Below are 57,671 nucleotides of genomic sequence, written 5' to 3' on the forward strand. Positions count from 1 at the left end.
ATTCATCATAAATCAATACAAGATGATTACAACGTTGGCGCCTTTGAAAAAGATGCTTTAGAATGTTTAAACAGACTATTTAAAACTTACAATATAGTTATTATGGTTGGTGGTTCTGGCTTATATGTGGATGCCGTAACCAAAGGACTAGATGATTTTCCTGATGTTGAAAAAGGTATTCGCACGAAATTAAACGATCAACTTGAAACGAAAGGACTTGAATATTTACAAAAGCAATTAAAAGAACTTGATATAGATTCCTATAAGTCCATTGCTATAGATAATCCGCATCGCGTCATTCGTGCTTTGGAAATTTGTATTGGGACTGGAAAACCTTATTCTTCGTTTTTAAACAAAAAGAAAGAAAATCGCTCGTTTAAAACTATAAGCATCGGACTCACTGCCGAAAGAGAAACTATTTACAATCGCATCAACCAACGTGTAGATATTATGATGCAAAATGGATTGTTAGATGAAGTAAAAACATTGCTTCCTTATAAAGATTTAAATGCTTTAAACACGGTTGGCTATAAAGAACTATTTAAGTTTTTGGATGGCGATTGGGATTTAAATTTTACGGTTTCTGAAATTAAAAAGAACACGCGCAGGTTTGCGAAACGTCAAATAACCTGGTTTAAAAAGAATGAGAACACTTTGTGGTTTGATTATTCAACACCCTTAGATGTTATTGTCGACCGAATAAATAATGCTGTAAAATTTTAAAGTTCATATTTATGAAATAAGCCATAACAAGAAGTTGATACCAACTGAAATGATTATTGGCGAATTACATCTGACCGATAAAACAATAAAATTAAACAGATGAAAATAAATGAAGATGAATTAGATAATCCTGTTTGGAATGCATTAACAGATGTACATACTAATCATGCCATTGACTACGGCAATGTAAAATTTTACCATCCTGAATATGCCCCTTTTGGTGCTTATATAAATAATCAAGACACTTCTGAAGCCATTCAAAAACATGCGAAATTAATTGATACTTTTTTCGTTGTAGCTAATGAACCTAAATTACCTCCAAACTTTAAACCGGCTGTAAAATATGTAGGCTTGCAGATGATTATTTATAACAAAATAAATCATCCCATCGAGGAACAAATTATAGAGATAAACAAAACACATTATAATCAATTAATTGAGTTAGTTAAACTGGTTTATCCAGAATATTTTAAACCAAAAACCAATAGTCTAGGAACCTATTATGGCATTTTTAAAAACAATAAATTAGTAGCGGTAACAGGTGAACGATTTCAAACTAAAAATTTTATTGAAATAAGTGCAGTCATTACTCATCCCGATCATACTGGAAAAGGCTATGCAAAACAGCTTATTACTTACACTGTTGATGGTATTTTTAAAAAGAACAAAATACCCTTTTTACATGTGGATGTAACAAATACGGGGCCTATTGCATTATATAAAAAAATGGGCTTTGTTGTGAGAAGAAAACTTGAGTTTTGGAAGATTAGCCGTTAAATACAGCTTAACATGTAATAAAGAGGGGAATTATTGCATAACCACGTTGCTATACTTAGCGTTAACAACAATGCTTTTACCGCTAGCCAAACTACCAGTTGAAAAATTAGAAACATTCTCTTTTGAAGATTTTTTTGGATGTGCAAATCGAGAGCGGGTTCCCTTATACTGTAAATTATAATCCGTTTTAGGTAAATTAATTATGGCTTTAATATTTTGAAGAATCACATTTAAGTTGCTAAAAGTATCATCAATATTTAAAATTTTCATATCGCCAATATTACCGTCAACAAGAGCACTTCCAGACAAATTCCCAATATTGATATTTGAAGATATAGCATTTAATACTAAATGTTTTACATTCTTTAATTCAGCCTTATCAACATAATTTAAGTTTAGTTCACCCAAATTCCAGTTAGTTATATAAACAGGGGAATAAGAAGCATTAATGGAAGTTCTACTTCCATTAATGCTATAAGCTGTAAATTTAGAATATGATAAATCCGCCTTTAGGTTATCAATATTTGTGGCAAACTCAATTTCGCCATACTTAACATTAACCTTTAATTTTGCACCTTTAGGCATTTTAATCTTAATTGTTTTCTTAACTTTAGAATTAGCTTCAGGACTTACTAATTTTTCAACTAAAACACGTCTTTTTTCCGCTAGTTTCGCACGTTCTTCAGCATATTTTTTACGATCCTCTGCCATTTTTTCGTGTGCTTCAGTACGTTTCTCCTTCAATTCTTGCATACGTTCTTTTTGTTCTTGAGCCCGTTCAACTTGTGCTTGTATTCTTTCGGCTTGATTTTCCATTTGTTGAGCATAACGTTCTCCCCAAACTTCCATTTTTTTTGCATAATCTTCTCCCCATTCCTTACCAAATTTTTCGCCCCATGCTTCCATTTTTTTGGCATACTCTTCAGAGTTCATTTTCCCTTCAAATTGTTTAGCCCAAGCTTCCATTTGTTTTCCATATTTCTCACCCCATTCTTTGCCAAATTTTTCTCCCCATGCCTCCATTTTCTTAGCATAATCTTTACCATAAAGCGATTCAAATTGTTTTGAGTACTCTTTTAAATATTTTTCTCTATCTTTTTCATAAGCATTGTAGTCAAATCGAATACTGTTTACACCTTCTGGTAATTCTGGTAATTCAGGCATTTCAAAATTCATTTCAGGAATCTCTGACATTTCAAAATTAAAATCGAAATTCATCTCTGGTAAATCTGCAATTTCAAACTTTAATTCTTTTAACATAGCTTGTAAGGCGTCATTATCGCTTTGCGAATGTGTTCGGTATGCCCAAACTTTTGAATGTGCACCTTTAGTTTTTATTGAAACCAAATCGCTAGACCCGTCAATATCCACATCCCATGATTTTAAAATATCTTGAAGTTCTTCTTTACTTAACTCCTCGCCTTCAATAAAAGCTTCAATTTCAACGGTACCTTTGTTCCAAGTGTCAATAATAATGTTGGTATGACTGGTGTTTAGGTCAATCGTAACATCTTTATTAACATTAATGGATTGAGATACTTTTGTTAATTTTTGTTGTGCTATCAAACTTCCTGTTACGAGAAAGCACAGGGCTAATAGTTTTGATTTTATAATTGTCGTGTTCATTTTTTGATTTTTTTAGATGGATTGAATGGCTTCTTCATCAGAAGTGTTTAATTCTTTTAATTGTTCTCTTAATCGATACAAAAGATTTAAACGAAATTTTAAATTATCAATTAATGCATTAACCGTTAACTCACTATGACCAGATTCGGTTAAATCTAACGAAAGGCGTTTGTATTCTTTATCAAGCGCATCTAATTGTGTTAAATAACCATCAAACAAATCTTTGGTTTCTGGTGTATAAGTCATTTTTGACAACTCTAAGTTAATACTAGCTAAATAGTAATCTTCAACCTTTTTTAATCCAGGTGAAATATCACCCAAAGTTTTAGTTTTTACCGTGTTTGTTGAGGCTACCTCAGTTGGTAAATCTCCATCAGTTTGTGGCTGAAAATATTTAAAAGCTCCAAAACTAAGCCCAAGTAATACTAAAACACTTGCAGCAATTTGCATCCAATTATACTTAGAGCCTTTTGCTTCTGGTAATGCTTCATTTAACTTATTAAGAAATCGTTCTTGATGATTTTCTGGCATCTTTTCATGCGTTATTTTATCATCTTTAAATAACTCTCTAATGTCTCGTGCCATTTCGTTTAAGTGTTAACAGTTCTTGTAATTTTGCTTTACCTCTAGATAGTTGTGTACGTGATGCGACTTCAGATATATTCAAAATCTCTGATATTTCTTGATGGTCATACCCTTCAATTAAATACAGCATCACCACATACTGATACTTATCTGGTAACTTATTAATTGCTTCTTTTACATCGTTTAATGTAATTGCATCTTCTACCAACCATTTGTCGTCATTCGCAGTATCAACTACTTTAAGGTGCACCTCTTCCAAATCAACTAGCTGTTGTTTTTTAGATTTTAAAAAGTCGATACTTTTATTTACAACAATACGTTTTAACCATGCCCCAAAAGTAACTTCTGCTTTATATTGATGCAGTTTAGTAAAAGCTTTAATAAAAGCTTCTTGTACTACATCTTCAGCATCATCAGCATCTTTCAAAAATCGTTTAGCAACAATATACATCCCGTCGCAGTACTGGTTGTATAACTGCAATTGTGCCTTCCGATTGTTTTGTTTACATTTTTCAATAATGTCAACCTGAAACATACTAATACTACTTTTGGTTTAAGTTAGTTCTTTTTAAAAGACGATAAAAAAAATGAAGTGTTGCAAAAAAGAAATAATATTTTTTCTGTTGTATAACAAAGCTAATAAATATGCGTTTGAATTTCTTTAATTATTACTTTTTAAAGTATATTTATGCCTTATTAAATTGCTCTATATGAACACCTTTTTAAAACGTACTTTAATTATTTTATCGATAGTAGCCTTAGGATTATTTTTATATTCCGTTTTTGTGGGAGATATATTTGGAAAGAGGTTAAGTCCTAAGGACACTGTTAAATTTGAATTAAACGACTTAAAATTAAAAGTATTTTATAACAGACCATACAAAAAAGGGAGAGAGGTTTTTGGAGCTCTCGTGCCTTACGATCAAGTTTGGCGTACTGGTGCAAACGAAGCAACAACCTTTGAAACCAATAAAAATTTAGAAGTTGGTGGTATGCCACTTCCAGAGGGAAAATATACGCTTTGGACAGTTCCTAAAGATTCCGTTTGGACTGTAATATTTAACTCAAAACAATATTCTTGGGGTGTAAATGCCGAAATGAAACCTATGTGGGATCCAAACTATGATGTGGTAAATATTGATGTTCCTGTTGAAAAATTAAACACTACTATAGAACAGTTTACTATTGCTTTTGACAACTCGACAGATAATTTATTCTTAACAATGGCTTGGGACGACACTAAAGTTTCGGTGCCATTAAAGTAGGCATAAAACCAACTTTATAGGTGTTATACTAATGAAAATAAAATTGTAAATTAGTCATTCATACATGTACTAGTGGCTAAAAAAAACAAATCGGCTTTAGAAGAAAAAAAGGGTATTTCTATTTCGGAAATCACAAATTCGTCGTCCATAAAATCTATTCAAAACAAACGTAAAGTTGAAGTGGATACAAACACTTTAATAGCTTCAATTTTAAATAAAGATATTACAGCCTTAAGTAGAGCCATTACGCTCGTTGAAAGTAAAAATCCAAAACATTTAGAAAAAGCAAATGCTACAATAAAAGGTTGTTTACCACATGCAAATAAGTCTATTCGCATTGGTATTACTGGAGTTCCTGGAGTAGGAAAAAGTACTTTTATTGAAACCTTTGGCAAGTATTTAACTTCTTTAGGAAAACGTGTTGCAGTGCTTGCTATCGATCCTACAAGTACCATTACCAAAGGTAGTATTTTAGGTGATAAAACCCGTATGGAAGAATTAGTGAAAGATGAGAATGCTTTTATACGACCTTCTGCTTCGGGTGATAGTTTAGGCGGAGTTGCCAGAAAAACAAGAGAATCAATTATTTTGTGTGAAGCTGCTGGATTTGATGTTATCATTATCGAAACTGTTGGTGTTGGGCAAAGTGAAACGACGGTGCATAGTATGGTAGATTTCTTTTTATTACTAAAATTAGCAGGTGCTGGTGATGAATTACAAGGTATTAAACGCGGTATTATGGAAATGGCAGATGCTATTGCCATTAATAAAGCAGATGGTGATAATTTAAAACATGCAAGACTTGCCAAAGTTGAGTTTAACAGAGCACTTCACCTCTACCCAGAAAAAGAATCTGAATGGCAACCTAAAGTTACGCTTTGTAGTGCTTTACATAATGAAGGTATTGATGCTATTTGGAAAATCATTTTAGACTATATACAATTAACTACCAAGAACACTTATTTCCAAGCAAAAAGAAATGACCAAAATAAATTCTGGTTAATTCAAACTATTGAAAATCAATTAAAATCTGATTTTTTTAATGCACCAAAAATCAAAAAAGAATTAATCAAGCAACTTCAACTAATAGAAGATAATAAAACCACCCCATTTGCGGCTGCATATTATTTATTGAAATTATAATAAGATTATTTATGAATTTCAAATATTTACATTTCTTTTTACACTGCCTTGTATTTATGTTTTGGAAAGCTACAATAGCTCAAAATCCATCATTTAACATAACTGGAAATGTAATTGAAATAAATAGTAAAATGCCCATTGAATATGCAACTATAACTATAATAGACACCAACAGCAAAAATCCCATAACAGGCACAATAACAGATGTTAATGGTGTTTTTTCTATTGAAACTAGAGCATCCAATTTTTATATAGAAGTAAGCTTTATCGGGTTTATTACGCAAACTTTTAAAGACTTTTCTGTAACAAATAATAAGATAGATTTAGGCATTATTTCACTATCCGAGGATTTGCAAAATTTAGGCGAGGTTTTAATACGAGCAGAAAAATCGCAAACAGAATTTAAGTTAGATAAACGTGTTTTTAATGTAGGCACAGACCTGAGTTCAACAGGAGCCAGTGCCTTAGAGGTATTAAATAACGTACCCTCTGTAAGCGTAAACATAGAAGGCGAAGTTAGTTTAAGAGGCAATCAAGGTGTTCAAATCTTAATTAATGGTAAACCATCTGTTTTAACCAATGCAGATGGTAATGCACTAGGAACCATAACTGCTGATATGATTGAAAGAATTGAAGTTATAACCAATCCGTCTGCAAAATATGATGCCGAAGGTACTTCTGGCATTATCAACATAGTAATTAAAAAATCTGAAAAAAAAGGGTTAAATGGTTCTGCTTCAATTAATGTTGGAGAACCTAGCAGTAACAGTTTTGGTTTGAGTATCAATAAACGTACTGAAAAGTTCAACTTATTTAGTCAATTGGGTTTTGGCATAAGGTCTTTTCCAAGAGAATCTAAATCTATAAATAGCGATTTAATAAATAACGTTTCGATAAATAGCTTTGGAGAAAGCGAGTTTGATGAAAAATTCAGCAATATTCTTATCGGTACAGATTATCATTTAAATGACTATAACGTTATTACCCTTTCTGGCACCTATGCTTATGAAGTTGAAGACCAATCTTCAATAGCCAATTTCAACAGTATAGATGCTTCAAATTCCATTACCAATAGATGGATACGCGATGAAAAAACTAAAGCTACCAATCCGAAATTGAGTTATGAATTGCAATACAAAAAAGATTTTAAAAGACATGAAGACCAAGACTTACTGTTTAGTGCTCTAGGAAGTTCGTTTAGAAAAGACCAGTCTTCAGATTTTTTAAATACAGTAATAGTTGGTGACGATTCTGATTCTCAACAAGAAACACGTACCGACTATAAACTTGAAGACTATATTTTTAAACTTGATTATACACATCCTTTTTTAGAAAAATATACTCTTGAAACAGGCTCACAATATGCTATCAATATCGTGTCTAATGATTTTGCAGTTAGTGATTTAATAGATGGTAATTGGGTTAATAATTTAGATTTGACTAATGTTTTTGATTTAGACCAAAAAGTTTTTGCACTATATGCTACCGGAGCCTATGAAGGTGACCTTTGGGGAGTGAAGTTTGGTTTAAGAATGGAAAGTACAGATTTAAAAACTATTTTAATAAATACTAATGAAACAAATGGTAACAATTACACCAATCTGTTTCCAAGCGTGCATACTTCTTACAAACTAAATGATAACTTTTCTTTGCAAGCAGGCTATTCCAGACGAATAAACAGACCCGGATTAAGAAGTTTAAACCCATTCTCTAACATTAGAAATAATTTTAGTATCTCGAGAGGTAACCCAAATTTATTACCTGAGTATACGGATTCGTATGAGTTAACCAGCATTCAAAAAATAGGTAAAGCCTCTTTAAATTTCAGTTTATACTACCGCTATACTACTGATGTTATAGAACGTGTATCAACTTTTGTTGAAAATGTAAGTATTTCGCAACCCGAAAACATAGGCGTAAGCAACACCACTGGTTTTGAATTTAATGGCAAATACAATCCCACAAACTGGTTTTCATTAAATGGCGATTTTAATATTAATTATTTTAGCAGAAAAGGTGTTTTTGAAACAACGACTTTTGATTTTAAAGGTAATAATTGGTCGTCACGATTAACTTCAAAATTTAAATTGCCTTTAGAGTTTGATTTTGAATTGTCAGGAAATTACTTTTCTAGGTTCAAAACTCTTCAAGGTGAAACTTTTGAAAATGTTTTTGCTGATTTTGGTGTACGTAAAAAAATATTGAAAGGAAAAGTTATATTAAACGTAAGTGTTCGAGATGTATTTGCTTCACAAGTTTCTGAAACTGAAACATCGCAACCAGATTTTTATTTATACAACGGCGATAAAAGAGGTCGCTTTATAACTTTTGGTATTAGTTACGGGTTTGGGAAAGGAGAAGCTATGGAATTTTCTGGACAGCGTCGTTAATAGCATGCCTATTTACAAAATGTTAGCAAACTTTTTTAACAAGTAAATTGCTAATTTGTAAAATAAAAACCCTGAAATAGCTCCAAAAATTAACCCACAAACGATATCAAGAGGATAATGTACTCCAACATAAATTCTGCTGTAGGCTACTATAAAACTAATTAAAACCAAAACGTAAACCAGCCTTTTATAATACGGTCTTAAAAGCAAACCACCGAAAATGGCCACTGCCATAGTATTCGATGCATGCCCAGAAAAGAATCCGTATTTACCACATCTTACAGCTATAAAACGTAATTGGTCCACTATACTGGCTTCTCCACATGGTCGGGCTCTTTCAAAACCACGTTTAAACACATTTGTGATTTGATCAGTAAATGTAATCATTACAGCAGTTACCAAAATCAACAGCAGTAACGCTTTCCATCCTAATTTTTTATAAATAGCAACAAATAAAATAATGCCTAATAAGGGTCCAAAATAAATTTTATTGGTAATTATTAACCATAAATTATCCCATGTAGGTGATCCTAAATTGTTTAAAAACAAAAAGAGTTCGGTATCGTATTCTAAAAGTTTTTCAATCATTTTTAATCAACTAATCTTCGTATTTAGCTATTTCTGCATCATAAAATTCTGTTGCTAACTTAATGGCATTTTCTGTTTCTGTTTGAAGCTCATTTTGGTCTTCATCATCAAAATCTTCAAACCATTCTACCTCATCATTCTCAAGATTAATAATAAATCTAGGAAATTCAGTATGAATTATAAATATAGCGTCTGGATAATCAGAATTATCACCTAGTATAAATTTTGGAAGTGCCATTGATAGTTATTAGTTGTTTGACAAAATTAACTTTTTAGTTAAATAATTAAATCGAATATACAATAAAATAGCAGCAGTGGTTAAACCCGCCAATAATCCCATCCAAATACCAAAACTACCATACGCCTCTTCTTTCCCTAAAAACCAACTAATAGGAAAACCAACCAACCAATAGGATATAAAGGTTATAATAGTTGGTATTTTAACATCTTGCAACCCGCGGAGAGCTCCCAATACAATAACTTGAACGCTATCGCTAATTTGAAAAATAGCCGCAGCAATTAATAATTTTGAAGCTATGCTTACAACTTCGGTATTGTCTAACAAGTTTTGCGTATCGTTAAAATCTACATAAAGCTTTGGCAAACTACCATGAAATAAAAAGAAAATAGTAGCAAAGCCAATGGCTAGAATAGTTCCTAAAAGAAAAATTGAAAAGGCAATTCGCCTTAGTTCAAAATAATTTTTTAACCCCTTTTGATTACCTACTCTAATCATAGAAGCAACACTTAATCCCATGGCAACCATAAAGGTCATAGACGATAAATTCAGTGCTATTTGATTTGCAGCTTGCGGGTTTTTTCCTAGCAGCCCACTTAACCAAATGGCCGCCGTAAAAATGGCAACCTCAAAAAACATTTGCATAGCGCTTGGTGCGCCTAGGTTTAATATTTTTTTAATCATTAACTTATCTAAAACAAAGAATTTAAGGTTGGTAACATAGGCTTTAGACTTTTCTTTTCCTTTCAATAAAAACCATAAATGCCATACCATAATAATTCTTGAAGCCAATGTACCATAAGCTGCTCCTACTATACCTAATTCTGGAAAGCCGAATTTTCCAAAAATTAATAGGTAATTTAAAACCACATTCACCACGTTAGCCAATACTGTAGCATACATTGGATAACGAGTCATTGACAACCCATCGCTAAACTGTTTATACCCTTGAAAAATTATTAACGGTATTAATGAAAATGCCACTAAATCCAAGTATGGGATGGCTAATTCAACAACTTCAACAGGTTGTTTCATTAAATACATGAGTGGTTTTGCAAAAAATACCATTAAAAATAGTAGAACCCCTAACACAGTACACAAGAACAATCCATGTTTAAAGGACGATTTTCCTTGAACAAAATCTTTAGCTGAATCAGCCTCTGCGATTAAAGGTGTAATCGCTGTAGAAAACCCAATACCTAGAGACATAGCTATAAACATAAAACTATTACCCAAAGAAACGGCAGCAAGTTCAGCAGTTCCTAATTGCCCCACCATAATATTATCAATAAAACTCACAAAAGTATGTCCCAACATACCCAGCATAACGGGTGCAGCTAGTTGCCAATTATATTTAAATTCTTTGGTGTAATTACTCAATTGCATTTGGCAAAAGTAAACTTTAGCGGTTGTTTTAACCAATTTTGTAAGGTTCTTTTAACAAACACTTATAAATTAACAAATGTTAATAATAATGCTCCGTTTTCTATTTTTTGAAAGAATTATTTTATAAATTAGCGTTGCTGTAAAAAGCATTTTCTCTTAACTAGTTAAATAGCATTTTAGAAAACTTTAGCGCTATATTATTTTTTTAAAGGGATTATAAAGCAGAGCTTGAAGTTTCAAAATTAAAGGAGGGATTTATTTCCTCCTTTTTAATACACTAACATTAACATTCCTTTTAGAATTCTATAGATTTCCATTTAGTATATTGTGCTAAATACTTTGTTATGAAATCATTTATCACACCTGTTTTTATTTTAACATTTTTAGTGAGCTTCTCTCAAAAAGCAGTTCAACCTTTTATGCCTGAAATTATTAAACAATTTCCTAACGTTAGAGATATTGCTATATCGCCAAACGGAAATGAGGTTATGTTTACTGCACAAAGTGTTATGGGAAATCTTTCTGCTATTATTCATATTAAAAAAGAGAATGATACCTGGTTGAAACCTGAAGTGGCTTCTTTTTCAGGGCAGCATTTTGATTTAGAACCCTTTTTTTCGCATGATGGATTAACCTTATTTTTTGTTTCCACCAGACCTCTTGATAGTTCATCGACAGAGCCCAAAGATTTTGATATTTGGTATGTAAAAAGAACAGACCTAGACGCCAATTGGTCTGAACCGACAAACATGGGAGCTCCTATAAATACCGAACATGGAGAGTTTTACCCTTCCATTTCTAATAATGGTAATTTTTACTTTACCAGAGATAATCCTACCCTAAAAAGAAAGGACGATATTTATATAAGTGAATTAAAAAATGGAAACTATACAGAGCCTGTAGTCTTGCCAGATACAGTTAACTCTGATGGTTATGAGTACAATGCATTTATTGCTCCCGATGAATCGTATTTACTTTTTGGAGGTTATAACCGAAAAGATGGCTTAGGTAGTGGTGATTTGTATATTAGTTATCATACCGAAAATGGTTGGACACAAGCTGAAAATTTAGGCAATTTGGTAAATTGTGATAAAATGGATTATTGTCCGTTTGTTGATTTTAAAACCAATACACTTTATTTTACTAGTAAACACGATAACACAAATACTAATTTACCATTATCATTATCAATAACTGATTTGCTTTTAGAATTTGATAAATATGATAATGGTGCAAGTAGATTATATAAGGTATTCATTGATGAATTATTAAAAAAATAAGATTGCTGTTTACATTACTACTTTAAAAGTTACAAGTATAAAACTTGCTTTTTTGCTTCTTCAAACTCCCGAATGATGTCTGTTACAATTTCAGCAACGGGTTTAATATCGTGAATTAATCCAGCAATCTGCCCAATTTCTAATTCACCATTGTCTAAATCGCCTTCAAACATACCTTTTTTAGCACGCGCCCTTCCTAAAAGTTTTTTTAACTGCTCAACCGTTGGTGCTGTTTTATACAATTCTTGAACTTCGTTATAAAACTTATTCTTAATCAATCTTACAGGAGCTAATTCCTTTAAAGTTAATTGGGTGTCGCCTTCCTTGGCATCTACAACCACTTGCTTAAAGGCATTATGAGCAGAACTTTCAAGGCTCGCCACAAATCTACTACCCACCTGTACTCCATCAGCACCCAAAATCATGGTTGCTAACATGGCTCGTCCTGTAGCAATACCACCAGCAGCGATTAATGGGATATGAATCTGTTCTTTCACCATAGGAATAAGCGTTAAGGTGGTTGTTTCATCACGTCCGTTATGTCCGCCTGCTTCAAAACCTTCTGCAACTACAGCATCAACACCTGCTTCTTGCGCCTTTAACGCAAACTTCACACTGCTTACCACATGTACAACCGTTATTCCTCGTTCTTTTAACCAAGAGGTCCAAGTTTTCGGGTTTCCTGCCGATGTAAATACTATTTTAACACCTTCCTCTACAATTATATTCATGATTTTTTCGATATCAGGATATAACATAGGTACATTAACGCCAAATGGCTTATCGGTTACTTTTTTACATTTTTGGATATGTTCACGCAATACTTCTGGGTACATAGAGCCCGCTCCTATGAGTCCTAAAACACCAGAATTACTGGCAGCAGAAGCTAATCGCCAACCACTATTCCAAACCATACCAGCTTGAATAATGGGATATTTAATATTGAAAAGTTTGGTAACTCTATTAGACATGTAAATATTTTAGGAGATAACGCCTGAACCTAGCAACTCGTCATTTTGATACCAAGCAACAAACTGACCTTCAGTTATGGCAGATTGAAAATTTTCGAATTCAACATACAAACCGCTCTCAACTTTATGCAAGATAGCATTTTCTAATGGTTGTCTGTAACGTATTCTGGCTTTTACTTGCAAATTTTCGTCCGTTTTTAAGGCTAAATCTTCACGTATCCAATGTAACTCATCATTAGAAACAAACAACACCTTTTTCAGCAAACCTGGATGCTCCTTACCTTGACCTGTATAGATGACATTCTCTTCTACATCAGTATCAATTACAAATAGAGGTTCAACTGTACCGCCTACTGCAAGTCCTTTTCGCTGACCTTTTGTAAAATAGTGTGCTCCATGATGCTTACCAACTATTTTACCATAATCAATTTTGTAATCAATTTTACGCGATAGATATTGTAATTTCTCTTCTTCAGAATCAAAGTTTACCTTATTGTCTCGAAAAATTTCTTGTTCTTTTGGAATTTCAACAATGACACCTTCTTTTGGTTTCAGCTGTTGCTGAAGAAAATCAGGTAATTTTACTTTTCCAATAAAACAAAGGCCTTGAGAATCTTTCTTTTCAGCTGTTACCAAATCCAATTTAGTTGCAATATCCCTTACTTCTGGTTTTGTAAGTTCGCCTATTGGAAATAAAGATTTTGCTAATTGTTCTTGTGAGAGTTGGCATAAAAAATACGACTGATCCTTATTGCCATCAACCCCTGCTAAAAGCTGATAAATCTCTTTTCCATCCTTTTGAATTATCCCTTTTCTACAATAATGACCCGTAGCCACATAGTCGGCACCAAGCTCCAAAGCAATTTTCATAAATACATCAAACTTGATTTCTCTATTACAAAGCACATCAGGGTTTGGTGTTCGTCCTTTTTCATATTCATGAAACATATAGTCCACAATACGCTCCTTATATTGCTCACTTAAATCAACTGTTTGAAAAGGAATATCAAGTTTTTCAGCAACAAGCATAGCGTCATTGCTATCATCTAACCAAGGACATTCATTAGAAATGGTAACAGAATCATCGTGCCAATTTTTCATAAATAAGCCAATAACCTCGTAACCTTGCTGCTTTAACAAATAAGCTGCAACGCTAGAATCTACACCACCTGAAAGTCCTATTATTACTCGTTTCATCAAAAAAAAATAATGCACAAAGATACATATAATTACAAATAAAAGTACGCTTTTACATTCAGTAAAAATATCGACAAAATATATTTTGTTTAATTATTTTAAAAATTTATTCAACAAAATTTGGTTTTTTGTTTAATTATTTTATACTTTTGTTAAACAATATTAAACCTTACAAAAAATGAAAAATTTAAATTCAATGAAAAAATTAATGTATCTCTTAGTTGCTACACTTGTTTTAACTTCTTGTAGTAATGATGACGATAACACAACAGTTCAACCTTTGAACGTTGTTGAAACAGCACAATCAGTAGCCGATTTAAGTATTCTAGTTGATGCTGTTGTACAAGCTGGATTAGTAGACGCTTTATCTGCTCCTGGAAACAAAACGGTTCTAGCTCCGACCAACGCAGCATTTACTGCGTTTTTACAAGCTAAAGGCTTTAGTTCATTATCAGATGTACCTAATGATGTTTTAACTCAAATCTTGTTAAACCATGTAATTGCTGATGTGAATATAGAATCTTCAGCACTTATTGGTAATACTGGTTATACAAACACTATGGCTGACGGACCAGGTTCGACAAAATTAAGTATTTACTACGACGGAACTTCTGGAGTAACATTTAATGGTGGAGCTTCGGTAGCTATAGCAGATGTTGGAACAACTAATGGTATCGTACACGTCATAGATCAAGTGATAGACTTACCAACTATTGCAACATTTGCTACAACGAATGCTAACTTATCCATATTAGTTGATGCATTAGCTTATGCTGACACTGGAAGCCCTACTGTTCCATATATAAGCACAGTATCAAATGGAGAAGCTGGACCTTTTACAGTATTTGCACCAACAAATGATGCTTTTGTATCATTATTAGCAGAATTAGAACTGAATGCTTTAACCGATTTAGAAACCGCAACGGTAGATGCCGTATTGTTAAATCATATCGTAGGTGCTAATGTTCAATCAAGCGGCTTACAAAGTGGTACAGTAACAACTTTAGGTGGCAACATAACCGCAGATGCAACCGCATTTACATTAACCGATGCAAATGACAGAATAAGTAATATAATAACTACACTAGTAAATATCCAAGGAACCAATGGCGTTGTACACGTTATTGATAAAGTTATTTTACCTGCCAATGAGTAAAAAGTTAGTTTGGTTTGTTGATTTTGTAGGCAAGGTTTAGTACTTACTAAATTGTCTATGAAAAAGAAGGCTCCTTAAGAAATTAAGGAGTTTTTTTTATGTATTTAGGTTTATAAGTAAAGTCTTTTTCTTCTTTTAATTTACCTGCATCATAATATTTCCAAACCCCATTTTTTTTACCACGTTTATATTGGCCTTCTGATAGCAATTCACCTTTAGGGTTGTAAAATTTTGCTGGTCCATGTAATTCGCCATTAACATAAAACATTTCTTTTAAAACCACATTTTTCTCAGAATACCAAATGGAGGCTCCTTCTAGTTTTCCAGATTTATAAAATTGCTTTTCCGCTATATGTCCGTTTTCATAGTACACCAGTTGCTCACCATCCAGTTCTCCACGTTCGTTATAATGTTCAAGGGTTAAAAGTTTATCAGAGTTTTTTTGATAGTATTTCCATGTACCAATAAATGTTTTACCATCCATTTGTCCTTCACTAATAATTTTTCCATTGGATGCTAAAAATTTAACCTCAGCGACGTTATCTGTTTCATTAAATTGCTTGGTAGCTGTTAATACTGCTTTATTTTTTAGGTTTTTATAAAACTTAAAAAGTCCGATTTCTTTCCCATGAGAAAACGCTCCTTCATACCTTAATACCTTTGTGCCATCAAAGTTTTTCTTCCAAATACCATGACGTTTCCCCTCTGCATCAAACTGGTTAATGTCTTGTCCAGAAAGGATTGTGACGGTTCCTAAAAAAAATATTATACTTAAAAATTTCATATTACTCCTTTAATAATAACATTGAAACGATAAAAACAATCTATAATTGTGTGTAACAAAAAAGCTGCCAGAAAAATTGCGACAGCTTTTATAATTATAAAATATATAATTTTATTTTTTACGTTTTTGTTGCGCCTGCTTTTGCTTTTCTGCCTGCTCCATCATTTCTGCCATTTTCTTTTGAAACTTGTTTTGCTTTTTAGGCTTCTTTTTATTCTCTTGAATTTGGGCGTGTATTTTATCTTCGTCCAAAATGTAATTCTTAATTACTAAAATAATACCAATACTAATTAGGTTTGAAATAAAGTAATACAAACTTAACCCAGAGGCATAGTTATTAAAGAAGAATAGCATCATTATTGGCGAAAAGTACATCATGTACTTCATCATTTTTGCCATATCGGGCATACCTTCTTGCGTTGGTTGCGATTGCATATTTTGTCCCGTTGTTAGGCGCATGTAAAAGAAAATAGCAATAGAAGCCAAAATTGGAAACAAACTTACATGGTTACCATAAAAAGGAATATTAAAAGGTAAGTTCGCAATGACATCATATGACGATAAATCGTCTGCCCAAAGGAAGCTTTTTTGTCTTAAGTCAAAAGCTGATGGGAAAAACTGAAACAACGCATAAAACACGGGCAACTGTATTAAAGCTGGTAAACAACCCGCCATAGGACTTGCTCCTGCTTTGTTTTGCAACGCCAAAGTTTCTTGCTGCGCTTTCATTTTGTTGTTCTTATGCTTCTCACGAATTTCGTCTAATTCTGGTTTTAGAATTTTCAATTTTGCTTGAGATAAGAATTGCTTGTACTGTACAAACGACAATAATATTTTCACTAAAATAGTCATCACCACAATGGCAATACCATAAGGCATAAAGCCACCAAGGAAACCAAATAACGGCATAAACACATAACGGTTTATCCAACCAAAAATACCCCATCCAAAAGGTACTATTTCATCTAAATTTCTATCGTAAGCATTTAAAACCTTAAAATCACTTGGTCCGAAATACCAATCCATTGTTTGATTTAATTCTCCACCTTTTAACTCTAATGGGATTTTTGAAGCAAACTGTTTGGTGTAAATTGTATCAACAGCTTCATCTTCAACCAAATTTTTGGTTTTAATGTTCGCTGTTTTAAACGGAGTATCTGTTAATAACACAGATGTGAAGAAATGCTGCTTATACCCAATCCAAGTTACATCTTCAATATCATCATCTGCATCACCCATTCCTGTATAATCATCTTTTCCACCTTCATATTCATAATGAATATCGGTATACCTATTTTCATATGAAATACTTTTGGCATGACGATACCCTTTTAAATCCCAATCTAAATTAATTGCTTGGGAGCTATTGATAACATCATTCAACCCTTGAGAACGGATGGTAAAATCCATCATATAATCGTTATCTTTTATCTCGTAACGATATTCTAAAAATTTACTTTCCGATACCTTTAGTTTCATAGAAACTATTGTTACATCTCCATTCTTAGATACTGTTGGCTGAAATGGTAAATCTTTGGTATTTAAAATTCTACTATCGGTAGTTCCAAAATTTATATTGAAAAGCGTATTGTTATCTTTTATTAAATAGATAGGAACAGAATCAAAATCAACAAATTTCTTCAATTTAACTTCTGAAAGATAACCCCCTTTATTACTAAATTTTAAATCTAGTAACTCGGTTTCTACTATAGTTTCTTTATCAGATGCATTTATTGCAGAATATGCAAAAGCACCTAATTTATTTTGTAATTTGATTACTTGAAGTGAATCCACATCTTCACCCAAAACAAAATCTTCAGCGGTAGTAACTTTGGTTTGTTCTAAAGCTTTCGCTTTATTTTCTGCTTCAACTTGTTCTTGCTTCGCTTTTTCTTGGGCTTCAAGTTCTTCAGGTGTTGGCTGATTTTGCCAAAGCATATACATTAATATTCCGAAAATAAGGATGAATCCTATTATCGAATTAATGTCTAATTTTTTTTCTTCCATGTATTCTTTCAGTATAATTTAAAAGATTCCCAACGTAGCAGGAATGATGACAGTCTATCAAAAAACTATCCACTATTTATTTTGTGCCATACTGACACCTCTATGCTTTTTTTTATAATTGAATGCAGCCTTTACAAACGCCACAAATAAAGGATGTGGGTTGGCTACTGTACTTTTATATTCAGGGTGATATTGTACACCAACAAACCAAGGATGCGTAGGAAGTTCGATGATTTCAACCAATCCTGTATCTGGATTTAAACCTGATGCAACCATACCTGCAGCTTCCATTTGTGATTTGTAAGTTCCGTTAAATTCATAACGATGTCTATGGCGTTCTTTGATGCTTTCGGCTTTATAAATATCGCGAACTATACTTCCCATTTTTAAATCACAGTCCCAAGCACCTAAACGCATGGTTCCGCCTTTATCTGTAATGCTCTTTTGGTCTTCCATCAAATCTATTACAGGGTTTTTGGTCTCTGGATTCATCTCAGTTGAATCTGCATCTTGAATTCCTAAAACATTTCTGGCAAATTCAATAACTGCCATTTGCATACCTAAGCAAATACCAAAAAATGGTACATTGTTTTCACGCACGTATTTTACAGCATCAATTTTTCCTTCAATACCGCGCTCACCAAAACCAGGAGCCACCAAAATACCATCTAAATGCGATAATTTAAGTTTAACATTATCACTGTTTAAATATTCAGAATGTATCGATTCTATATTAACTTTTACTTCGTTTTCTGCGCCCGCATGAATAAATGCTTCTAGGATAGATTTGTACGAATCTTGCAATTCTACATATTTACCAACTAGCCCAATATTTATTTCAGAAATAGGATTTTTATGGCGCTTTAAAAACTGATTCCAACGGGCTATATCTGGTTTAGAACTTTTAAGATTTAGTTTTTGCAAGACTACTTTATCCAATCCTTCTTCAAGCATTAAATTTGGAACATCATATATGGTTGATGCATCAATAGATTGAATAACCGCTTCTTCTCTAACGTTGCAGAATAAAGCAAGTTTTCGGCGTAAATCACTTGGTAAATCATGCTCCGTTCTACAAACTAAAATATCAGCCTGTACTCCACTTTCCATAAGCGTTTTTACACTATGCTGAGTAGGTTTTGTTTTTAATTCGCCTGCCGCCGATAAATAAGGAACCAATGTTAAATGAATGACAATGCCGTTATTATCACCTAAATCCCAACGCAATTGACGAACAGCCTCAATGTATGGCAACGATTCAATATCACCAACGGTTCCACCAATTTCGGTAATTACAATATCATAATCGCCAGAATTACCTAAAATCTGAACACGTTCTTTTATTTCATCGGTAATATGCGGAACTACTTGTACCGTTTTGCCTAAAAATTCGCCACGACGTTCTTTATCGATAACACTCTGGTAAATACGACCCGTAGTCACATTATTAGCTTGACTTGTAGGTACATTTAAAAAACGCTCATAATGCCCTAAATCCAAATCGGTTTCAGCACCATCTTCAGTTACATAACATTCACCATGTTCATAAGGATTTAAAGTTCCTGGATCGACATTAATGTAAGGATCTAATTTCTGAATGGTAACTCTGTAACCCTGAGCTTGTAAAAGCTTAGCTAAAGATGCAGCTATGATACCTTTTCCTAAGGAAGATGTAACACCGCCGGTTACGAATATGTATTTTGTAGTAGTTGTCATGTTGCGCTTATAAACGCAGGCAAATTTACAAAATTAAAATAGTTATTAGCGAATAGTTTTTTAGTTTATTAAATCAACTTATAAACACTCCAATATGATTTGAATTTAGAAGTAAAATAACTTAATTTCGTAAGAAATCCAGCTAATAATTAATATTCAAAATGAAATACACACACCTCATAAGCTTACTCGTTCTCTGTGCTTTCTTTAATTGCAGTAAAGAAAACGAGCAAAATTTTAAACAGCTATCTGAAAATTCTCCAAATATTGCCGGAAAAACAGCTTATTTAAATTCATCTTATGTAACCGCTGGAAACAGAGTGTATATGGTGGGTCATCAAGATGGCAGTTTCCCTGATTTGGGTTGGCATATTAAAGGTGAAATGGGTGGTATTTGGAATCATCCTATAAAGTTAATGGATGGGTTTGATATTGAAATTATTGATAACCTAGATACTTTAAAACTAAATAAGGCGAAACAATTTGTTAATTACCCTTTTACTAACAAACATACGTTTAGTTGGGATGAAAAAGATTTAGAAATAGAACGTTGGCAATTTGTACCCGATGATAAACAAGGAATTGTTATTCAACTTGTTATTAAAAACAATGGTGGTAAAAAGAATATAAATCTAAAATTTACTGGACATACCGATTTAAGACCCACTTGGTTAGGCGAGCGCACCAATATGTTTGATGGTAAAGATGAAGCAACCTATGACGACAAAAACCAAATTTGGAAAGTAAAAGATAGTCTAAACCCTTGGTATACCGTTTTTGGTTCGCAATTAGACTTTGAAAGTACTCCCAAAACGGAAAACTACGCAACTCAAAATAATACATCTGCAAATAGTTTAGAAAGTACAATTGTGTTGTCTTCAGGTAAAACGCATGTTATTAATTATGTTATTGCAGGTTCTTACACGTCAGAAAGTGATGCATTAAATACCTACCAAAGTATATCAGATCATATTATTTCTGATTTTACTTCAAAACGTGAACGCTATAAAAAACTGGCTGAAAAATCTAAACTCACTATTCCAGACAAAAATATTGAGCAAGCTTTCGAGTGGTTAAAATATAATAGCGATTGGCTTATTAGAACAGTTCCCGAAATAGGAACAGGTATTACAGCAGGTATTCCAGATTACCCGTGGTGGTTTGGTGTTGATAGCGAATATGCTCTAAAAGGTTATATGGCCATTGGGCAAAAAGAGGCGGTTTATAGCACGATAAAATTATTGGATAGCGTCTCAAATGCGGTTAATGGCAACGGTAAAATTATACATGAAATGTCGAGCAACGGAGCCGTTTTTAACCCTGGAAATATTAATGAAACACCGCAGTTTGCTTCTTTAATTTGGGAAGTTTATAAATGGAATGGTGAAAAATCATTTTTAGAAACCTATTACCCAACCATTGTAAAAGGTTTAGACTGGTTAATGCAAGCCAATGATGATAATAAAAATCTGTTTCCCGATGGTTTTGGAATGATGGAAATTCATGGAATGGATTCTGAAATGATTGATGTGGCTGTGTACACCCAACGTGCTTTTGTTGATGCTTCAAAAATAGCGACTGAATTAAATGACGCTGCTAATGCAAGTAAATTTGAAGAATTAGCATATACACTTAAGGCAAAAATAAATAACGAATTTTGGAGCGCCGAATTTAATTCGTATGCCGATTTTATTGGAACCGACGAACAAGCGCTTCATCTTATTGACGATGCAATTGTAAGAGCAGATACCTTAAATAAACCTTGGGCTGTTGAAGAACTGAAAGCTACAAAATCTAAAATACTGGCAAACCCAAGTGCGGAGTTAAAACCATTTGTTTTACATCATAATTGGGTGGTAAACACGCCTATGGAAATGGGCATTGCAGATACCGATAAAGCTAAAAAAGCACTTAAAACTGCTGAAAACTTTGTAAACCCTTTTGGAGTTTTCGTTACAGGTATTGATAGAGATGAAACAGCTGGCACGGATGAAGGCTCGTTTAAGGGTAGTAAACAATTTTCGTATACCGGAGCAGTTATGACACTACCAACCAGTGTTTTAATTATAGCCGAAAACAATTATGAAAACCCTGATAAAGCCTTAGATTATTTAAAGCGCATGACCAAAAGTTTTAGTTATGCCTTTCCTGGTAGTATGTACGAAGTATCGCCTGACTATGGCATGATAACGCAAGCGTGGAATATTTACGGATATGCTGTACCCATTATACAGCAGTTTTTTGGTATAAACCCTATGGCATCACAACAAAAAGTAATTATAGAACCGCAAATGCCAACAAGTTGGAATGATGCTTCCATTGAAAATGTTGAAGTAGCAGACAACAACCTTTCTGTGTTTTATCATAAAACCGAGTATGGTTTAGATTTTAACGTTCAACAAACCAATACTAATTGGACATTAGAAATTAAACTACCAATATCAGTATTTAAAAACCATAATGTTAACAGTGATGCTATCGATGTAACGGAAACCAAAACCCATTTTGTGTTTACAGGTAAAGAACAAGAACTTAAAATTACCTTAACAAAATAAGTTGATTTTGTACGAAAAATTAACTAACTTCGTTTAACGTCGGATATAAAACATTAAAACGATTTCATATCCTAAATAGTTGGCTGTAAGCTGAAAAACCGATGATTTATAAAAATCTGATATTAATTTTAACTTTCTTCACTTTTGGACTTGTTAGTGGACAAAACCAGAACGGAGAAAGTATTAACGTGAGGTACTTATATGGCAATGATTCGGAAGTATGGGAAGTCGATAAAATTGAACCCAACGGTAGAATAATATTGGCTAAAAGACTGGAATACAACAGCGAGTACAAAGAATTAGTCACAATATTTTACTGGAACGGTGGACTTAAAACTGGTTATCCGAAAAACTCTGAAAAGAACGATGGAGAAACTACACCAAAAATAGGAACCTGGAAAATTGACCATAGTAATCGGACTTTGACAACGACTCCTGCTTTGGGCGATTTCGGAAAAAAATTTCTCATTTTAGAATTAAATCCCGACCGATTAATATTAATGAAATTGAATAAAGAATAAAGTCTACAGCCAACAAAGTATATAAAAAATTGCTGGTGTTGTGCTAAAAAAAGGTCGTTGCACGTTTGCTACGTCTGATTTTCCTTCGGAAAATCCTCGCACGCAAACACGCAACTTTCCATATACATAAACGTTAAACGCATAAAAAAATCACTTTTTAGGATATTGGGTCTTTATATTTCTAATTAAGTCTTCCAATCCGTTTAATTTTAATTCGTAAACCTGTTTAAGCATATCTCCTAATTTCCCTTTTGGAAACCCTTTGTTATGGTACCAAACCACATAATACTCAGGTAAATCAATTAGATAGCGGTCTTTATACTTACCAAATGGCATTTTGGTATGAGCTAAATCAATTAAAAACTGTTTGTCTGGTAACATGCATTATTATTTTTAAAACCTTTGTCACTTCGAGTGATTCCGATACAATCGGAATTGTATCGAGAAGTACTGACTAACAAAAATTTCAATCACTTATTCTGACTCGCGGGATTTAAATCTTGACACCTTTTTAAGTTCGGCTTCAATATAGCTTTTCCAAATGGCTTGAGCTTCATAATTTCTAGAATAATCCGTTTCATTGTCGTATGTATTCTGAGCAGTCTCAAGTTCTTTGATAATGTTGTTATGAAGCGTTTTTAATTCTTGCCTAATACTGTTAGAGGTCCTTAACTGGCTGATACGTTGCCTGAACTTACGTGTGTATAATTCGGTAATATCAAAATGCAATTGTTCGTGTCCTAAAACATGATTATCGGCCAACTCTTTTTTGTACCACGATTGATCTGGATAAAAGTGCGCATTCACTTCCGTAGAAAACTTAACTACTTTTCCGCTATCTGTTTGTGTAATCGAAAATCCAAAGGTAATTCCCGAAGCGGTAATGGCTACGGCACTAACATTGTTATTGGGCTTTCCTTTAAAATCTGCCCATGATAGTCGATAAGATTCGTTCCATGACATGGCAGGTTCATCTTTTTGAACGCTTAAAAAACAGCAAATTATAAAGAAAACTCTAATCACATGAAAACTATTATTGTAATATAAAACGTAAAGCAGAAAGGCTTATTGTTTTACTTCAACAATAGCTAAGTTGTCGTATTTAACCAAATAAACCGAATCGTTATAATAGCCACCAAATAGTTTCTTTTTGTACGCAAACTTATTTTCTACATACTCGGTTAATGGAGCCTTGTTTAAAGACGTGTATAAGTTTTCTGAGGATACTAATCGCAACACGACATCCATGGTTAAATCAAAACCTTTTGTAGCTCGTTTATTAGGTGTAATATTATATAACTTATCGTATTTTTTTACGAAAGAATTATTGATTTGCTCATTATAGTCTCTTGAGGTGGTCGCAAAATGAAATTGCAATTTCGATAAGTGTGTATTGTTTATTTGGTCGCCTTCAAAAGCCGCATTTATATTGGTAGTAACTAATATAATTTCTGAAGGTTCTTGTTGTACCTCTGGATCTACTTTTTGATTTAGCGAAGCTAAAACACTAGTTACATTTGAAGCAAACCCTTCGTTTGAAGTTTCTAAAAACACAATATTTTTCCCTGGTTTTAAAGCACCTTGAATATCTTCTTTAGTTACGAAAAATTCATCTTTACCTTCTTTATTTTTTCTAGAAAAAACCTGTTTAGCTCTATTAAACTCACGCTTAAGATCGTTACTAGTATCGATGGTTTTACTATCAGAAATTATAATAATATTGCTTGATAAACTATCGGCTCTTACAAAACTTACAATTCTGTTTTTAAGTAAATCGTCTGAAGGTTTTGACTGAAAAACATTGTCGTACAAATTTAAATTAGACCCTATTGGCGAAACAATAGGCGTATTATAAGCTCGCAACTTTGAAGCTGCTTTATCAAAAGTATCTGACGTTAATGGTCCGATAACAGCATCCACAGACTCAAAATCGTTATCATCAATAATTCTGGACACTTCCGCCACTTGATGCTTGGTGTCATAAACATCTACTTTTAAAGAAACCCCAAGGCTTTTTAAAGAATCTAACGCCATTAAAACCCCCGAGTAAAAATCTAATGAAGCATCTAAATACGGATCATTCTTTATGCTTTTTTTGGTATCAACTACACTATCAAAATCTACGCGATGTAATCTAAAAGGCAACATGATAGCAATACGTTTTGTACTAAAATCTGAAATACTATCAACCAAATTAATACGATTAGCATCTGGTCTCATAATACCACTCGCTAAATTTGAATATGGTATTTTTAAAATCATGCCTTCTTTTAAACCTGTTTCCTCTAAACCTGGGTTAAGTGCTTCTAATTGTTGTTGTTCTAAACCTAATTTTAGTTTTAATCGGTAAAAACCTTCTTTGGGTAATACCTTATAGTAGCTATACTTTTCGTCAATTTTATTAACCTCGTCTGCTTCTAAATTAGGTACATTAATTATCTGACCCTCTTTTAAAACCTCGCCCATTTCAGGGTTAAGTAATTCCAACTCTTTTACTGTAATTCCAAATTTGTATGCAATACGCCATTTACCTTCTTTAGGCAATACTGTATATTGTGAGGTTAATGGATTTTCTTCAACTATTTCCTTAATTTTAAAAACAGGAATTTGTAATCTATCGCCTTTTTTTAATGGATTTGCATAAAGAAATGTATTATGCTTTTTTATTTCGTCTTCAGTAACATTATATTCTTTGGAAAGACTATAGAGTGTTTCTTTTCGTCTCGTTTTATGCTCTTTAAACCCTTGTAACTCTTTTACAATAGTTACTTCTGGTTTATTTGCTTTTGAAATTGGGATAATTAAAACTGTATTGGGTTTTAAACCCTTTTTTGCCTCAGGATTTAATGCATAAATATCAACAGGTGATACATAATAGCGCTTAGAAATACTTTCGATAGTTTCCCCTTCTTTTACTTGATGCGTACTAAAATTTTGTGCGTTAAGTGAAGTAAAGCTAATTGAGAAAACAAAAATTAATGCTAATAAAAATCTATTCATGTTGATGGAATGCTGGCTATAAATATAATGAAACATGCTTAATTTAAATATATACGTATATTATTTAACTTTAGGATATACCTAATACGTTTTTCTTTTTCAATTGCATATAGTGTGCCAAAAAATTAATCACTAAAACCAAAGTTTTAGAAATAAATTACTCCCACTCAATTGTTGCAGGTGGTTTCGAACTAATATCGTACACTACTCTATTAACGCCTTTTACCTTATTTATTATATCGTTTGAGGTTTTTTGAAGAAATTCATAAGGTAAATTTACCCAATCGGCAGTCATACCATCGGTACTTTCAACCGCTCTAAGGGCTACACATTTTTCGTAAGTACGTTCATCGCCCATCACTCCCACACTATTAACTGGCAGTAACATGGCACCCGCTTGCCAAACTTTGTCATAAAGCCCCCATTCTTTCAGTCCATTAATAAAAATAGCATCAACTTCTTGTAGAATACGCACCTTTTCAGCTGTAATATCTCCTAAAATACGAATACCTAATCCTGGTCCAGGAAATGGATGACGACCTAAAAGCTCTGGGTCGATGCCTAAAGTAGCACCTACGCGTCTAACCTCATCTTTAAAAATAGCCCGTAATGGCTCGACTATTTTAAGCTTCATAAAATCTGGTAAACCGCCCACGTTATGATGGCTTTTTATGGTTGCTGATGGTCCGCCTGTAGCCGATACACTTTCAATAACATCGGGATAAATAGTTCCTTGTGCTAACCATTTAACGTCTTCTATCTTGTGTGCCTCATCATCAAATACCTCAATAAACGCATTACCAATGGCTTTACGTTTTAATTCAGGGTCTTCAATTCCAGCCAAAGCATCTAAAAAACGCTTAGAGGCATCAACACCTTTTACATTAAGTCCCATACCCTCGTATTGATTCAAAACATTTTGGAATTCGTTCTTACGAAGGAGTCCATTATTAACGAAAATACAATACAAGTTTTTACCAATAGCCTTATTAAGTAAAACGGCAGCTACCGTAGAATCTACTCCACCTGATAAACCTAATACCACTTTATCGTTTCCTACTTTTTCTTTGATGGCATCAACGGTTTCTTCAACAAAAGAATCTGGTGTCCAATCTTGTAATAATCCTGCGATTCCTACTAAAAAGTTTTCTAAAAGTTGCTTTCCATCAGTTGAATGATACACCTCTGGATGAAATTGAATAGCATAAGTTGGCTCTCCTTCAATTTTATAAGCCGCATTTTCAACATCGTGAGTGCTTGCTAGTAAAATTCCATTTTTTGGTAAGTGCTTAATCGTATCACTATGACTCATCCAAACTTGACTTCCCTTTTTTATATAAGCAAAAAACGGTTCGCCTTTCTGAATAAAAGACAGATTAGCACGACCATACTCACGTGTATTTGATGGTGCTACTTCTCCTCCTGAAAAATGAGCTAAGTACTGTGCACCATAGCAAACCGCCAACATTGGTTTTTTTCCTCGTATTTGTGATAAATCTGGATGTAAAGCTTGGTCTCCTCTTACTGAAAACGGGCTTCCTGAAAGGATGACTGCTTTGTATTCTTCAATATTTGATGGAATTTTGTTGAATGGATGAATTTCGGAGTATATGTTGAGTTCTCTAACTCTACGGGCAATAAGCTGTGTGTATTGCGAGCCGAAGTCTAAAATTAATACCTTGTCGTGTTGCATGCGCAAAAATAGGAATTGATTTTTTATTGACGAATTAGGATTACTATTTTTTTTGAATTTTTAATTCATAGAATTTAATATCATTTTTATGTCCTTTTCCGTGGTATCTGGATTTATGAAACAGAAGCGTGATACTGTTTCAAAAGTATTACCTGTTTTCCATTTTGTAGGGGTTACTAATGCAAATCCTTTTTTGTGATTTTCGTATGTCCAATGCGTATAATCTTCAGGCTTCCATCCTATTCTTCTATATAAAACGCATGATAAACTTGGCTCTCTAACGAGTTCTACATGCGGCATCTCATTAATTATTTTTCCTGCAATTTGTGCCAATTCAATGCCTCTTTCAACCGCTTGTTTATAACGATTGGTGCCATGTGTTGCTAATGAAAACCATAAAGGCAACCCTCTAACACGACGCGTTAATTGTATTTGATAATCAGATGGATTAAAACCATGTGCTCCTTCATCTTTAAAAATATCTAAATAAGAACCTTCTTGAGAGTGCGCCTGTTTCGCTAGTTCTGGATTTTTAAAAATAATAGCACCACAATCGTAAGGAGAAAACATCCATTTATGTGGGTCTATGGTTACACTATCGGCTTTTTCAATACCATTGAATAAATGACGAACAGAATCGGCTACTAAAGCACCACCTCCATAGGCGGCATCAACATGAAACCATAAATTTTCCTTTTCGCAAATTTCTGCTATCCCATTTAAATCGTCCACAATTCCAGCGTTCGTTGTGCCTCCAGTAGCAACCACAGCAAACAAACGCTGCTTTTGATGCGCGGTTAAGGCTTTAATTGCTTTTTCTAAAGCATCGGCTTCTAACCTATCTTCCGTATCAACCAATAAAACATCAATATCTGCAACTTTAGCCATCGCTTTTATTGATGAATGCGCACCTATCGAAGTTATGATTAATCCTTTTTCAATCTTATTTTGGTCATTTAAACTACGCCAATATTCTCTTGCGGTTACTATGGCGGAAAGATTTGCAGCAGTACCACCACTTGTAAATACTCCGAATGCACCATTTGGTAACCCGGTTAAAGACACTATCCATCGCATGGCTTCATTTTCACAAAAGATACCACCAGCACCTTCCATCCAATACGCACCGTGAATGCTGGATGCTGAAGTTACTAAATCGAACATTACAGCTGCTCTTGTTGGTGATGCAGGCACGAATGCTAAATGTCTAGGATGGTCAATGGGAACATTCGACTTTGATAAGTGCTTATTCCAGAGTTTAAAAGCTTGCTCTCCTCCAATTCCGTTTTTAGTTATTGTTTCTCCAACCAAAATTTTAAGTTCCTCTTCTTTTTTAGGTTTCCCAATTTTGTTTTTAGTAGATGACAACCTATCTATCACGTATTTCATGACATCCATGGTCATTTCCACTAAGTCCATATCAACTTTATGCATAATTTTATATAGCTAAATAATTATTCCTTACTAAAAAGGTAAATTTAATACTAACCTTTGAATTTATTATTCAATGAAGAGTTATTATTATTCAAGCATTTGATTTGCTGATAATTATAGGTATTTTTATCAAAAACAAGTAATTTATTGATGAAACTGATATTTTTTAAACTTATATTGCTAATATTTCCAATTATTTTATCCTCTCAAAATGATAAAAAACTAGATAGCCTTTTAACCGCATTTGATAATCAACCTGAGGGTATTGAAAAAGTAAAAACAAGCCAAAAGTTATATCACGCATTTAAACACAAAAAGCCTGAAGAAGCATTTAAACATGCTAAATTAGGATTAGCACTTTCAAAAAAAATAAATTACAAAACCGGTGAAGGTTTGGGGTACCTTAATTTGGCTTATTATTACAGGTTTGTTCCTGATTTGGATTCTACGAGATATTATTTTAAAAAGTCAGCAAAAACACTTTCTGATTTTGATGATAAAAAAAACCTATGGTTTGCATTAAATGAATATGCCATCTTTGAAACTATTCAAGGCGATTTTAAAACAGCGCTAAAATTAGCAGATGATGGTTTAAAAGTAGCTACAGCCTTAAAACATGGTCCTCATATGGTTGATAATATTCAGCGAAAATCTACCATTTATATGGATACTGGTGATTTTAAATTGGCTATGGAAGAGGCGCTCAATGCATCTCGAGTACTAGACACGATTAAACCTGAAAATAAAGTTGGTAAAGCCATAGCTCTCGGGGACATAGGTAGGATTGAAATGCTTAGAGGTAATTATGAAGAAGCGCTACATCCTTTAACGGAGTCTTTAGAAGCTTTTAAAAAATTAAATAATGTGTTTTGGATAGCGACCATGTATATTGAACTGGGTAATTTATACTGGTATATGGATAATCTTGACAAATCTTTAGAGTGCTATGAAGCGAGTTTGGTTTTATCTAAAAAAATGAATCGTGATGATTTTATAGCGAGCAACCTTTCAAATATGGCTGGTATTTTCTCAAAGCGAGGGAATCATAAAAAAGCCTTGGAGCTTTTACTTGAAACGCATGAAATAACGAAGAGAATCGGTTCTAACAATAACCTTATCATTAGTTTTAATGAAATTGGAGATGCATCCTACAGGAGTGGCGATTTTAATAGAGCAATTCATAATCATTCTGAAGCCATTAGGCTAGCAGATTCCATGGGGTTGATTGATTTACTTGAAGATGGCTACCGTAATCGATCAAAAGCATATGAAAAAATCGGCAATTTAAAGGGTGCTTTGGATGATCAAAGACAATATCAAATTTTTCATGATAGTATTTACAATCAAAACATTGCAAAACAAATTGATGAATTAAAAACACAATACGAAACTGAGAAAAAGGAGCAGCAAATTTTACTTCAGAAAAATGAAATAGACCTTTTAAAACAAAAAGGAGAAATCGACAACCTTTACAAAATCCTATTCGGTATTGGTTTTTTACTATCTCTAATTGCATTTTATGCCGTAAGACAAAAATTAAAACGCAGTAAAATTGAAAGAGAAAAATTAGATCTAGAGCTTGATTTTAAAAAGAAAGAACTCACAACGCACGCGCTTCATCTTGCAAAAAAGAATGAAGTATTAGAGAGTTTAAAACAGCAAGCTAAAGCATTTAAATCTTCTGAGAATAGCACAAAAGGATTTAATCAATTAATAAGAACCATTAACTTTGATTTGAAAGACGATAACAATTGGGAGAACTTCAGCAAGTACTTTGAAGAAGTGCACAAAGATTTTAACAGTAATGTAAAACAGCAATTCCCAGCGGTAACTCCCAATGAACTTAGGCTTATGGCATTATTGAAAATGAATTTATCATCAAAAGAAATTGCCAATATTTTAAATATATCGCAAGAAGGTATTAAAAAAGCACGCTACAGGCTTCGCAAAAAACTAGGTATTACTACCGAAGATTCGCTACAAGACTTAGTACTTAACCTATAGAAAAATAGCTTTCCACGCAGGGTGTCCACCATTTGTCCATGCCATAAATTTTTATGTCCATAGTTTGTCTACTGACAAAATTAAGATACACAATATCAATACATTAGGTTTGTATAGTCATTAATTTGACCATACAGTTTTGTGGTGTCTTGCACTGGTTTAGGCTGCAGATATAACCAGTAGCAAGCGCTACAAAAACAAAATATTAACCACAAAACAATGTATTATGAAAACTTTATCAAAATTAACATTTTTTGCAATTTTAATAGCATTAAATATTTCATGTAGTAAAGAGGAAGGTTGCTCTACCGATAACACGGGTAATGTAATAATCGAAAATACCAATGCTAAATACCGTTTACACTTTTACAAAAGTAGTCCTAAAGCATCAAACACTCCAGGTGATTTAATTGTTGAACCAAGTTCAAAAGGAACTATTAGTCTACCCGCTGGAAATTACACAACACATATAAGATTATTTACAGGTGGCTGTAATGAAGATGGTTCGAGATGCTTCGTTTCATGGTCAACTTTAGCCGAAAATAAGGAACTCGACCTATCTAGTTGTGAAGATTTAAACTTAATATATTAAAACCATACATTATGAAACCACAAAACAATTTAATTAAAGTATTACTATTAGGCTTGCTAATTATAATTTCATCGTGTAGCAAAGATGAAGTACCGACCGTGATAAGTGCTAATGACCTTAACAAAACTATGGATGAAAATCCAGAAACTGGAGCATCCATAGGAACTATTTCTACCAACATTTCAGGCACCTTTTCAATAATTTCACAAAACCCAAATGGAGCTTTTGCGATAAACCCCCAAACAGGAGAAGTTACCGTCGCTGATGCCTCTCTTTTTGATTTTGAAATCAACACAACACTTCAAGCCGTAGTTGTTGCTTCTGAAGCTGGTGCAGAATCTATTGCTCTTGTAAATGTTACCTTAAACAACATAGATGATATATATTTTTTGCTTTCAGACTCAAAACCTGCCTACGAAACTGCCAGTAATGGAGATTGGATTGCCATAACTGAAACAGAATACAATATACTAGCGGATAATCTAAATGAAGTCCATAAAGTTGGTACTACTGATGCAGAATATAATAGCAGTCCTGGTTTATTCTCCGGATCATCTGGATGGATTAGAGCTAATACCACTCAACCAAGTATGCCTTCCAATAGTCTATTATTTGCATTTAAGTTTAAACCAAACTCCGGTACTGGTACTGGAGCCAAAGTAAAAGTTTCAACTACAAGTGCCACGAAAGGTTATATGGATTTTGGAAGCAATCTTCCTACGAATAACCAAGAAAGTGGAGGCAGTCTTCATTATCTCTTTAAAGGCAATAATACGCCAACCGAAGCACCTGGTTTCATATGTTTTTACACAGCACCTGGTGGAATTAATGGAGCCAATTCAGTTTCTTCAACAAGTGCCGTTGATAAAGTAACTGCCAACATACAAGGTGATCATAGTGATCTTAGTAGTGCAGTATTCAGAGATAATTGGGTGTTTTTCTATCAAGGATTAAGCACCACTCAAAAACAATGGGACTAAGTTTTAAATTTTTTTTTTTGAGTTAGTTAGAAAAAGACTGTGCATATAAGCTCAGTCTTTTTTTCATTAAGCCAGAAAGTTTATTGTAACTTGATTTAAAACGAATAAAACGGTATTTTTATCAAACACCAACCCGTTGATTCATGAAAAAGGTCTTTTTAATACTTTCCCTAGTTCCTTTAACATTATTTTCTCAAACCAATCACGAAATTGACAGTTTACTAAATGTTTATAATAACCTGTCAGATAACGCGGATAAGGTCTACATACTTGACAGGCTACACTATGCAACATTATATAACGATGTGAAATCAGCTAAAAAATATGCTTTAGACATGCTTAATTTGGCAACTAAATTGAAAGAAACAGAGGAAATTGGTTATGCAAACTACAATATCGGGGTCAGCTATAGAATATTAGGACAAAAAGATTCAGCTGTGATATACTTTAAAAAAGCCAAGACAATATTTGAAACTAAGGGCTACAGCAAAGGAGAATCTCTGGTGAATAGTGCTTTTGCTACTTTGGCTCTTGAAAGTGGAAATCATGTTCTTGCCATGGAACTAACCCAAAAAAACATCAGTATCGCCAGAGCGAACAAAGATTCCTCCAATGTTGGGGTATCTTATAAATTTCTTGGCTTTATCCTGAGAGAAAAAGGAGATCTCGAAAAAGCGCTCGACTATTGCTTTAGCGCTTTAAAGCTTTTAACAGATCCTTATTTTAAGCTGGAAAGAGCCGATACTTTTTCTGAAATTGGGCGGATAGAATATGAATTAGGCAATTATGAAAGCGCTAATAAGTACCAGTATGAAGCCAAAGCAATTTATGAGGAAGAAAACGACCTTGAATATTTGGCTCAAAGCCTTAAGCACATAGGCACTAATTATTATAATCTTAAGGCCTATGACCAAGCTGAAAAAAACTTCAATGAGGCGCTTCAATTGGCTCGAAAAATACCATCACCAACGATTGAAGGCTTAACACTCTTAGAGTTGGGCAAAACGCATATGCAGTTAAACCAACCAAATAAGGCATTAAATTATTTAAGAACTGCTATGGATTTTGGGGAGAAAAATGACCGTATCATGGATGTTATTCTTGCTTCTTATCAAATAAGTGATTTTTATTATAAGCAGAACAACATGCAGATGGCTATGAAATATGCCAATGATGCCATTAAGCTGGCGGATTCGGTTAAGCTGCCAAATATGCTTTCCCTTTCGTATGAATTACGGTCCAACATATATAAAAAAGGAAGATCTTATGGTCCTGCATTAGAAGATTTTACGACCTTTAAAATGATACAAGATAGTTTGTACCATATTGAAAAAGCAAAGGAAATAGAAAAGCTTAAAGCAATCTATGAAACCGAAAAAAAGGAATTACAAATTGCACAACAAGAAACCGCCATTTCCCTTCTGGAACAGGAAGCTAGGATAAATAAATTACAAAAAATACTTTTGGGGGGTGGTCTGGTGCTTTCCTTACTACTTTTTGGTTTAGGGCTTTACGCCATACGTCAAAAAATGAAGCGCAATCGTTTGGAAAAAGAACGTGTTAAAGCGGAACTAGATTTTAAAAAGAAAGAACTCACTACTCATGCTTTGCACTTAGCTAAAAAGAACGAAGTTTTAGAAAATTTAAAACAACAGGCTAAAACATTAAAGGCGAATTCAAAAGAGAGTAAAGGCTATCAGGACCTCATAAAGACCATAAATTTTGATCAGCAGGATGATAAGAATTGGGAAAACTTTACCCAGTACTTTGAGCAAGTACATAAGGATTTCAGTTCTAATGTGAAGTTAAAATACCCCGAAGTCACCAAAAATGAACTTCGATTTATGGCACTTATTAAAATGAATATGTCATCAAAAGAAATTGCCACTATTTTAAATATTTCTGCCGACGGGGTTAAAAAAGCAAGACAACGTCTCAGAAAAAAAATGGATTTAACCCCTCAAGATTCGCTTGAAAACGCTGTTTTAGCTATTTAATTTATTTCACACAACGTCTCAAAACCCTTTTAAACACTAAAGTTAAAAGGTGTACCCCCTTTGTACCCCATTGAAATTTTTATTAACAAAATCAAGGATATAGGTTTGTGTTGTCATTAAGTTGACAAACAAGTTTTGTGGAGTCTTGCGCTGGTTATGGCTGCAGACAAAACCAGAGGCAAGAAACTCCAAAAACTAAACATTAATCCACAAAATAATGTATTATGAAAACTCAAGTAAAACAAAAAGTATTACCTGTATTTATTTTAATATTACAAATTGCATTAGTTGCAAACTTTACTTCCTGTTCTGTAGAAGGCCAAGAAACTTGCGATGGAAACGGTTGGCTTACTATAACCAACAACAATCGCTCTTATCAACTACATGTTTACGAAAACGCTTCAAGTGTAGAGCGTTCTGATAGAGATGGGGATTATATTATAAATGCTCAAGGTAAAAAAACAATTACTTTACCTGAAGGACCTTACACGCTCTATTTAAGATATAAGACCAATACTGGTCAATGGAATGTTGTAGATAGTAGTCTAGAAATGGACATTTACACATGTCAAGAAGAATTTATAACCTATTCAAACTAAAAAATTATGAAAACTCTATTTAAAACATATCTCAATTTGTTTTTGGTATTATGTATTTCTATAGTAATCCAGTCTTGTAGCAAGGAAGAGCCATGTAATACCCCGGGTACATTAACCCTAATAAACAACGAAAGTTTTTACAGTAGGCACGTTTACTTTGTTGAAGATTATAAAGAGGCATCTGCCATTTTGGACAGTGATTTAGCACCAGACTATATTATTGATGCCACAAAAGCAATAACCATAAGTTTAGAACCAGGTGACTATACACTTTTTTCGTATGTGTATCAAAGAAGATGTTCAAGGTGCACTTTAATCAAATTGAGCCCAACCCTTTCTGAACTTGAAGTAAAAAATTGCGCAAATACAATGCAAGAATTTCCAGATTTTGATTTAGATCGTAATTAAGTATCCACTTTATTTGTTAACTTTTAATATTCCACAAAATGAAAACTATAGTTATAAAAACCGTCTTAATTCTTTTTATTACAGTATGCTCTAGTTCCTGTATTTCTTCAAAAAACTATGCCAACAGAGTAAAAACTTGGGAGGGACATGATGTTAACAACCTTATTACATCTTGGGGACCTCCAGCAGATGTTTATACTATGCCAAATGGGAACAAAATGTACACATGGTTATACACTAACGACGGCTATATTACTAAACGGTATAACGAATATTTAAACCAAATAGAAGAGCGTAAAGAAACCTATTATTGCAAAACCACTTTCACGGCTAATGCCAATAATACTATAATTAATTGGAGGTTTCAAGGTAATGCATGTGTTGCATTTAAATAAATAACAACTTAAAAGGTTAAAATTAAAAATTCACCTTTTAATGGCTCTAAACATTCAACGAGTTTAGGTATGAGTTGTTCTCCAAATTCTAAGTAAAACTCTGAGAAGTTAGTGTTTCGCTCTTGTAAACTACCATTAGGAAACAATTGATTTTGAAGTTCTGTCATTCTGAAAACTTGGTCTGACAGAGCTTTTTTTTGTGCTTTAAGTAAGCGTTTTTCTAAGATATCCAATCCCTTTAACTGTTTAACTTCTTGAGCTTTTACAGCACCTAAAAAGGATTTGTCGGTTTGTTCAGCCAATTTATATAAGTCTTCAAATTGTTTTATTAAATGCTCTTTTTGGCTTGAAAAATCGATGTCTATATTAGATATTTCCCTTACCTTTTTATTAATAAAAGCATCCCGTTTTAAAAAAATATCTTCAGCAGAAATATTTAATTTTTCAAGTTTTTTGTGTTGACTTTCGGATTGAATTAAAGCAGAATTACGCAATAATAATATGGGGAAAGGTATTTTTACTTCATCAAAAAATTGTTTTAACTGAAACCAATACGCTAACTCTCCTCCACCTCCAATATAACAAAGGTTAGGTAAAATTACTTCTTGATATAACGGACGCATTATGACATTTGGTGAAAACCGTTCTGGAACCTCATCGAGGTGTTTTAGTATCTCACTCCTGCTCCATACAATATCTGTGTTTAAAACTTTGTAAATGTCGTCTTCAAACACAATGCGCTCACGTAAATTTTTGCTTAAATAAAACAAATTAATTTCTCGCGGATTTACCTGTACTTTGTAGTTATCTGATAAGTTGTTTAGTCGTTTAGTTGTTTTAGAAACAGCATCAAAGGATATTTGATATGCTAATTCTTCTTCCATAAAAGGAATGAATTGCTTTTTCAAGTCTTTATCGTTAGCATCAACAATTACTAGTCCATACTCCTTAAACAATTCGTTGGCTAAATATAGAGTGGCATCTGCTAAATTTTTGTGCTCCAAATAAGCACTTTTAAATAGAGACTTTAAACGCTCAGCATTTTGTGAAGACCCTAAATCTAAAGAAAATAGCTTAAAAACATTTTCTAATCCATCTGTTGATAATTCTCCAACAGCACCAGATGCTTCTCTGTTCCAATGTACTTTTTTCCCTTTAAAGTTAAAATAGTTAATTTCATCAAAGTCATGGTCTTCAGTCGCCATCCAGTAAACTGGAACAAAATTATAATCGGGATATTGAGTTTTTAATTCTCTAGACAGATTAATGGCTGAAACTATTTTGTATAAAAAGTACAAAGGTCCCGTGAACAAATTTAGCTGATGGCCTGTAGTAATGGTAAAAGTATTATCAAGTTTTAAACTCGCAATGTTTTGTAATGTATTTTCAGAAGTTTCGATTTTACTGTATTGACTATTAAGTGCTTGAACTAAAATACTTCTAGATTGCGGTTGAAAAGAAAGAGACTTTTCTTCAATTTGATTTTTAAAATTCTCAATATTAGGAAACCTATTATAAAAGGGTTTTAACTCTGTTTTTTCATCTAAATAATCACAAATTAATGACGAAAAATAGCCTGTTTTATAAAAAGGTATACTGTGTTGATGCATCTTGTAATTTAAAAACATGTAAATATACGGCTATTCGATTTTTAACATTCTAAAAAATAAGTTAAGAATACTTTTGTAAATACAATTTTTGAAAGCGTTATTAAGCAAAATATAAAGTGTTAAAATACAATTAATTAGATGCAGATATTTGGTTTTTTAACACTTTAAATTATCAATTTTTTGTATCTTTTAAACAAAAATCTCACTAAAAACTAAGAAATCATGAAAAATATACCATTTATATTGCTGCTTTCTTTCTGTTTTATATTGAATATAAATGCTCAAGAAGTTACGAATTTTAAAGAAATTAAAGGATCTATAATCGATAGCAAAACAAATGACCCATTAATATTTACCGATTTAGTTATTAAAGGCACCAATATCAGTACTGTTTCAAACTCTGATGGCGAATTTAGTTTAAAAGTTCCCGATTCTTTGATGCAAGACTTTCTAGTGATTTCTCGATTGGGCTACGAGAAAAAAGAACTCGAGATTTCAAGCATAGAGAATAATGCGAAAATTATTCTTATTCCTTCTATTACTGTTTTAAATCCTGTACAAATAAAAACTTATACAGATGCTAGAGCTTTACTAAGAGCAACTCTTAAAAAGAAAAGCACCCTTTATAATGATAGTAACACCTTAATGACAGCTTTTTATAGAGAAACGATTAAAAAACGACGCAAAAATGCATCCCTTTCTGAAGCTGTAGTGCAAATCCATAAACAACCTTATACAAGTTCTAGAAGAGATATTATTCAGCTTGTAAAAGCAAGAAAAAATACGAATTACAATAGGCTTGATACCTTAGCAATGAAACTACAAGGTGGTCCCTTTTCTAATCTTTATACCGATATTATAAAGTATCCTGAGTACATTTTTACAGATGAAAATATTCCCTTATACGATTTTAGCTTTGATAAATCTACTCAAATAAACGGTTCGATGGTATTTGTTGTAAAATTTAAACAAAAACCAAATATAACGGAGCCTTTGTACTATGGTAAACTTTATATTGACGCTGAAACTTTGGCTCTAACTAATGCAATTTATAGCTTAAATGTTGAAAACAAAGAGCTTTCAAGCCAGCTATATGTTCGTAAAAAACCTAGAAAAGTTGATGTTTATCCTACTGAAGCTACCTATAGAGTAAATTATAGAACACAAAATGGAAAATGGCATTATGCATACAGTAATATTGTGCTAACTTTTAAGGTTAATTGGAAAGGGGAATTATTTAATAGCGTGTACACTTTAAATAGTGAAATGGCTATAACAGATTGGGAATTAAACACAACAAGTTTAGCTAATAACAGGCAAAATATTTTAAGACCTACTTCTATTTTAGTAGATCAGGCTTCTGGTTTTTCAGACCCGAGGTTTTGGGGTGAATATAATATTATTGAACCCGAAAAATCTATTGAATCGGCCATTGAAAAAATACAACGACAGTTAAAAAAGAAAAGCTAATGTGTGTGGCTTCAATTATAGCACTTTAAATTGATGAATGCCCGAATCTGAAGTGTTTCCAAAGCTATCTTTGGTAATCACTTTCCAATAGTAAATTGTATTCGAAGCCGTAGATACGTTCAGCTCTGTTGCAGCAACATCAGCTGAAAAAATGCTAGGCGTTGCATCTGTGCTAAAATAAATATCATACCCAACAATATCATCATCTACATCATCAGCTGTCCATTGTAAAGTGACTGAGCTTGTGGTTGGCAAAGATTCTGCCATATTTGGAGCGACAATTACTGCTGGAAATGGTGCATAAGATTGTACTCCTGGTCCTGCATTATAAAATTGCCACACTTCACTTTTATGAGCTGTTCCTCCTTTCGTGGATTCTACAAACCATTTGTAAGCCGTTGCTCGTTTTATAACTATTGGAATAATATCCGTGGTTGTTTCATCCTGAATAATTTCACCAGTCGATAAATTTTCAATGGTTATTTTATAATTTTCAGAATCATTTGCTCGCCATTCAAAAAACACGGTGCTTTCGGTGGGTGTTAAATTGGTACCTTCATTACACAACATATTTTTTTGCGGAAAGTATAGTGCAACGGCTTTATCAGTAACATCAATACCACCATCACCTGGATTTTCTCCGTCTGGATTTGTATCATCAACCGAAGATTTACTACATCCAAAAACTAAAAACCCTAAACAGATTATGACTAATACATGTTTCATTTTTTTACAATTTTAAATGTTGATAATGACGTTTTTGATTGTACTGATACCGTATATAGCCCCACATTTAATGTAGCGGTATCTATAGAAATGGTATTAGATTTATAGTTTAAAAGTGCCTTGTTATACACCAATTGCCCTAAATAGGAATATACACTTATACTAATGTGTTCCTTATCGATATTTCCCAAATGGACATTAACTTTTTCTTGAAACGGATTTGGATAAACAAACAAATCGTCAGATACCAATATGCTCTCTTCGTAAATACCTTGACATTCTAAATCTGTGCTTACTTTTATGCTATTCTTACCATTTTGTAAACTTAATGTAATATAAGCATCAGTAGTTTTAAACTTTAACCCATTAAATTCAATGTTATAACTCGTACTTCCTGATAAATCAATACTAACCTTTTTTCCATTAGAACTTTTCCCCGTTGAAACGTCTAAAGGTTCTGGCTGCGTAATTACAACGGTGTAGCAACTTTCATATTCTGGAAATTCTGCAATGGTGATACATAATTGATAACTGCCCGCAAGCAAGTTTAATATATCAATCTCGTTAGTAAAATGGTATTCTTTATTAAAATCGTCGCCAGTTAAAGTTGCTGTATAATTATAATACTCAAGTGTAGTAATATTAATTTTACCATTATTGTTATTTAAACAAGTTTCGCCAGTAATTAAAATCGTGAAATTATTATTAGTTAAACTTAAAATAGAGCACCCAAATAAATCTACTGAATCGCCAAAAGGTGTGTTTGGGCATTGGTCATCCGCATTCGCAACTCCATCATTATCGGCATCGTTACAGATAGATTGGTAGTTTGCGGTTGAGTCTTTAAACCAACCATCATACGAGCCGTCTGCGTTTGTTATGACTGTAAAAGGGTCATCAACCAAAATGCATAAAAGGTCTGGATTATTTGTTGCATTAAATATGGTAAGGTTTTCATTATTTCCATTTTGAATATTCAACTGATCGCTAATAAAAAGATTTGATTGACAAGAAAGTGTTTGTAAATTTTGGTTTAATATTACTTGTAATGCGCTAAGTTGATTTTCGGAACAATTTAATATTCTTAAGTTAATTAAAGCATCAACATTAAGTTCAGTCAACATATTCCCTGATACATTTAAAGTCACTAAGGATGTATTAGAATCTAAGTTGATTTGTGAAATATTATTGTTTGAAATATTAAGCGATACTAGACTAGTATTTGCGGACAAATCAATCGTAGGTATTGCATTGCTTGAAGCATTTAAGCTTGCTAAAAATATATTATTACTTAAATCTACATTATTAACCGTATTGCCCTCAAAATTAAAATTTGTTAAACCTAAAAAGTCTTCAATACCCGTTAAATCTGAAATGTTTTGATTACCAATATTTAAAGTAGAAAGGTTTTCAATATTTGCCGTTAAAACATAGTCATCTAAAGTGCCTGAATCAAACCCTAATGAGATGAGAGCTTGCTCAAAGGCGTCATCAGGCACATAGGTTTCTCCATAGTGACAATTCATTGAATAATTTGCCGTAGCATCCTTTAACCAAGTAACTCCCCCAGGCGCAACTCCGTTATCGGTTTCTATACAAGTTAAGGTTGCATTGTTTTGGGCGTTTAAATTAGCAAGATTAGGGTTTTGACCATTTTTAAGGTTCAAACTTTCCAATTGGTTTGACTGACAGCTTAAACTTGTGAGTGCAGTATTTTGCTGCAAATCCAAATCCATGATTTGATTAGAATCACAATTAAAAATTTGAAGCATTGGAATTAAACTCGCATCAAATTCTGTAAATGCATTATTAGAGATATTTACATCAATAACATTAGTATTATTACTTAAATCTAAGCTAGCTAATGCGTTACTAGAACAGTTAATTTGAATTAAATTCGTGTTTTGAGTTAAATCAACCGAACTGATTACATTGTTTGAAAAATCTAAATTCTGTAACGCCGCAAAATCTTCTATCCCAGTTAAATCTGTTATGTTGTTTCCGCTAATATCTAAATCAATAATCACTTCAATGTTTGCTGTTGGTACATAATCGTCCAAGGCACCAGTATCATAACCAAATGTAATTAAGGTTTGTTCAAAATTATCATCAGGTACGTAGGTTTGACCAAATTTACAATCCAAACCGTACTCCGTTGTAGCATCTTTAAACCAGTTTACACCAATATTATTTACGTCATCAACTTGAACACAACTAAGGTCTGGGTTATTAGACGAATTAAAATTTAAAATATCACTATTTATCCCGTTTTGAATATTTACAAATTCTAGCTGATTACCAGATACATTAATCGTGATAGAATCTGGGCAAAAATCTAAAGGATTATTCTGGTTTGGAGTTGGACATGCAGCAATACCCATAGTTGTTAAATCGAAATCACCCGTAATTTGGTTATTACTACAATTAAATGTTTTAAGTTGATTTAAATTGGTTGGTAATTGTAAACTTGTTATTTGATTGTTACTGACGTTAAGTTCAATTAAATTATTATTAGAGCTAGCATTTAAATCAGTTAATTGATTGTCGCTAATCGACAAATATTTAATAGCAGATAAATTAGTTAACACCGTAGTTAATTGATTAATCTGGTTGCTATCCAGTATTAAGCTTTCAAGAACAGGAGACAGTAAATCATCGACATCAGTCAAGTCATTTTGCGACCCAGAAACTGCTATTAATTTAGTTTTGCCAGATAAGTTTATATCAGTCAAATCATTATCCGAAAAATCTAAAACTTCTAAAGCCCCATTTGATGTTATATCAAGTTGAGTTAAAGTATTTGATCTACAATTCAAAGTTGTTAATGCTAAATAGTTAGTAACTAATAACGTATTTATGGTATTACTGGAACAACTCAATTTAATCAATGAATTGTTGTTAACTGTTGCCGTAAACAAATTGGTTATTTGGTTACTATTACAATTAACTTCTGTCAAATTATTGTTATTGCTAATATCTAAAATCGACAAATCATTGTTTGAACAATCAAGTACTTCTAGGTTGGTGTTTAATGATATGTTTAAATCGGCTAAGTTATTATTTGCACAAAATAATTTTGTTAAACTTATGGTTCCTGTAGTATTTAACAAGCCGTTTGCATTAGCAGTATTGTTGGTTAAAAAATAATTTGAACCACAGTAAAGATTTTCCAAATTAACCATACCACTAACATCCAATTCATCTAAGTAATTACTACTACAATCTAATTCTGTTAATGATAAAAAGGCTTTAATTCCCTCAAGACTTTCAATATTTTCACCACTTACATTTAATGACTTTAGATATTCAATATTGGCAGTTAAAACTTGATTATCTAAAACCCCAGAATCAATTCCCAAATCAATCAGAGCTTGTTCAAAATTATTATCGGGAATGGCTGTATATCTATTGTTTGCACAATCATCATTATAACTAGCAATAGGGTCTTTAACCCAGCTTCCTGGAATATTTCCAATGACCGAAGCATCAACATTTATACAAAACAAATTGGTGTTATTGGTAGCGTTAAAGGTTGTTAAATTAGTGTTGTTTCCATTTCTAATATCAACAAATTCCAACGTATTATTATTACAAGTTAAACTTGTTAAAGCTGAATTTGTAATTAAATTTAGTTCAGCAATGTTGTTATTAGAGCAGTTTAAAACTGTTAAGACTACAAAATCCTGAATACCTGTTAAATCAGCTATTCCTGAACCAGCAATATTTAGGCTTCCTGTAAAAGTATTAGCACTTGCTGTTGAAACATAATTATTATTTGCTATACCATCTCCTAACCCATTGGTTTCAAGATAATTCTCAAAAGCATCATCTGGAACATACGTTCCGCAGTTAACCGCATAAGATGCTGTTGCATCAATAGTCCAAGTTACACCGGCTGGGACAGTTCCTGTATCTGTTTCAATACACGATAAGTCTACATTATTGATAGCACTAAAATTGGCAAGGTTTCCATTCTGACCATTTTGGATATTTAGAACTTCTAGGGCATTGGAATCACAGTTAAAATCTGTTAGAGATGCGTGATTACTTAAGTTTAATGACCGAATGCTGTTATTGGAACAGTTTAAATTGGTAATAGAAAGATTATTGCTTATTTCTAAATCGGATAACGAATTGAATGAAATATCTAAAACACTTAAACCATTGTTATTGCTTAAATCTAGGTTTGATAAGTTATTATTTGAACCATTAAAATTTATTAAAGCTGTATTATTAGTAAGATTGATTTTATCTAAATTATTGGTACTGCAATTAAGTGTTTGTAACGCAGTAAAATCTTCAATCCCTGTTAAATCATCTATATTTTGATTTGAAATATTGAGCGCCAACTCACTGCTAATTATTGATGTTAACACTAAATTGTTATCATTAGTACCATCTCCCAATCCGTTGGCTTCGAGATAAGCTTCAAAATTATCATCAGGAACATATGTGTAAATATCTGTACACGTTGTTTCTGCATAATAGGTCCAATCATCTTTTGTCCAATTGGCATTTGGTGTAAAGTCAGCATCCACTTGAACGCAAAATAAATCTGGATTATTTTGTGATTTAAATGATGTGATTAAATCGTTAAAACCATTTGCAACAATTAAAGACGTAAGTTTATTGTTTGATACATTTATAGTAGATCCTCCTTGACAACTAGTAACAGGATCGGTTTGTGGGTCTGGACAAAGTACCGAATTAATAGTACTTAAGTCTAATGCCGAAATCAAATTATTTGAGGCATCTAAAACTTTCAAATTCGTGTTTGTTGATAGGTTTAAAGTTGAGATTTGGTTGGAAGCGCAGTAAAGACTTTCTAAGTTTGTATTGTTAGTTAATACTAAATCACTTATTCTATTTTTAGAAATTCTTAAAGAATTTAAATCGACATTTTGACTAACATCTACATCAGAAATTTTATTATTGGAGCAGTTTAAAATTTTCAATGACAGATTGTTACCCACATTTAGTGTAGAAATCTGATTATTGGAACAATCTAGGTCTTCTAAATTAGTATTCGAAGTTATATTTAAAGTTGTAAGCCGATTAGAACTACAGAGTAGTGATTTTAAATTAATATTATTTGAAATATTAAGACTTATTAAATTATTGCCATTACAAATTAGGTTTTCTAAACTAACAAAATCTTCAATACCAGTTAAGTCATTAATTGACAAACCATTAAGCACAAGTGAGATAACATTGTTAATTCTATTAGTTAAAACCAAACCATTATTAGCTACACCATCACCCATACTACTATCATCTCCTACAGCAACCACTCCACCATTTAAATTATGAGTCTCTAGGTATTCTTCAAAGTTAGCATCAGGTACAACAGTTGTTTGGGCTCCTAAAAAAGAAGCCACAAACAATACAGCTAAAACTGAAATTAGAAAATTACTTCTCATAATATTGCTATTCAATAAGATTTATTGATGAATTTTAATGTCCTGATTTTTCGTTTATTTCTTTATGGAAATGAACTTGTTGCTTAAACGCACTTCTGAGTTCAGAAGCAAATTTCTGCTTGAATTCTGGGTCTTCTTTTATTTTTTTCAAAACAAAATTTTCAATTTTACTTCCACCTACTTCAATTAAGGTTTTCTCAGCAATTTTTAATGCTTCATCTATATCATTATCAGTCAGTTCGTAATAAACAAATTGGTCCTTAATCTCATATTTGCGACCATAATAATCTACGTTATCTTTAGAATCCTCAAAATACTGATTTGAATGGTCATCGTATTTTGCTAAAGTTTCGCCGCTTTCTATAGCCTCTAACCTTTCAATGGTTTTAGTTAGTAAACTTGCGAGTTCATCCAGCCTTTTTTGTTGATCTAAAACTTGCTTTTCTAATTTTTCAACAATTGGACTGTTATCATTGTTGTTAATACCAACTGCTGTATTTATAAGATTGTAACCATACTCATTATCGGAAGCTTCCCAAGCTACTCCAACAATATTTTTAACATCTTTGGACGTAATATTTTCTGGCGATATTGCTATTCCTACTCCATTGTTACCTCCGCTCGGAATAATATAATCTCCTATTCTAACTTTACCTATTACTTTTACAGGAACTTGCCCCATAAAAGCAACTTTCTCGAAAAATTGTTCCTGACTTTCCTGAGGTAATGCCCCTAAAACTGCTGGCTTATACGATATAACCATCATACGCTCTGCACCAGATGTGTTTTTTGATATTTTACCTCCTTTCACACCAACAATGTCACCATAGCTCATTTTTTCATTCAAATCCAGTCGAAGTAAATATTCTGCATAATCTCCTGCTCCAGAAGCATATGAGACACCTCTAAATCTATTCTTATTATCGTAAAACGTATTTAACATGTAAGCTGCAAAAACTTCATTAAGTACAGCTGAAAAAACTTTAATAGCTTGAAGAGCTGCCGAAGCACTCGCTGAAGCAACAAATGATGGTATGGGAGCAGTGACACAGGTTCCTATACCAACACAAACGGTGCTACTGGTTAATGACGCAGTTATGTTTATAGTTGTTTTAGAAAGATCAGTTAATTCCCAAACCAAATCTAAACCACCATCTATAAGATCATAATATACACTTAACTGTTCTAAATTATAATCGGCATTATTAGAAAATTCATTTGAATTTGTTTCACCTTCAATTCTACCCCATAACATAGTTCCACTTGTATCGGGTAACGTTACTCCTGATGGTGTATTCGCATTAGGACCTGCATTTTGATTAAACCCATCAAATATTCCCGCATCGTTTATACCTATGAAATCAAATAAATCCCTAATTGCAGAGTTAAGCACTGTAGGGTTATATGGTCCATACGTTCCAACTGGCGTTTCATCCCAAAACGAAACAAAATTATTACTATTTGAGGCATCCTCAGTATTTACCTTTATGGCTATACCTTGATTTCCACCTTCTACTAATAAAGGATAACTACCAATTAATAAGTCTGAGCCTGTTAAAGCAGATGTTATTTTAACCTGAGTGTCAGAATTTACTTGAAGCACTCCATTTAATTCTGTACTATCTGTTACTTTTAAAGTTCTGGATTCTAAGGCACCGAAAGTTGACTTTCCTTTAACTTCCAAACTCCCATTAAGTACCGTTGGTGCATTAACATCTGGTACTCCGTTATAAACTCCAACAGTTAATGCCCCAGATAAATTTGTTGGGCTTTGTCCAGTAACATTCACTGTGTTGTTAAGATTGGTTTCGCCATCAACATTTAAATCACCTGATAAATTTGTTTCATTACCACCATCAACTAAAAGTGTACTATTTAAAGTAGTTGGTCCGTTAACTGTAAGCTCTCTATTTAAAAAAGTATCGCCATCAACATCTAAAGTACCGGTTGCTGTAATATTTCTGTGGTAAGCATATGGGACAAAGGTTAATATTTCTCTATTCATATCAATAAACCCATCGCCATTGCCAAAATCGATTTCAACCTTTAAATCTTTTGCTGTACCGTCCCAACTGATTTTCTCAAAATCATCATGTTTTTCGGCACCTATAATAAGGTTGATTCTACCAAATTCATCGGTTGTGGTGGTCTGAATCTCTTCAAATTCAACTTGATTGCCGGAATCGAAGATTATGAACTTAACAGCCACATTTGCATTTGGTAAATAGTTGCCTTCTGAATCTACTCCGGGTAATTCTAAAACATCTGGAGCTATAATAACAGCTTGATAGCTTATGCCATCTGTTTGGGCAAATGCCTTAATTGTTAAAAAAAGAAATAATCCTAAGGTTAGTATATGTTTCATAATTGGGTTGATTTATAAGTACTAATTATTTTTTATAAGTTTTGCGTTAAATAGTTTATTGTTCGATAAAATTTTTAACACATAAGATCCGCTCGAAATGTTACCAAGATTGAGTTCAATACGTTGTGATGGAGAAAATGTTTTTGAATAAATTTGTTTTCCAGTCACATCAAAAACCAAAGCAGTAATATCTTGTTTCATATTCTCATTAAAAGAAACAAAAACAGCATGTTCAAAAGGGTTAGGGAAAACAGAAGCTGCTAAATTGTTATTTTCAAATACTTCATTTACAACCTTAATTTTATTTATTGGTTGTTGATACCCTTGTCTTAAATAATACCCCTTATTTGAATGTGTTCCAATAACACCAGATTGACCAATACTTTGACTAACTATATATTTTCCGTTATTGGTTGTAATAACTTTAGATGAGCCACCAACTCCTAAGCTGGATCGTACTAAAGAATACGATTTTGAATCTTGTGCCTGAATTGATAAAACAAAACAGAAAATAAATATTATGTATATGTTTACTTTCATATATTTAATTCTTTAAAGATTAACATGTTAACCCTTTACTTAAGTCTAAGTTAATATAATATGTGCTACTAACATAGGGTGTCCATACTTTGTCCACCCTTTGTCCACGAAATGGGTATCGATTTAAAAATCACAGAAGCAATTGGGTAGGTTTATAATAAACCCAATTCCAAATTGATGCGCATTAAGCTTTAATTTTTCAGCATTTTCACCACTACTTATTAAAACTGATTTTCCATAAGAGTATCCTGCATAAATAGCGGTGCTATTAGATATGGGGTATTGTAATCCTATTCCAGCCCTTAAAAACAAAATATTATTGTTGAATTCTTCTTCACCTACCAAATTATAAACATCATTATTTATAGTTTGATTACCTCTTATTAAAAACTCTGAAGCAACGGATCCTTTTACAAAAAATGATAAATCTTTTAACTGAAAAATGCGGTAGTCTAGACCAGCTTTTATTCCTAAATAGCTAACATCCCATTCAAAAAAATTGTCCACACTACTTTCACTACCAATCGCACCATAATTATTGTAAGATGCACCCAAAGCTAAAAACAGCGTTTTTTGATTATTGATTACTTGTCTATATCCCATGCCAAAATAGGAATCGGATTTTGACAATAAATTATCTAAAGGTAGACCTTGTGAGTTTTCGTAATCAAAGGATGAAATAGTAGATCCTAACTCCATGTAAAGTTGCTGGCTGTAACCCAAAAAACTTATTGTTGAAATTAGAAATATGAGTAAATATTTTTTCATAATTGATTTTTATCTATAGCCAAGTTAGATGCTAAGTTGTTAAAAACCAATAAATATCTATTAAGTCCATGATTTGTCTATAAGGTGTAACCCAACAATATTGGCTGTTTTATCACCCGAAGCTTATAATTAATAAGTTTTGGCACTTATTAATCCGCGTAGTTTTTTTAACTAATTTTGCTTTATAAAATTGAAGCTGTGTTAGACTTTTTACTTACCAGTGATGCTATTATGGCATTGCTTACTTTAACGTTTTTAGAAATAATTTTGGGTATCGACAATATTGTATTTATATCTATAGCCGCTAATAAACTACCGGAACATCAACAATCAAAAGCTACTACCATTGGGTTGATTATGGCAATGGTACAACGTATTATTCTCTTGTTTTTTGTTAGCTTTTTAATTGGATTAAAAGAACCCTTTTATATTATTGAGTTAACCTGGTTACATATTGCTATAAGCTGGCAAGCCGTAATTTTATTTGTTGGTGGATTGTTTTTGATTTACAAAAGCACTTCTGAAATTCATGAAAAAGTTGAAATGCCTTTAAACGACGAGAATGCGCTGAAAGGAAGAAAAATTAAATCTCTTACTCATGCGATAACACAAATATTGCTAATTGACTTTATATTTTCAGTTGACTCAATTCTTACGGCAGTTGGTATGACTAATGGCTTACATCCCAACCATAATTATACTTTGGTGCTAATGATTATAGCTGTGGTTATTTCGATAGCTGTTATGATTGGTTTTGCTAACCCTATACGTAAATTTATAAATGAGCACCCTAGCATGCAGTTACTCGGGTTAGCGTTTTTAATATTAATTGGCTTTATGTTAATTACTGAAGCTGCTCATTTATCGCATGCAAAACTATTTGGCAACGAGGTTGGCGCAATACCAAAAGGCTACTTATATTTCGCCATAGCTTTCTCATTATTTGTAGAGTTTTTAAACTTTAGGATTCAGAAAAAAAGAAAATAGATTTACTAGAACAAGGTAGTTTGCCCTTTGCCTCCAGATTCTGATGAGTCTTCATTTTCAGAGTCGTCATTGGACGAAGTGCTTTCTTCTGAACTAGATTGTTGAGTACTTTTAACCTCTTCTTCATCTACAACTTCTAATTCGTCTGCATGTACCTCTTCAGGAGCTTCATAGGGTAAGGGATCTAGTAAATTAATTTGATTCACCTTTTCTTTAGTCAATTGATTTCCTAAAGCAGAAATACCTTTAATAGCTATAAACTCCTCTAAATTTATTTCCAAATTGTCCTTTCTATCTTTACCTCTTTCTTTTGCAAACACAACCTCAGCCATTGGCTTCCAATCAGTTGAAACAATTTCTAGTTGTGACTTAGGGTGTTCAGAAATAAAAGATTCTTCTTTGCCTTCATTTTCGATTAAAAAGCGTTTTACATAGTATAATTCTTTTTCACCATTGAAATAAACAGCCGAAATAGGCTTTTTAGGAATCCACTTTTCAAGCACTATCATATCATCATCAAAGTGCATAGTAACTTCTGGTGTTACTGTTTTAACTAATCCAGATTGGGTAATAATAAGTAATTTATCCTCACCTCTAAACTCACCTACCAATTCACCTCTGCCATCAACATTTAAGCGTTGTACAGTATCATCAAACCAAATTTTTCGAGGTTTTAATGTAGAAACCCCTTTTTCTTTTAATTCAACCCGCTTTATGGAGTATTTAGTAACCAAATTTCCTTTTGATACACGACCTTTAATAAGAACATCTGCAAAATCGATGTCCCATTTTAATTTTTTGATGCTTCCAGCTTGACGCAATAAAATGGTAACAACTTCGGCTTCTCCATTCGGGTTTGCTGAAAAATACAATACTGTGGAAGCTTTATTTCCATTAGTCAAATCGTACTCTTTATCACGAGTTACACCTGTTACAGCAAAACGTTTGATATAAGATGGACCTCCTTTTCCATCTCTATAAATCATATTGTAAATGGTCCGCTTATCTTTCTTTTTAAATACGGCAACATGCATAATGTCTTTCCCAACAAAGGTTTTAGAGTCTACCTTGGTGACCATCATTTTTCCTTCTTTGGTAAATACTATAATGTCGTCAATATCACTACAGTCACAAACATATTCATCACGCTTTAGTGAAGTTCCAATAAAGCCTTCTTCCCTATTTACATATAATTTTGTGTTTCTAATAACTACTTTGGTAGCATCAACATCATCAAAGGTTTTAATTTCAGTTTTACGCTCTCTCCCAGCACCATATTCTTTCTTAAGCCTTGTAAAATAAGCTATCGCATATTCAATAAGGTGCGCTAAATGATGTTTAACCTCTGCAATTTGATCTTCCAAAGCATCTATTTTTTGCTGTGCTTTATCAATATCAAATTTTGAAATACGCTTAATTCTAATTTCTGTCAAACGTACTATATCTTCTTCAGTAATAGCACGTTTTAAATGTTTAATATGTGGTTGAAGTCCATTATCAATGGCTTTAATAACTCCTTCCCAAGTTTCTTCTTCCTCAATATCACGATAAATTCTTTTTTCAATAAAAATGCGTTCTAACGATGCAAAATGCCACTGTTCTTCTAGCTCATCTAACTTAATTTCTAAGTCTTGTTTTAAAAGCTGAACCGTATTGTCTGTACTACGACGTAGCATTTCAGAAACTCCAACAAACAAAGGCTTATTATCTTCAATAACGCATCCTAGTGGTGAAATGGACGATTCACAACTTGTAAAAGCGTATAAGGCGTCAATCGTTTTGTCTGGAGACAATCCTGATGGTAGATGTATTAAAATTTCAACTTCTGCCGCTGTATTGTCTTCAATCTTTTTTATTTTGATTTTCCCCTTTTCGTTTACCTTTAAAATAGAATCAATTAAAGACGACGTGGTTGTACCAAAAGGAATTTCAGTAATAACTAACGTATTTTTATCTAGTTGTGAAATTTTGGCGCGAACACGTACTCTACCTCCACGCAAACCATCATTATAGTTTGAAAAATCAGCTTCACCACCCGTTGGAAAATCAGGTAAAATAGTTAATCGTTTTCCTTGAAGATGTTTTATTGAAGCGTCAATTAATTCTATAAAATTATGAGGTAATATTTTGGTAGAAAGTCCTACTGCTATTCCTTCGCCTCCTTGTGCTAAAAGCAATGGAAACTTTACAGGTAAATTTACAGGCTCTTTTCTTCGACCATCGTAACTGGCTTGCCACTCAGTAATTTTTGGATTGTAAACAACATCTAAAGCAAACTTAGATAAACGAGCTTCTATATAACGAGACGCTGCTGCGCTATCGCCAGTTAAAATATTTCCCCAGTTACCCTGAGTATCTATCAATAAGTCTTTCTGACCAATTTGTACCATGGCATCAGCAATACTTGCATCACCATGAGGGTGGTATTGCATCGTATGACCGACTATGTTCGCGACTTTGTTATAACGACCATCGTCCAAGTCTTTCATAGAATGCATAATACGACGCTGTACAGGTTTAAAACCATCTTCAATAGCAGGAACCGCACGTTCTAAAATAACATACGATGCATAATCTAAAAACCAGTCTTTGTACATTCCCGTAACTCGGGTAATGGTTTCTTGGGGCTCGTCTTGTTGGTTGGCTAAATCGTCGTTTTCTTCTTCTATCATAAGTTTTTAAACTTTCTCTTCTTCAATTAAATCTAATTCTACTTTCAAATTATCAATAATAAACTCTTGTCGGGTAGGTGTATTTTTTCCCATATAGAATGATAACAAATCTTCAATAGACATACCATCATCTAACATGACTGGATCTAAGCGAATATTGTCTCCAATAAAATGTTTAAACTCGTCTGGAGATATTTCCCCTAAACCTTTAAATCGAGTGATTTCAGGTTTTGGCTTTAACTTTTCTATGGCATCGCGACGTTCTTCTTCAGAATAGCAATAAATGGTTTCCTTTTTATTTCTAACTCTAAACAAAGGCGTTTGTAAAATATATAAGTGACCTTCCTTTATCACTTCAGGAAAAAACTGAAGAAAAAACGTAATCAATAATAAACGAATATGCATCCCATCAACATCGGCATCTGTGGCAATTACCACATTATTATAACGTAAATCTTCTAAGGATTCTTCAATATTTAAAGCGGCTTGTAAGAGGTTAAATTCTTCATTTTCATAAACAATTTTTTTGCTTAATCCATAACAGTTTAAGGGCTTTCCTTTTAAACTAAATACCGCTTGTGTATTCACGTCACGAGATTTTGTGATACTACCAGACGCCGAATCTCCCTCTGTAATAAACAAGGTAGTTTCAAGATTGCGTTCGTTTTTAGTATCACCAAAATGTACACGGCAATCGCGTAATTTTTTATTATGAAGACTCGCCTTTTTAGCTCTATCTTTTGCCAGTTTTCTAATACCAGATAATTCCTTTCGTTCACGTTCAGCCTGAAGAATTTTGCGTTGAATTTTCTCAGCAGTCTCTGGGTTTTTATGTAAATAGTTGTCTAAATAAGTTTTTACAAAGTCGTTAATATAGGTTCTCACCGTTGGATAGTCGCCTCCCATATCCGTAGATCCTAATTTTGTTTTTGTCTGACTTTCAAAAACAGGTTCCATAACCTTTATTGCTATAGCACTGACTATTGATTTTCTAATATCTGAAGCTTCATAGTTTTTACCATAATACTCACGAATGGTTTTTACAAAAGCTTCTCTAAAGGCATTTAAATGGGTCCCGCCTTGAGTGGTATTTTGCCCGTTTACAAAAGAATGATATTCCTCGCTATATTGCGTTTTACTATGTGTAAGCGCAATTTCGATATCGTCACCTCGTAAATGAATAATTGGATACAATCTATCCGATTCATTTATATTCTCGCTTAATAAATCCTTTAAACCATTTTCACTAAAGTACTTTTCACCATTAAAAACTATGGTTAAGCCTGGATTTAAGTACACATAGTTTTTAAGCATTTTTACTATATACTCATTTCTGAATTTATAGTTTTTAAAAATGATTTCATCTGGAACAAAAGATACTTTAGTACCTTTTCGTCTCGAAGTATCTTCAAGTAAATCTTGATTGATTAAATTCCCTTGCTCAAATTCTGCGGAAGCGCTTTTATTTTCTCGGGTAGATTCTACTCTAAAAAAAGATGAAAGTGCATTTACTGCTTTCGTACCTACACCGTTTAATCCAACTGATTTCTTAAAAGCTTTAGAGTCATACTTTCCACCCGTATTCATTTTAGAAACCACATCAACCACTTTTCCTAAAGGAATACCACGCCCATAATCTCTAACTGTTACCTTGGTTCCTTGAATAGAAATCTCAATAGTTTTACCAGCACCCATAACGTACTCGTCAATAGAGTTATCTAACACTTCTTTTAAGAGAATATAGATACCATCATCAGGAGACGAACCATCACCTAATTTACCAATATACATTCCCGGACGCATACGAATATGTTCTTTCCAGTCAAGGGAACGTATATTTTCTTCGGTATAGTTGGTTTCTTGAGACATATAAAGTGCAAAAAATTAAGATAGGACGCTAATATAACATTTCGGTATAAAAAATGAAACCTTAGTCTGGTAAAGTAATTAACAATAAAAAACCAATGTTGTTGAGAACATTTATTTTAAATAAATAATGCTATTTTTTTATTCTAAGTGTAACTCAAGTAAGAATAAGAAGTACTACACTAAAATTGATTGTTCTACTTTTATTTGTAAAGCATCATGAGCTACTTCTTCTGCTTGTTGTTTTAGAAATTGACCTCTCTTTTTTAATAGATTAGTCATATATCTTTTTAAGAATAACCAATTGACAAACCTCCCTAAAGTACCATAAGGCGATTTAAAATCAAAAATATCAGTCATTATTGTTTGCTTCTTATTTTCTTGAAAGCGGTGCTCATGTCTGAAAGATTTAAAGGCTCCAAAAACCATTTCATCTACAAAATAATTGGGTGATTCGAACTCGGTAATTTTTGAAGTTAAATGCTGTACAAATCCTAAATGTTTTGCTTCCCAACTAACCCATTCACCAAGTTCAATGAGTCCTGTCATTTTTCCAGCAATAGCCTTTTCTTTAGTATGCTTTAATGATTCTTGATGTGCATCAATATTTCTAGCTAAATCAAAGCAGGTTTTATTGTCTGAATTTATAAGCGTTTTTACTATAATCTGGGGCATTATAAGTAAGGTTTATTTAAATAACGTTGCTAATATAATTAAATTCTTACAATATAAGCAATAAAATTATTTAAATAGAATATCTAAATGATAAAAAAACACCTTAAACATTAAACAAAAAGTGCATCACATCGCCATCTTTAACCACATAATTTTTACCTTCAACACGCATTTTACCAGCTTCTTTCACCTTAGCTTCACTACCAAAAGATACATAATCTTCATAAGCAATAACCTCAGCACGAATAAATCCTTTTTCAAAATCAGTATGAATAACACCTGCCGCTTGTGGTGCAGTAGCTCCTATATCAATAGTCCAAGCACGTACTTCTTTTACTCCAGCTGTAAAATAAGTTTGCTGTTTTAAAAGCTTATAAGCGCCACGTATTAATTTAGCAGAACCTGGTTCGTCTAATCCAATGTCTTGCAAAAACATTTGACGCTCTTCGTAATCATCCAACTCATTAATATCCGCTTCGGTACCGACAGCTAAAACTAAAACCTCAGCATTTTCATCTTTTACAGCTTCTTTAACTTTCTCAACATACGCATTCCCTGAAACTGCAGAGCCTTCATCAACATTACAAACATACATAACAGGCTTATCAGTAATAAACTGTGATGGCTTTACAAAATCGTTATAATCATCTTCACTAAATTCCGTTGCCCTAACAGATATTCCAGCCTCTAAACTTGATTTTATTTTTAATAAAACAGCTTCTTCTTTTTGGGCATCTTTATTCCCAGTTTTGGCAGCACGTTTTACTTTATCTAACTTTTTGTCAACCGTTTCAAGGTCTTTCAATTGCAATTCCATATCAATGGTTTCCTTATCTCGAATAGGATTTACATTTCCATCAACATGCACAATATTATCATTATCAAAGCAACGTAATACATGTAAAATAGCATCCGTTTCTCGAATATTAGCCAAAAATTGATTACCCAAACCTTCACCTTTACTCGCACCTTTTACTAAACCAGCAATATCAACAATCTCAACGGTAGCAGGTATTACCCGTTCTGGCTTTACTAACGATTCCAATTTTTCTAAACGTGGATCGGGTACGTTTACAACACCTATATTTGGCTCTATAGTACAAAACGGAAAGTTTGCACTTTGCGCTTTAGCATTAGACAAACAATTAAATAGAGTCGATTTCCCTACGTTTGGCAATCCTACAATACCTGCTTTCATAATTTTAATATAATTTTTGCGAGTGCAAATATAGGCTATATTAACAGGATTTAGCACTTTTTTTTCATTTGAAATTTTCAATACTTAATGGTAAAAAAATTAGTTCAAAGCACTTTCAAATAGCATTTAATTAAACTTTAATTTATATTAGCGCAACTAACTCGAAAATAATTAATATGAAAACAATCTATTTTTATCTACTATTTTTTTCTGTAACCGTAACATTTGCGCAACAAAGCGTTAGTGGTACTGTTAAAGACGCAGCAGGAATTCCCATTCCTGGTGTTAATATTACTGAAATAGGCACAACAAATGGTACAACATCTGATTTTGATGGAAAATACTCCATTAATGTAAGTGCAAATGCCTCCTTAACATTTAGCTATGTTGGGTATAATACCGTAACAATAGCTGTAAACAATCAAAATGTTTTGGACGTTGTTCTTGAAGAAGGTGTTAGCCTTGATGAAGTGATACTTGTTGGCTCTCGTAGTCCAAAAAGAACAGCAACAGATACAGCGGTTCCTGTAGATGTAATTGATGTTGCTGATATTGCAACAACAACAGGAAAAGTTGAAGTAAATGAAATTTTACAATACGCTGCTCCCTCTTTTAATGCCAGTAAACAATCTGGTTCTGATGGTGCAGACCATATTGTTCCTGCATCACTGCGTGGTTTAGGACCAGACCAAACCTTAGTATTGATTAACGGTAAGCGTAGGCATCAATCGTCACTTGTTAATATTTTTGGAACAAGAGGGCGTGGAAATTCTGGTACGGACTTAAACGCGATTCCAGCAAACGCCATAAAGCGAATTGAAGTTTTAAGAGATGGTGCTTCGGCTCAATATGGATCTGATGCAATAGCTGGTGTAATAAATATTGTATTAAAAGATAATACTGATGGCTTTACTGGTGGTGTTACTTATGGTGCTTATAGTACCGCTATTGGTGATGGATGGGAAGATGCAACGGGTGAAACACTTTACAATGTTGAAGGTAAAAACCGATTGGATGGTGAAGAAAAAAGTTGGGACGGTGCTACCGTAAAAATTGATGCCAACTATGGTATTGCTTTAAACGATGATGGCGGGTTTGTAAACTTTACAACAGAATTCTTATCCAGACAAAACACCTTAAGACCTGGTTTTTCATGGAGAAAAGGTTACGGAAGTGCTGGTATAGATGGCTTTAACTTTATGGTAAATGCTGCTTTACCAATTAATGATAACACTGAAGTTTATGCCTTTGGAGGTAGAAACTACCGTGATACCAACGCTTACGCTTTTTCAAGAGACAGCTTTGATGATGGTGATAACAGATCGGTTCCTAGTTTATATCCAAATGGTTTTACACCAAGAATA

45 protein-coding genes (2 of these 45 cut by a window edge) are annotated in these 57,671 nt (G+C 33.0%); 19 read left to right on the forward strand and 26 right to left on the reverse strand.

What is annotated here, in order from left to right:
- Positions 1-723, forward strand: partial view of a tRNA (adenosine(37)-N6)-dimethylallyltransferase MiaA gene (miaA, locus tag L3X39_RS06125; RefSeq protein WP_237230893.1) — the 3' portion only. 186 nt of this gene lie to the left of the window's left edge; only the last 723 of its 909 coding nucleotides appear in the window; its start codon lies off the left edge, out of view; its stop codon occupies positions 721-723.
- Positions 724-822: 99 nt separating this feature from the next.
- Positions 823-1,500, forward strand: a complete 678-nt coding sequence (locus tag L3X39_RS06130) for a GNAT family N-acetyltransferase (protein WP_237230894.1) — start codon at positions 823-825, stop codon at positions 1,498-1,500.
- 30 nt (positions 1,501-1,530) lie between these two features.
- Here the strand turns inward: L3X39_RS06130 and L3X39_RS06135 are convergent, their stop codons facing one another.
- From L3X39_RS06135 to L3X39_RS06145, 3 genes are read right to left on the reverse strand one after another with little or no spacing between them, the layout of a single operon-like run.
- Entirely contained in the window at positions 1,531-3,126 is a 1,596-nt protein-coding gene (locus L3X39_RS06135) for a hypothetical protein (RefSeq protein ID WP_237230895.1), read from the reverse strand.
- 12 nt (positions 3,127-3,138) lie between these two features.
- On the reverse strand, positions 3,139-3,711 hold the full coding sequence (locus tag L3X39_RS06140; protein ID WP_237230896.1) for a hypothetical protein: 573 nt from the start codon (positions 3,709-3,711) through the stop codon (positions 3,139-3,141).
- Positions 3,695-4,246 carry an RNA polymerase sigma factor gene (locus L3X39_RS06145; RefSeq protein ID WP_237230897.1) on the reverse strand — a complete coding sequence of 184 codons (552 nt, stop codon included), beginning with the start codon at positions 4,244-4,246 and terminating at the stop codon, positions 3,695-3,697. The genes L3X39_RS06140 and L3X39_RS06145 overlap by 17 nt, the downstream gene beginning before the upstream one ends.
- 175 nt (positions 4,247-4,421) lie before the next feature.
- Here L3X39_RS06145 and L3X39_RS06150 point away from each other — a divergent pair, with 175 nt between their 5' ends.
- The 3 genes from L3X39_RS06150 to L3X39_RS06160 all read left to right on the forward strand — a co-directional run bounded on the left by L3X39_RS06150 (position 4,422) and on the right by L3X39_RS06160 (position 8,509).
- Positions 4,422-4,976, forward strand: coding sequence for a DUF2911 domain-containing protein (locus L3X39_RS06150; protein ID WP_237230898.1), 555 nt, complete (start codon positions 4,422-4,424; stop codon positions 4,974-4,976).
- Between the two features lie 72 nt (positions 4,977-5,048).
- The gene (meaB, locus tag L3X39_RS06155; protein WP_237230899.1) at positions 5,049-6,119 is read left to right on the forward strand and encodes a methylmalonyl Co-A mutase-associated GTPase MeaB; all 1,071 of its coding nucleotides are present in this window, start codon (positions 5,049-5,051) and stop codon (positions 6,117-6,119) included.
- Positions 6,120-6,175: 56 nt separating this feature from the next.
- Positions 6,176-8,509, forward strand: coding sequence for a TonB-dependent receptor (locus tag L3X39_RS06160; protein ID WP_237230900.1), 2,334 nt, complete (start codon positions 6,176-6,178; stop codon positions 8,507-8,509).
- 12 nt (positions 8,510-8,521) lie between these two features.
- On the opposite strand, the gene L3X39_RS06165 is transcribed toward L3X39_RS06160, so the two are convergent.
- Genes L3X39_RS06165 through L3X39_RS06175 form a run of 3 tightly spaced genes read right to left on the reverse strand, consistent with a single transcriptional unit; the run spans position 8,522 to position 10,721 of the window.
- Entirely contained in the window at positions 8,522-9,097 is a 576-nt protein-coding gene (locus L3X39_RS06165) for a phosphatase PAP2 family protein (RefSeq protein WP_237230901.1), read from the reverse strand.
- A 10-nt stretch (positions 9,098-9,107) separates the two neighbouring features.
- Positions 9,108-9,335, reverse strand: coding sequence for a DUF8828 family protein (locus L3X39_RS06170; protein WP_237230902.1), 228 nt, complete (start codon positions 9,333-9,335; stop codon positions 9,108-9,110).
- A gap of 9 nt (positions 9,336-9,344) precedes the next feature.
- A complete protein-coding gene (locus L3X39_RS06175; RefSeq protein WP_237230903.1) occupies positions 9,345-10,721 on the reverse strand; it encodes an MATE family efflux transporter in 1,377 nt (458 codons plus the stop codon).
- A gap of 344 nt (positions 10,722-11,065) precedes the next feature.
- Here L3X39_RS06175 and L3X39_RS06180 point away from each other — a divergent pair, with 344 nt between their 5' ends.
- A complete protein-coding gene (locus L3X39_RS06180) occupies positions 11,066-12,001 on the forward strand; it encodes a TolB-like translocation protein (protein WP_237230904.1) in 936 nt (311 codons plus the stop codon).
- 29 nt (positions 12,002-12,030) lie between these two features.
- Here the strand turns inward: L3X39_RS06180 and L3X39_RS06185 are convergent, their stop codons facing one another.
- Together L3X39_RS06185 and mnmA are read right to left on the reverse strand one after the other, a co-directional pair.
- On the reverse strand, positions 12,031-12,972 hold the full coding sequence (locus L3X39_RS06185) for an NAD(P)H-dependent flavin oxidoreductase (protein WP_237230905.1): 942 nt from the start codon (positions 12,970-12,972) through the stop codon (positions 12,031-12,033).
- A gap of 9 nt (positions 12,973-12,981) precedes the next feature.
- On the reverse strand, positions 12,982-14,169 hold the full coding sequence (gene mnmA, locus L3X39_RS06190) for a tRNA 2-thiouridine(34) synthase MnmA (protein ID WP_237230906.1): 1,188 nt from the start codon (positions 14,167-14,169) through the stop codon (positions 12,982-12,984).
- 196 nt (positions 14,170-14,365) lie between these two features.
- Between mnmA and L3X39_RS06195 the strand changes: the two genes are divergently transcribed.
- The gene (locus L3X39_RS06195; protein ID WP_237230907.1) at positions 14,366-15,325 is read left to right on the forward strand and encodes a fasciclin domain-containing protein; all 960 of its coding nucleotides are present in this window, start codon (positions 14,366-14,368) and stop codon (positions 15,323-15,325) included.
- An 82-nt stretch (positions 15,326-15,407) separates the two neighbouring features.
- Here L3X39_RS06195 and L3X39_RS06200 read toward each other — a convergent pair whose 3' ends face one another.
- The 3 genes from L3X39_RS06200 to pyrG all read right to left on the reverse strand — a co-directional run bounded on the left by L3X39_RS06200 (position 15,408) and on the right by pyrG (position 19,832).
- Complete coding sequence (locus L3X39_RS06200; RefSeq protein WP_237230908.1) at positions 15,408-16,109, reverse strand: toxin-antitoxin system YwqK family antitoxin; 702 nt, start codon at positions 16,107-16,109, stop codon at positions 15,408-15,410.
- A 111-nt stretch (positions 16,110-16,220) separates the two neighbouring features.
- On the reverse strand, positions 16,221-18,116 hold the full coding sequence (gene yidC, locus L3X39_RS06205) for a membrane protein insertase YidC (protein WP_237230909.1): 1,896 nt from the start codon (positions 18,114-18,116) through the stop codon (positions 16,221-16,223).
- 72 nt (positions 18,117-18,188) lie between these two features.
- Positions 18,189-19,832, reverse strand: a complete 1,644-nt coding sequence (gene pyrG / locus L3X39_RS06210) for a CTP synthase (protein WP_237230910.1) — start codon at positions 19,830-19,832, stop codon at positions 18,189-18,191.
- A 161-nt stretch (positions 19,833-19,993) separates the two neighbouring features.
- Here pyrG and L3X39_RS06215 point away from each other — a divergent pair, with 161 nt between their 5' ends.
- Entirely contained in the window at positions 19,994-22,387 is a 2,394-nt protein-coding gene (locus L3X39_RS06215) for an alpha-L-rhamnosidase-related protein (RefSeq protein WP_237230911.1), read from the forward strand.
- A 188-nt stretch (positions 22,388-22,575) separates the two neighbouring features.
- Positions 22,576-22,908 carry a lipocalin family protein gene (locus L3X39_RS06220; protein WP_237230912.1) on the forward strand — a complete coding sequence of 111 codons (333 nt, stop codon included), beginning with the start codon at positions 22,576-22,578 and terminating at the stop codon, positions 22,906-22,908.
- A gap of 150 nt (positions 22,909-23,058) precedes the next feature.
- Here L3X39_RS06220 and L3X39_RS06225 read toward each other — a convergent pair whose 3' ends face one another.
- From L3X39_RS06225 to L3X39_RS06245, 5 genes are all read right to left on the reverse strand, one after another.
- Positions 23,059-23,289, reverse strand: a complete 231-nt coding sequence (locus tag L3X39_RS06225; RefSeq protein ID WP_237230913.1) for a DUF3820 family protein — start codon at positions 23,287-23,289, stop codon at positions 23,059-23,061.
- Positions 23,290-23,382: 93 nt separating this feature from the next.
- A complete protein-coding gene (locus L3X39_RS06230; protein WP_237230914.1) occupies positions 23,383-23,871 on the reverse strand; it encodes a DUF922 domain-containing protein in 489 nt (162 codons plus the stop codon).
- A gap of 102 nt (positions 23,872-23,973) precedes the next feature.
- Positions 23,974-25,908 carry a LysM peptidoglycan-binding domain-containing protein gene (locus tag L3X39_RS06235; protein WP_237230915.1) on the reverse strand — a complete coding sequence of 645 codons (1,935 nt, stop codon included), beginning with the start codon at positions 25,906-25,908 and terminating at the stop codon, positions 23,974-23,976.
- Between the two features lie 157 nt (positions 25,909-26,065).
- Positions 26,066-27,601: a glutamine-hydrolyzing GMP synthase gene (gene guaA / locus L3X39_RS06240; RefSeq protein ID WP_237230916.1), complete on the reverse strand. Its 1,536-nt coding sequence runs from the start codon at positions 27,599-27,601 to the stop codon at positions 26,066-26,068.
- A gap of 60 nt (positions 27,602-27,661) precedes the next feature.
- On the reverse strand, positions 27,662-29,035 hold the full coding sequence (locus L3X39_RS06245; protein WP_237230917.1) for a pyridoxal phosphate-dependent decarboxylase family protein: 1,374 nt from the start codon (positions 29,033-29,035) through the stop codon (positions 27,662-27,664).
- Positions 29,036-29,185: 150 nt separating this feature from the next.
- Here L3X39_RS06245 and L3X39_RS06250 point away from each other — a divergent pair, with 150 nt between their 5' ends.
- The 7 genes from L3X39_RS06250 (at position 29,186) to L3X39_RS06280 (ending at position 36,010) form a co-directional block, all read left to right on the forward strand.
- Positions 29,186-31,039 (forward strand): tetratricopeptide repeat protein, encoded by a 1,854-nt coding sequence (locus L3X39_RS06250; protein ID WP_237230918.1) that lies wholly within the window; start codon positions 29,186-29,188, stop codon positions 31,037-31,039.
- Between the two features lie 226 nt (positions 31,040-31,265).
- Complete coding sequence (locus L3X39_RS06255) at positions 31,266-31,631, forward strand: hypothetical protein (protein WP_237230919.1); 366 nt, start codon at positions 31,266-31,268, stop codon at positions 31,629-31,631.
- Between the two features lie 11 nt (positions 31,632-31,642).
- The gene (locus L3X39_RS06260) at positions 31,643-32,611 is read left to right on the forward strand and encodes a cadherin repeat domain-containing protein (protein ID WP_237230920.1); all 969 of its coding nucleotides are present in this window, start codon (positions 31,643-31,645) and stop codon (positions 32,609-32,611) included.
- Between the two features lie 143 nt (positions 32,612-32,754).
- Positions 32,755-34,608: a tetratricopeptide repeat protein gene (locus L3X39_RS06265; protein WP_237230921.1), complete on the forward strand. Its 1,854-nt coding sequence runs from the start codon at positions 32,755-32,757 to the stop codon at positions 34,606-34,608.
- A 224-nt stretch (positions 34,609-34,832) separates the two neighbouring features.
- Positions 34,833-35,207: a hypothetical protein gene (locus tag L3X39_RS06270; protein ID WP_237230922.1), complete on the forward strand. Its 375-nt coding sequence runs from the start codon at positions 34,833-34,835 to the stop codon at positions 35,205-35,207.
- Between the two features lie 6 nt (positions 35,208-35,213).
- Positions 35,214-35,615 carry a hypothetical protein gene (locus L3X39_RS06275; protein WP_237230923.1) on the forward strand — a complete coding sequence of 134 codons (402 nt, stop codon included), beginning with the start codon at positions 35,214-35,216 and terminating at the stop codon, positions 35,613-35,615.
- Between the two features lie 38 nt (positions 35,616-35,653).
- Positions 35,654-36,010 (forward strand): hypothetical protein, encoded by a 357-nt coding sequence (locus L3X39_RS06280; RefSeq protein ID WP_237230924.1) that lies wholly within the window; start codon positions 35,654-35,656, stop codon positions 36,008-36,010.
- 8 nt (positions 36,011-36,018) lie between these two features.
- On the opposite strand, the gene bshC is transcribed toward L3X39_RS06280, so the two are convergent.
- A complete protein-coding gene (bshC, locus tag L3X39_RS06285) occupies positions 36,019-37,620 on the reverse strand; it encodes a bacillithiol biosynthesis cysteine-adding enzyme BshC (protein ID WP_237230925.1) in 1,602 nt (533 codons plus the stop codon).
- Between the two features lie 222 nt (positions 37,621-37,842).
- Here bshC and L3X39_RS06290 point away from each other — a divergent pair, with 222 nt between their 5' ends.
- Positions 37,843-39,090 carry a carboxypeptidase-like regulatory domain-containing protein gene (locus L3X39_RS06290; RefSeq protein WP_237230926.1) on the forward strand — a complete coding sequence of 416 codons (1,248 nt, stop codon included), beginning with the start codon at positions 37,843-37,845 and terminating at the stop codon, positions 39,088-39,090.
- Between the two features lie 15 nt (positions 39,091-39,105).
- Here L3X39_RS06290 and L3X39_RS06295 read toward each other — a convergent pair whose 3' ends face one another.
- The 5 genes from L3X39_RS06295 to L3X39_RS06315 all read right to left on the reverse strand — a co-directional run bounded on the left by L3X39_RS06295 (position 39,106) and on the right by L3X39_RS06315 (position 48,909).
- Positions 39,106-39,816, reverse strand: coding sequence for a hypothetical protein (locus L3X39_RS06295; RefSeq protein ID WP_237230927.1), 711 nt, complete (start codon positions 39,814-39,816; stop codon positions 39,106-39,108).
- Positions 39,813-45,236 (reverse strand): T9SS type A sorting domain-containing protein, encoded by a 5,424-nt coding sequence (locus tag L3X39_RS06300; protein ID WP_237230928.1) that lies wholly within the window; start codon positions 45,234-45,236, stop codon positions 39,813-39,815. The genes L3X39_RS06295 and L3X39_RS06300 overlap by 4 nt, the downstream gene beginning before the upstream one ends.
- Positions 45,237-45,270: 34 nt before the next feature.
- Entirely contained in the window at positions 45,271-47,601 is a 2,331-nt protein-coding gene (locus L3X39_RS06305; RefSeq protein WP_237230929.1) for a hypothetical protein, read from the reverse strand.
- A 21-nt stretch (positions 47,602-47,622) separates the two neighbouring features.
- Positions 47,623-48,141, reverse strand: coding sequence for a T9SS type A sorting domain-containing protein (locus L3X39_RS06310; RefSeq protein ID WP_237230930.1), 519 nt, complete (start codon positions 48,139-48,141; stop codon positions 47,623-47,625).
- A gap of 123 nt (positions 48,142-48,264) precedes the next feature.
- Positions 48,265-48,909, reverse strand: coding sequence for an outer membrane beta-barrel protein (locus L3X39_RS06315; RefSeq protein WP_237230931.1), 645 nt, complete (start codon positions 48,907-48,909; stop codon positions 48,265-48,267).
- A 198-nt stretch (positions 48,910-49,107) separates the two neighbouring features.
- Between L3X39_RS06315 and L3X39_RS06320 the strand changes: the two genes are divergently transcribed.
- On the forward strand, positions 49,108-49,896 hold the full coding sequence (locus tag L3X39_RS06320; protein WP_237231312.1) for a TerC family protein: 789 nt from the start codon (positions 49,108-49,110) through the stop codon (positions 49,894-49,896).
- 5 nt (positions 49,897-49,901) lie between these two features.
- Here the strand turns inward: L3X39_RS06320 and L3X39_RS06325 are convergent, their stop codons facing one another.
- From L3X39_RS06325 to ychF, 4 genes are all read right to left on the reverse strand, one after another.
- Positions 49,902-52,568: a DNA gyrase/topoisomerase IV subunit A gene (locus L3X39_RS06325; protein WP_237230932.1), complete on the reverse strand. Its 2,667-nt coding sequence runs from the start codon at positions 52,566-52,568 to the stop codon at positions 49,902-49,904.
- Positions 52,569-52,574: 6 nt separating this feature from the next.
- Positions 52,575-54,437, reverse strand: a complete 1,863-nt coding sequence (locus L3X39_RS06330) for a DNA topoisomerase IV subunit B (RefSeq protein WP_237230933.1) — start codon at positions 54,435-54,437, stop codon at positions 52,575-52,577.
- Positions 54,438-54,611: 174 nt separating this feature from the next.
- Positions 54,612-55,109 carry an SRPBCC family protein gene (locus L3X39_RS06335; protein WP_237230934.1) on the reverse strand — a complete coding sequence of 166 codons (498 nt, stop codon included), beginning with the start codon at positions 55,107-55,109 and terminating at the stop codon, positions 54,612-54,614.
- Between the two features lie 103 nt (positions 55,110-55,212).
- The gene (gene ychF, locus L3X39_RS06340; protein WP_237230935.1) at positions 55,213-56,307 is read right to left on the reverse strand and encodes a redox-regulated ATPase YchF; all 1,095 of its coding nucleotides are present in this window, start codon (positions 56,305-56,307) and stop codon (positions 55,213-55,215) included.
- A 176-nt stretch (positions 56,308-56,483) separates the two neighbouring features.
- Between ychF and L3X39_RS06345 the strand changes: the two genes are divergently transcribed.
- A protein-coding gene (locus L3X39_RS06345; protein ID WP_237230936.1) for a TonB-dependent receptor crosses the window boundary here: on the forward strand, positions 56,484-57,671 show its 5' end (the start). 1,500 nt of this gene lie beyond the right edge of the window; the window shows 1,188 of its 2,688 coding nt (coding positions 1-1,188); it begins with the start codon at positions 56,484-56,486; its stop codon lies off the right edge, out of view.

This window comes from Flaviramulus multivorans, from assembly GCF_021728415.1.
Classification (GTDB): domain Bacteria; phylum Bacteroidota; class Bacteroidia; order Flavobacteriales; family Flavobacteriaceae; genus Sabulilitoribacter; species Sabulilitoribacter multivorans.

What these genes read in the sequence shown, in the direction of transcription:
- L3X39_RS06130 (WP_237230894.1), top strand. Translation starts at nt 823, where the DNA reads ATGAAAATAAATGAAGATGAATTAGATAATCCTGTTTGGAATGCATTA.
- L3X39_RS06135 (WP_237230895.1), bottom strand. Translation starts at nt 3,126, where the DNA reads ATGAACACGACAATTATAAAATCAAAACTATTAGCCCTGTGCTTTCTC.
- L3X39_RS06140 (WP_237230896.1), bottom strand. Translation starts at nt 3,711, where the DNA reads ATGGCACGAGACATTAGAGAGTTATTTAAAGATGATAAAATAACGCAT.
- L3X39_RS06145 (WP_237230897.1), bottom strand. Translation starts at nt 4,246, where the DNA reads ATGTTTCAGGTTGACATTATTGAAAAATGTAAACAAAACAATCGGAAG.
- L3X39_RS06150 (WP_237230898.1), top strand. Translation starts at nt 4,422, where the DNA reads ATGAACACCTTTTTAAAACGTACTTTAATTATTTTATCGATAGTAGCC.
- L3X39_RS06160 (WP_237230900.1), top strand. Translation starts at nt 6,176, where the DNA reads ATGTTTTGGAAAGCTACAATAGCTCAAAATCCATCATTTAACATAACT.
- L3X39_RS06165 (WP_237230901.1), bottom strand. Translation starts at nt 9,097, where the DNA reads ATGATTGAAAAACTTTTAGAATACGATACCGAACTCTTTTTGTTTTTA.
- L3X39_RS06170 (WP_237230902.1), bottom strand. Translation starts at nt 9,335, where the DNA reads ATGGCACTTCCAAAATTTATACTAGGTGATAATTCTGATTATCCAGAC.
- L3X39_RS06175 (WP_237230903.1), bottom strand. Translation starts at nt 10,721, where the DNA reads ATGCAATTGAGTAATTACACCAAAGAATTTAAATATAATTGGCAACTA.
- L3X39_RS06180 (WP_237230904.1), top strand. Translation starts at nt 11,066, where the DNA reads ATGAAATCATTTATCACACCTGTTTTTATTTTAACATTTTTAGTGAGC.
- L3X39_RS06185 (WP_237230905.1), bottom strand. Translation starts at nt 12,972, where the DNA reads ATGTCTAATAGAGTTACCAAACTTTTCAATATTAAATATCCCATTATT.
- mnmA (WP_237230906.1), bottom strand. Translation starts at nt 14,169, where the DNA reads ATGAAACGAGTAATAATAGGACTTTCAGGTGGTGTAGATTCTAGCGTT.
- L3X39_RS06195 (WP_237230907.1), top strand. Translation starts at nt 14,366, where the DNA reads ATGAAAAAATTAATGTATCTCTTAGTTGCTACACTTGTTTTAACTTCT.
- L3X39_RS06200 (WP_237230908.1), bottom strand. Translation starts at nt 16,109, where the DNA reads ATGAAATTTTTAAGTATAATATTTTTTTTAGGAACCGTCACAATCCTT.
- yidC (WP_237230909.1), bottom strand. Translation starts at nt 18,116, where the DNA reads ATGGAAGAAAAAAAATTAGACATTAATTCGATAATAGGATTCATCCTT.
- pyrG (WP_237230910.1), bottom strand. Translation starts at nt 19,832, where the DNA reads ATGACAACTACTACAAAATACATATTCGTAACCGGCGGTGTTACATCT.
- L3X39_RS06215 (WP_237230911.1), top strand. Translation starts at nt 19,994, where the DNA reads ATGAAATACACACACCTCATAAGCTTACTCGTTCTCTGTGCTTTCTTT.
- L3X39_RS06225 (WP_237230913.1), bottom strand. Translation starts at nt 23,289, where the DNA reads ATGTTACCAGACAAACAGTTTTTAATTGATTTAGCTCATACCAAAATG.
- L3X39_RS06230 (WP_237230914.1), bottom strand. Translation starts at nt 23,871, where the DNA reads ATGTCATGGAACGAATCTTATCGACTATCATGGGCAGATTTTAAAGGA.
- L3X39_RS06235 (WP_237230915.1), bottom strand. Translation starts at nt 25,908, where the DNA reads ATGAATAGATTTTTATTAGCATTAATTTTTGTTTTCTCAATTAGCTTT.
- guaA (WP_237230916.1), bottom strand. Translation starts at nt 27,601, where the DNA reads ATGCAACACGACAAGGTATTAATTTTAGACTTCGGCTCGCAATACACA.
- L3X39_RS06245 (WP_237230917.1), bottom strand. Translation starts at nt 29,035, where the DNA reads ATGCATAAAGTTGATATGGACTTAGTGGAAATGACCATGGATGTCATG.
- L3X39_RS06250 (WP_237230918.1), top strand. Translation starts at nt 29,186, where the DNA reads ATGAAACTGATATTTTTTAAACTTATATTGCTAATATTTCCAATTATT.
- L3X39_RS06255 (WP_237230919.1), top strand. Translation starts at nt 31,266, where the DNA reads ATGAAAACTTTATCAAAATTAACATTTTTTGCAATTTTAATAGCATTA.
- L3X39_RS06260 (WP_237230920.1), top strand. Translation starts at nt 31,643, where the DNA reads ATGAAACCACAAAACAATTTAATTAAAGTATTACTATTAGGCTTGCTA.
- L3X39_RS06265 (WP_237230921.1), top strand. Translation starts at nt 32,755, where the DNA reads ATGAAAAAGGTCTTTTTAATACTTTCCCTAGTTCCTTTAACATTATTT.
- L3X39_RS06270 (WP_237230922.1), top strand. Translation starts at nt 34,833, where the DNA reads ATGAAAACTCAAGTAAAACAAAAAGTATTACCTGTATTTATTTTAATA.
- L3X39_RS06275 (WP_237230923.1), top strand. Translation starts at nt 35,214, where the DNA reads ATGAAAACTCTATTTAAAACATATCTCAATTTGTTTTTGGTATTATGT.
- L3X39_RS06280 (WP_237230924.1), top strand. Translation starts at nt 35,654, where the DNA reads ATGAAAACTATAGTTATAAAAACCGTCTTAATTCTTTTTATTACAGTA.
- bshC (WP_237230925.1), bottom strand. Translation starts at nt 37,620, where the DNA reads ATGCATCAACACAGTATACCTTTTTATAAAACAGGCTATTTTTCGTCA.
- L3X39_RS06290 (WP_237230926.1), top strand. Translation starts at nt 37,843, where the DNA reads ATGAAAAATATACCATTTATATTGCTGCTTTCTTTCTGTTTTATATTG.
- L3X39_RS06295 (WP_237230927.1), bottom strand. Translation starts at nt 39,816, where the DNA reads ATGAAACATGTATTAGTCATAATCTGTTTAGGGTTTTTAGTTTTTGGA.
- L3X39_RS06300 (WP_237230928.1), bottom strand. Translation starts at nt 45,236, where the DNA reads ATGAGAAGTAATTTTCTAATTTCAGTTTTAGCTGTATTGTTTGTGGCT.
- L3X39_RS06305 (WP_237230929.1), bottom strand. Translation starts at nt 47,601, where the DNA reads ATGAAACATATACTAACCTTAGGATTATTTCTTTTTTTAACAATTAAG.
- L3X39_RS06310 (WP_237230930.1), bottom strand. Translation starts at nt 48,141, where the DNA reads ATGAAAGTAAACATATACATAATATTTATTTTCTGTTTTGTTTTATCA.
- L3X39_RS06315 (WP_237230931.1), bottom strand. Translation starts at nt 48,909, where the DNA reads ATGAAAAAATATTTACTCATATTTCTAATTTCAACAATAAGTTTTTTG.
- L3X39_RS06325 (WP_237230932.1), bottom strand. Translation starts at nt 52,568, where the DNA reads ATGATAGAAGAAGAAAACGACGATTTAGCCAACCAACAAGACGAGCCC.
- L3X39_RS06330 (WP_237230933.1), bottom strand. Translation starts at nt 54,437, where the DNA reads ATGTCTCAAGAAACCAACTATACCGAAGAAAATATACGTTCCCTTGAC.
- L3X39_RS06335 (WP_237230934.1), bottom strand. Translation starts at nt 55,109, where the DNA reads ATGCCCCAGATTATAGTAAAAACGCTTATAAATTCAGACAATAAAACC.
- ychF (WP_237230935.1), bottom strand. Translation starts at nt 56,307, where the DNA reads ATGAAAGCAGGTATTGTAGGATTGCCAAACGTAGGGAAATCGACTCTA.